The 56,060-nt window shown below is 65.5% G+C and carries 49 protein-coding genes and 1 tRNA gene (1 of these 50 running past the window's edge); 23 read left to right on the top strand and 27 right to left on the bottom strand.

The window, feature by feature from the left end:
- The 4 genes from OU994_RS27000 to OU994_RS27015 form a co-directional block, all read right to left on the bottom strand.
- On the bottom strand, positions 1 to 979 hold the 5' portion of the coding sequence (locus tag OU994_RS27000; protein ID WP_281608421.1) for a mechanosensitive ion channel family protein. The gene continues 338 nt to the left of window position 1, outside the view; the window shows 979 of its 1,317 coding nt (coding positions 1-979); its start codon is at positions 977 to 979; the stop codon falls past the left edge of the window.
- Positions 979 to 2,295, bottom strand: a complete 1,317-nt coding sequence (locus tag OU994_RS27005) for an RsmB/NOP family class I SAM-dependent RNA methyltransferase (protein ID WP_281608422.1) — start codon at positions 2,293 to 2,295, stop codon at positions 979 to 981. The genes OU994_RS27000 and OU994_RS27005 overlap by 1 nt, the downstream gene beginning before the upstream one ends.
- Before the next feature lie 18 nt (positions 2,296 to 2,313).
- Positions 2,314 to 3,009 carry a phosphoribosylglycinamide formyltransferase gene (gene purN / locus OU994_RS27010; RefSeq protein ID WP_281608423.1) on the bottom strand — a complete coding sequence of 232 codons (696 nt, stop codon included), beginning with the start codon at positions 3,007 to 3,009 and terminating at the stop codon, positions 2,314 to 2,316.
- Positions 3,010 to 3,110: 101 nt separating this feature from the next.
- Positions 3,111 to 3,509, bottom strand: a complete 399-nt coding sequence (locus tag OU994_RS27015; protein ID WP_131144244.1) for a barstar family protein — start codon at positions 3,507 to 3,509, stop codon at positions 3,111 to 3,113.
- A 525-nt stretch (positions 3,510 to 4,034) separates the two neighbouring features.
- On the opposite strand from OU994_RS27015, the gene OU994_RS27020 reads away from it, so the two are divergent.
- The 4 genes from OU994_RS27020 to OU994_RS27035 all read left to right on the top strand — a co-directional run bounded on the left by OU994_RS27020 (position 4,035) and on the right by OU994_RS27035 (position 7,651).
- Entirely contained in the window at positions 4,035 to 4,553 is a 519-nt protein-coding gene (locus OU994_RS27020) for a glycine zipper 2TM domain-containing protein (RefSeq protein ID WP_131144243.1), read from the top strand.
- A gap of 267 nt (positions 4,554 to 4,820) precedes the next feature.
- Positions 4,821 to 5,642 carry a spermidine synthase gene (locus OU994_RS27025; RefSeq protein ID WP_281608424.1) on the top strand — a complete coding sequence of 274 codons (822 nt, stop codon included), beginning with the start codon at positions 4,821 to 4,823 and terminating at the stop codon, positions 5,640 to 5,642.
- A 2-nt stretch (positions 5,643 to 5,644) separates the two neighbouring features.
- Positions 5,645 to 7,414, top strand: a complete 1,770-nt coding sequence (locus OU994_RS27030) for a GspE/PulE family protein (RefSeq protein ID WP_281608425.1) — start codon at positions 5,645 to 5,647, stop codon at positions 7,412 to 7,414.
- A gap of 161 nt (positions 7,415 to 7,575) precedes the next feature.
- Positions 7,576 to 7,651: transfer RNA gene (locus tag OU994_RS27035), tRNA-Lys, on the top strand.
- A gap of 473 nt (positions 7,652 to 8,124) precedes the next feature.
- Here the strand turns inward: OU994_RS27035 and OU994_RS27040 are convergent.
- Positions 8,125 to 9,312 carry an acyltransferase gene (locus OU994_RS27040; protein ID WP_307731753.1) on the bottom strand — a complete coding sequence of 396 codons (1,188 nt, stop codon included), beginning with the start codon at positions 9,310 to 9,312 and terminating at the stop codon, positions 8,125 to 8,127.
- 267 nt (positions 9,313 to 9,579) lie between these two features.
- Between OU994_RS27040 and OU994_RS27045 the strand changes: the two genes are divergently transcribed.
- Both OU994_RS27045 and OU994_RS27050 read left to right on the top strand, forming a co-directional pair.
- Positions 9,580 to 10,305, top strand: a complete 726-nt coding sequence (locus OU994_RS27045) for a PEP-CTERM sorting domain-containing protein (protein WP_281608426.1) — start codon at positions 9,580 to 9,582, stop codon at positions 10,303 to 10,305.
- A gap of 209 nt (positions 10,306 to 10,514) precedes the next feature.
- Positions 10,515 to 12,602 carry a TonB-dependent siderophore receptor gene (locus tag OU994_RS27050; protein ID WP_281608427.1) on the top strand — a complete coding sequence of 696 codons (2,088 nt, stop codon included), beginning with the start codon at positions 10,515 to 10,517 and terminating at the stop codon, positions 12,600 to 12,602.
- 10 nt (positions 12,603 to 12,612) lie between these two features.
- Here the strand turns inward: OU994_RS27050 and OU994_RS27055 are convergent, their stop codons facing one another.
- Positions 12,613 to 13,806 (bottom strand): L-dopachrome tautomerase-related protein, encoded by a 1,194-nt coding sequence (locus tag OU994_RS27055; RefSeq protein ID WP_281608428.1) that lies wholly within the window; start codon positions 13,804 to 13,806, stop codon positions 12,613 to 12,615.
- Positions 13,807 to 13,946: 140 nt separating this feature from the next.
- On the opposite strand from OU994_RS27055, the gene OU994_RS27060 reads away from it, so the two are divergent.
- Positions 13,947 to 14,276 (top strand): multidrug efflux SMR transporter, encoded by a 330-nt coding sequence (locus OU994_RS27060; RefSeq protein ID WP_131144236.1) that lies wholly within the window; start codon positions 13,947 to 13,949, stop codon positions 14,274 to 14,276.
- Here the strand turns inward: OU994_RS27060 and OU994_RS27065 are convergent.
- The 8 genes from OU994_RS27065 to OU994_RS27100 all read right to left on the bottom strand — a co-directional run bounded on the left by OU994_RS27065 (position 14,242) and on the right by OU994_RS27100 (position 22,588).
- Positions 14,242 to 15,183, bottom strand: coding sequence for a DMT family transporter (locus tag OU994_RS27065; RefSeq protein ID WP_281608429.1), 942 nt, complete (start codon positions 15,181 to 15,183; stop codon positions 14,242 to 14,244). The two genes, OU994_RS27060 and OU994_RS27065, sit on opposite strands and share 35 nt — an antisense overlap.
- Positions 15,180 to 16,154 (bottom strand): lysozyme inhibitor LprI family protein, encoded by a 975-nt coding sequence (locus OU994_RS27070; protein WP_281608430.1) that lies wholly within the window; start codon positions 16,152 to 16,154, stop codon positions 15,180 to 15,182. The genes OU994_RS27065 and OU994_RS27070 overlap by 4 nt, the downstream gene beginning before the upstream one ends.
- A complete protein-coding gene (locus tag OU994_RS27075) occupies positions 16,154 to 17,002 on the bottom strand; it encodes a PhzF family phenazine biosynthesis protein (protein WP_281608431.1) in 849 nt (282 codons plus the stop codon). The genes OU994_RS27070 and OU994_RS27075 overlap by 1 nt, the downstream gene beginning before the upstream one ends.
- An 88-nt stretch (positions 17,003 to 17,090) precedes the next feature.
- A complete protein-coding gene (locus OU994_RS27080; RefSeq protein ID WP_281608432.1) occupies positions 17,091 to 18,044 on the bottom strand; it encodes an alpha/beta hydrolase in 954 nt (317 codons plus the stop codon).
- Between the two features lie 174 nt (positions 18,045 to 18,218).
- Positions 18,219 to 19,091, bottom strand: a complete 873-nt coding sequence (locus tag OU994_RS27085; RefSeq protein ID WP_281608433.1) for a BON domain-containing protein — start codon at positions 19,089 to 19,091, stop codon at positions 18,219 to 18,221.
- Between the two features lie 99 nt (positions 19,092 to 19,190).
- Positions 19,191 to 19,895, bottom strand: a complete 705-nt coding sequence (locus tag OU994_RS27090) for a hypothetical protein (protein WP_281608434.1) — start codon at positions 19,893 to 19,895, stop codon at positions 19,191 to 19,193.
- Positions 19,896 to 20,242: 347 nt separating this feature from the next.
- A complete protein-coding gene (locus OU994_RS27095) occupies positions 20,243 to 21,946 on the bottom strand; it encodes a hypothetical protein (protein ID WP_281608435.1) in 1,704 nt (567 codons plus the stop codon).
- A gap of 42 nt (positions 21,947 to 21,988) precedes the next feature.
- Positions 21,989 to 22,588: a short chain dehydrogenase gene (locus OU994_RS27100; protein WP_281608436.1), complete on the bottom strand. Its 600-nt coding sequence runs from the start codon at positions 22,586 to 22,588 to the stop codon at positions 21,989 to 21,991.
- Positions 22,589 to 22,684: 96 nt separating this feature from the next.
- Here OU994_RS27100 and OU994_RS27105 point away from each other — a divergent pair, with 96 nt between their 5' ends.
- A complete protein-coding gene (locus tag OU994_RS27105; RefSeq protein WP_281608437.1) occupies positions 22,685 to 23,566 on the top strand; it encodes a LysR family transcriptional regulator in 882 nt (293 codons plus the stop codon).
- A gap of 40 nt (positions 23,567 to 23,606) precedes the next feature.
- Here the strand turns inward: OU994_RS27105 and OU994_RS27110 are convergent, their stop codons facing one another.
- Complete coding sequence (locus OU994_RS27110; RefSeq protein WP_131144227.1) at positions 23,607 to 24,242, bottom strand: nitroreductase family protein; 636 nt, start codon at positions 24,240 to 24,242, stop codon at positions 23,607 to 23,609.
- 117 nt (positions 24,243 to 24,359) lie between these two features.
- On the opposite strand from OU994_RS27110, the gene OU994_RS27115 reads away from it, so the two are divergent.
- The gene (locus OU994_RS27115) at positions 24,360 to 25,316 is read left to right on the top strand and encodes a LysR family transcriptional regulator (protein WP_281608438.1); all 957 of its coding nucleotides are present in this window, start codon (positions 24,360 to 24,362) and stop codon (positions 25,314 to 25,316) included.
- 2 nt (positions 25,317 to 25,318) lie between these two features.
- Here OU994_RS27115 and OU994_RS27120 read toward each other — a convergent pair whose 3' ends face one another.
- The 3 genes from OU994_RS27120 to OU994_RS27130 are packed head-to-tail and all read right to left on the bottom strand — an operon-like array spanning position 25,319 to position 29,626.
- Complete coding sequence (locus OU994_RS27120) at positions 25,319 to 26,803, bottom strand: efflux transporter outer membrane subunit (protein WP_281608439.1); 1,485 nt, start codon at positions 26,801 to 26,803, stop codon at positions 25,319 to 25,321.
- Between the two features lie 45 nt (positions 26,804 to 26,848).
- Complete coding sequence (locus OU994_RS27125) at positions 26,849 to 28,456, bottom strand: DHA2 family efflux MFS transporter permease subunit (RefSeq protein ID WP_281608440.1); 1,608 nt, start codon at positions 28,454 to 28,456, stop codon at positions 26,849 to 26,851.
- 12 nt (positions 28,457 to 28,468) lie between these two features.
- Complete coding sequence (locus tag OU994_RS27130; RefSeq protein WP_281608441.1) at positions 28,469 to 29,626, bottom strand: HlyD family secretion protein; 1,158 nt, start codon at positions 29,624 to 29,626, stop codon at positions 28,469 to 28,471.
- Between the two features lie 158 nt (positions 29,627 to 29,784).
- On the opposite strand from OU994_RS27130, the gene OU994_RS27135 reads away from it, so the two are divergent.
- From OU994_RS27135 to OU994_RS27150, 4 genes are all read left to right on the top strand, one after another.
- Entirely contained in the window at positions 29,785 to 30,450 is a 666-nt protein-coding gene (locus tag OU994_RS27135) for a TetR/AcrR family transcriptional regulator (RefSeq protein WP_281608442.1), read from the top strand.
- Between the two features lie 120 nt (positions 30,451 to 30,570).
- Entirely contained in the window at positions 30,571 to 30,750 is a 180-nt protein-coding gene (locus OU994_RS27140; RefSeq protein WP_131144221.1) for a hypothetical protein, read from the top strand.
- 249 nt (positions 30,751 to 30,999) lie between these two features.
- Positions 31,000 to 32,322: a GH1 family beta-glucosidase gene (locus tag OU994_RS27145; protein ID WP_281608443.1), complete on the top strand. Its 1,323-nt coding sequence runs from the start codon at positions 31,000 to 31,002 to the stop codon at positions 32,320 to 32,322.
- 195 nt (positions 32,323 to 32,517) lie between these two features.
- Positions 32,518 to 33,753 (top strand): MFS transporter, encoded by a 1,236-nt coding sequence (locus OU994_RS27150; protein WP_281611731.1) that lies wholly within the window; start codon positions 32,518 to 32,520, stop codon positions 33,751 to 33,753.
- Between the two features lie 71 nt (positions 33,754 to 33,824).
- On the opposite strand, the gene OU994_RS27155 is transcribed toward OU994_RS27150, so the two are convergent.
- From OU994_RS27155 to OU994_RS27165, 3 genes are all read right to left on the bottom strand, one after another.
- Positions 33,825 to 34,505, bottom strand: coding sequence for a hypothetical protein (locus OU994_RS27155; protein WP_281608444.1), 681 nt, complete (start codon positions 34,503 to 34,505; stop codon positions 33,825 to 33,827).
- Between the two features lie 168 nt (positions 34,506 to 34,673).
- On the bottom strand, positions 34,674 to 35,291 hold the full coding sequence (gene yfcF / locus OU994_RS27160; RefSeq protein ID WP_281608445.1) for a glutathione transferase: 618 nt from the start codon (positions 35,289 to 35,291) through the stop codon (positions 34,674 to 34,676).
- 142 nt (positions 35,292 to 35,433) lie between these two features.
- On the bottom strand, positions 35,434 to 35,742 hold the full coding sequence (locus tag OU994_RS27165; RefSeq protein WP_281608446.1) for a DUF1272 domain-containing protein: 309 nt from the start codon (positions 35,740 to 35,742) through the stop codon (positions 35,434 to 35,436).
- 80 nt (positions 35,743 to 35,822) lie between these two features.
- On the opposite strand from OU994_RS27165, the gene OU994_RS27170 reads away from it, so the two are divergent.
- Positions 35,823 to 36,896: a GlxA family transcriptional regulator gene (locus OU994_RS27170; RefSeq protein ID WP_281608447.1), complete on the top strand. Its 1,074-nt coding sequence runs from the start codon at positions 35,823 to 35,825 to the stop codon at positions 36,894 to 36,896.
- Positions 36,897 to 37,290: 394 nt separating this feature from the next.
- On the opposite strand, the gene lpdA is transcribed toward OU994_RS27170, so the two are convergent.
- The 3 genes from lpdA to aceE are packed head-to-tail and all read right to left on the bottom strand — an operon-like array spanning position 37,291 to position 43,539.
- Complete coding sequence (gene lpdA / locus OU994_RS27175; protein WP_281608448.1) at positions 37,291 to 39,147, bottom strand: dihydrolipoyl dehydrogenase; 1,857 nt, start codon at positions 39,145 to 39,147, stop codon at positions 37,291 to 37,293.
- A 12-nt stretch (positions 39,148 to 39,159) separates the two neighbouring features.
- Complete coding sequence (aceF, locus tag OU994_RS27180; RefSeq protein ID WP_281608449.1) at positions 39,160 to 40,821, bottom strand: dihydrolipoyllysine-residue acetyltransferase; 1,662 nt, start codon at positions 40,819 to 40,821, stop codon at positions 39,160 to 39,162.
- A gap of 21 nt (positions 40,822 to 40,842) precedes the next feature.
- Positions 40,843 to 43,539, bottom strand: coding sequence for a pyruvate dehydrogenase (acetyl-transferring), homodimeric type (aceE, locus tag OU994_RS27185; protein ID WP_131144213.1), 2,697 nt, complete (start codon positions 43,537 to 43,539; stop codon positions 40,843 to 40,845).
- A gap of 404 nt (positions 43,540 to 43,943) precedes the next feature.
- Here aceE and folD point away from each other — a divergent pair, with 404 nt between their 5' ends.
- The 6 genes from folD (at position 43,944) to OU994_RS27215 (ending at position 50,627) form a co-directional block, all read left to right on the top strand.
- Entirely contained in the window at positions 43,944 to 44,789 is an 846-nt protein-coding gene (gene folD / locus OU994_RS27190) for a bifunctional methylenetetrahydrofolate dehydrogenase/methenyltetrahydrofolate cyclohydrolase FolD (RefSeq protein ID WP_281608450.1), read from the top strand.
- A gap of 28 nt (positions 44,790 to 44,817) precedes the next feature.
- Complete coding sequence (locus OU994_RS27195) at positions 44,818 to 46,896, top strand: M3 family metallopeptidase (RefSeq protein WP_281608451.1); 2,079 nt, start codon at positions 44,818 to 44,820, stop codon at positions 46,894 to 46,896.
- Positions 46,897 to 46,979: 83 nt separating this feature from the next.
- A complete protein-coding gene (locus tag OU994_RS27200) occupies positions 46,980 to 47,423 on the top strand; it encodes a DNA polymerase III subunit chi (RefSeq protein ID WP_131144210.1) in 444 nt (147 codons plus the stop codon).
- On the top strand, positions 47,420 to 48,079 hold the full coding sequence (locus OU994_RS27205) for a hypothetical protein (protein ID WP_281608452.1): 660 nt from the start codon (positions 47,420 to 47,422) through the stop codon (positions 48,077 to 48,079). Before OU994_RS27200 ends, OU994_RS27205 begins: the two co-directional genes overlap by 4 nt.
- Positions 48,080 to 48,252: 173 nt before the next feature.
- Positions 48,253 to 49,389: a branched-chain amino acid ABC transporter substrate-binding protein gene (locus tag OU994_RS27210; protein ID WP_131144208.1), complete on the top strand. Its 1,137-nt coding sequence runs from the start codon at positions 48,253 to 48,255 to the stop codon at positions 49,387 to 49,389.
- A gap of 107 nt (positions 49,390 to 49,496) precedes the next feature.
- Positions 49,497 to 50,627, top strand: coding sequence for a branched-chain amino acid ABC transporter substrate-binding protein (locus tag OU994_RS27215; RefSeq protein ID WP_281608453.1), 1,131 nt, complete (start codon positions 49,497 to 49,499; stop codon positions 50,625 to 50,627).
- A gap of 88 nt (positions 50,628 to 50,715) precedes the next feature.
- Here the strand turns inward: OU994_RS27215 and OU994_RS27220 are convergent, their stop codons facing one another.
- Positions 50,716 to 51,027, bottom strand: a complete 312-nt coding sequence (locus tag OU994_RS27220) for a c-type cytochrome (RefSeq protein ID WP_131144206.1) — start codon at positions 51,025 to 51,027, stop codon at positions 50,716 to 50,718.
- A 174-nt stretch (positions 51,028 to 51,201) separates the two neighbouring features.
- On the opposite strand from OU994_RS27220, the gene OU994_RS27225 reads away from it, so the two are divergent.
- Positions 51,202 to 51,432, top strand: a complete 231-nt coding sequence (locus tag OU994_RS27225) for a TIGR04438 family Trp-rich protein (RefSeq protein WP_281608454.1) — start codon at positions 51,202 to 51,204, stop codon at positions 51,430 to 51,432.
- A 203-nt stretch (positions 51,433 to 51,635) separates the two neighbouring features.
- On the opposite strand, the gene ilvD is transcribed toward OU994_RS27225, so the two are convergent.
- Positions 51,636 to 53,498 carry a dihydroxy-acid dehydratase gene (gene ilvD, locus OU994_RS27230; protein ID WP_131144204.1) on the bottom strand — a complete coding sequence of 621 codons (1,863 nt, stop codon included), beginning with the start codon at positions 53,496 to 53,498 and terminating at the stop codon, positions 51,636 to 51,638.
- Positions 53,499 to 53,701: 203 nt separating this feature from the next.
- Between ilvD and OU994_RS27235 the strand changes: the two genes are divergently transcribed.
- Complete coding sequence (locus tag OU994_RS27235) at positions 53,702 to 54,598, top strand: LysR family transcriptional regulator (RefSeq protein WP_281608455.1); 897 nt, start codon at positions 53,702 to 53,704, stop codon at positions 54,596 to 54,598.
- Positions 54,598 to 55,416, top strand: a complete 819-nt coding sequence (lgt, locus tag OU994_RS27240) for a prolipoprotein diacylglyceryl transferase (protein WP_281608456.1) — start codon at positions 54,598 to 54,600, stop codon at positions 55,414 to 55,416. Before OU994_RS27235 ends, lgt begins: the two co-directional genes overlap by 1 nt.
- Before the next feature lie 60 nt (positions 55,417 to 55,476).
- Here lgt and OU994_RS27245 read toward each other — a convergent pair whose 3' ends face one another.
- Positions 55,477 to 55,941, bottom strand: a complete 465-nt coding sequence (locus OU994_RS27245) for an EVE domain-containing protein (RefSeq protein ID WP_281608457.1) — start codon at positions 55,939 to 55,941, stop codon at positions 55,477 to 55,479.
- Positions 55,942 to 56,060: the final 119 nt, after the last annotated feature.

A 56,060-nucleotide genomic window follows, 5' to 3' on the forward strand; every position in this document is an offset into this window, starting at 1 on the left:
TGTTCGTCAGCGTGGTGTTCTGCACGGGGCTCGACACGAACATCTCGTTCGGCACGATCGATTCCACGCCGTCCAGCCCCTGGAGCACCGTGTAGCGCGTATTGATCCGCGCCACCCGGCCACTGAACTTGTCCACGGTAATCATGTCGCCGATCTGCAGGCTGCGATCGAGCAGGATGATGAAGCCGGACACGTAATTGCTGGCGATCTTTTGCAGGCCAAGGCCGAGGCCGACGCCCAGCGCGCCGCCGAACACGGACAGCACGGTCAGGTCGATGCCCACCAGGTTCAGGCTGAACAGCACGGCAAACACGATCAGCAGCGCCCGGCCGACCCGCGCCAGCACCACCCGCACATTGCCGTTGAGCGTATCCACGCCCATCAGCCGCTCTTCCAGCGCCGCGCCGGCCCACATCGCCAGCACCAGCGTGACGACGACGGAGACGACGCCTTGCAGGATTTCCGCCACCGTGACCCGGCTCTTGCCGAGATGTAGCTCGCTGTGGTCCAGATAACGGTAGATGTCGTCCCAGTACCCGGTGATATACAGGGCGAACGCCACCCACACCAGCAGCTGGAAGATCTTCTCGAACGTCAGCATCGCCGCGCCGATTTCGCCACGGCGAGCGAACACCCGCCGCAGCAGGTAGAACGTCAGCCGGATCACCGCCAGCGAGCCCCAGATCGGCAGGGCCACCTTCAGCAGGTTCACCTGGTACCAGCGCCCCAGCACGATCTGCGACAGCCACAGTAACAGCACGATCGCCAGCGGCGCGATCACGCGGGCAAAGCTTTCCACGCCAAACCGCGCCATGGCGGTACGATCGTCGCGCCGCCCGAGGCGGGCCAGCACCAGCCGCGACAACATCCATCCCAGCGCGACCGACAGGACCAGCGCTCCCAGCTGCCACATCAGGCCCGCATCGCGCAGGTCGCCCAGCAGGTCGTTCCATAATGCCGACAGCGGGATCTGTTTCATCAGTCAGCGGTCTCCGATGCGGCCTCGTCACCGGCTTCGTCGGCCGGCACCGCCTTGGCCATCGGCTTGCGCTCGAACACGGCGGCAAAGAAACCGTCCGTCTGGTGCTTGTGCGGCAGCAGCTTCAGGTAATCGCCCATTTCCAGGTCGATCTTCTGTTCCGCCAGCACCTGGCTCATCGGCACCAGGTGGAAATCCGGGTGTGCCGCGATGAACTGTTCGGCCACCGCGTCGTTCTCTTCCTTCAGCAGGCTGCACGTCGCATACACGAGGCGGCCACCGGCCTTGACCAGGCGGGCGGCGCCATCCAGGATCGATACCTGTTTCGCGTGCATCTCGGCGATCGCCTCGACCGGCTGGCGCCATTTCACGTCCGGGTTGCGGCGCAGCGTGCCCATGCCGGAGCATGGCGCGTCGACCAGCACGCGGTCGATCTTGCCGGCCAGCCGCTTGATCTTCGCATCGCGTTCGTGCGCGATGGCCACCGGATGCACGTTCGACAGGCCCGAGCGCGCCAGCCGCGGCTTCAGCTTGGCCAGGCGCTTTTCCGACACGTCGAATGCATACAGGCGGCCGGTATTGCGCATCTGCGCGCCCAGCGCCAGCGTCTTGCCGCCGGCACCGGCGCAGAAGTCGACCACCATCTCGCCGCGGCGCGCGCCCAGGATCTGCGCCAGCACCTGGCTGCCCTCGTCCTGTACTTCGATCGCGCCTTCCTTGAACAGTGGCAGGTTCTGCAACTGCGGCTTCTTCAGCACGCGCAGGCCCAGCGGCGCGAACGGCGTGGCCGTCGCGGCGATCGGCGCCTGGGCCAGCTGCTCGATGACCTTATCGCGGTCCGCCTTCAGCGCGTTGACGCGCAAGTCCAGCGGCGCCGGCGTGTTCAGCGCATCGGCCAGCTGCAGCGCTTCGTCTTCGCCGTACTGCTCGGCCAGCTTTTCCCACAGCCACTTCGGCATATTGGTGCGCAGCGACTTGTGCAGCAGCGAGCGGTCGATGTCCCGCATCCGCTTCAGCCACTCCACTTCCTCGTCCGTCAGGCCGGGCAGCGCCTCGATGCCGACGGCGTCGGCCATGCCCAGCAACGTCAGCCGGCGCATCGTGGCACCGCCATTGGGCTCGGAAAACTCGGTGAAGAAGTTTTTGTTGCGCAGCACCGCATACACGCATTCGGCAATCGCGCCGCGTTCGCGGCCGCCGAGGCGGGGGTGGTCCTTGAAGTAGCGGGACAAGGTAGTGTCCGCCGGCGCGGTAAAGCGCAAGATCTCGCGCAGCACTTCTTCAGCGCTGGCGAGCACGACTGGAGGCAATCTCATGGGAATCCTGGTGATGAATTAATTCGCGGCCGGGGCCGGCGATGGGGGCGACGACATGGCCGACGGGGTGGCCGACGATGTGGCCGACGACAAGGCGCTGTCGTGCGGTCGATGCGGTCCGTAAACCTGGCCGTTCTCGACGGTCAGTTTATCTTCGATGAACCAGCGGATGGCGCGCGGATACAGGATGTGTTCTTGCACAAGCAGGCGCTGCGCCAGTGTTTCGGGGGTATCGCCGGGCAATACCGCTATGCGTGCCTGGTCCACCATCGGACCGTGATCCAGCTCGGCGGTAACGAAATGCACGGTGGCGCCATGCTCGGCATGGCCGGCGGCCAGTGCCGCCTCGTGCGTATGCAGGCCGGGGAACAGCGGCAGCAGCGACGGATGGATGTTCAGCATCCGGCCGGCGTAATGCTCGACGAAGCCGGGCGTGAGGATCCGCATGAAGCCCGCCAGCACGACGAGATCCGGCGCGAAACCGTCGATCACGGCCTGCAGCGCGGCATCGAATGCTTCGCGGGTCGGGTATTCCTTGTTCGGCACGACGGCGGTGGGAATGCCGCGAGCAGCGGCGAATTCCAGGCCTTTCGCATCGGCGCGGTTGCTGATGACGGCGGCGATCCGGGCCGGCCACTGCTCCGCTTCGGCGGCGCGGACCACGGCTTCCATATTGCTGCCGCGGCCCGAAATGAGGATGACGATGTTTTTCATGGCCGACATTGTACCCGCTGCGGAAGGTCGAACCAACGGCGGACCAGCGGCCGGCGCGGGTGGAACAACGGCGGGGGAAGCTTCAGCCGGCCGGCCGGGCGCTATTCGAAGGAGTAGAAAACGCGGAACGGCACCTTCTTTTCGGCCCACCAGTCGGCCGCGTCGCGGAACACGTCGAGCAGCGTTTCACGCGCTTCACGGTCGAATTTCTGGGTATTGGGCAGTTGTTCGAGCACGATCACGAAGCCGGGCTGGGCTCCGGCCTGGAACAGCGTTTCCGTCAGCGTGGTGCGCAGTGCATCGAAATTCTTGCCGCAGGGCTTGGGGAACCTGAAGGATTCGGCAATGATGCCCAGTACTTGCTGCTTTGTCAGGCCGGCATGGCAATACGCATATAAAAAATGCTGGCCCAGGCGGCCGGCCTCCTCTTGCAGTTCAGCGATCCTGAATGCCCTGATGGACTGAACGAGGTTGGGCGGCACGGTTAAGAACAAACTCATTTTTCCCTCAAAATCGACCTGTTGTACGGTATGTGTTTTATATTGAAGGCACCTATACAAGGCACGCTGCGGCACACTGCGAGGTGGGTGCATGTCAACGATGCGCAACGATGCGCGACAACGCGCAACAACGCGCGACAACGCACGACACTGCTACCTCGCGATGTGCGGCATGCCGCTGCACCGGCAGCGCTAGTCGCGTTTCTCTCCGTCAATTCGATCCCTAGAGTGTAAGGGTAACGTGTTGTACAGCATGAATCAACTTTAAAGTGGCAGCACGCGCAAGATTTGTTAAAACCGGTCATTTTCAGCGCCATTTAAGATGCCCTGCAGACAATCATCCTCCCGCTTCATTTGCCGAGGGCAAATCCGCTTCAAGACAGCGGAGCAAGGGTTACATTTTGTTGCCATGACCCCGGATTGGCCCGATACGCCGGCGTTACCATTGCACCGCGTAATACACACTTCCCTGTATTTCCACAATCGTCACTGACAATAAGACAATCACCAATAGAGGTACTTCAAATGAAACTGAAAACTCAGTTGCCATTGAAATGGATGTTGTCGGCCGTGCTGCTTGGCTCGCTGCCGGCCGTGCAGGCCGCCGATTTCGAGGATTACGGCCGCGTCGTGCGGGTCACGCCGCAGGTCGAGCGGGTCAACCGTCCGCAGCAGGAATGCCGCACGGAGTATGTGCAGGTACAGCAGCCGCAGCAGCGCAGCGTGGGTGGTTCCATCGTCGGCGGCATCGCCGGCGCGCTGCTGGGCAGCCAGGTGGGCAGCGGCAGCGGCCGCACGGCAGCGGCGGCGGCCGGTGCGATCGCCGGCGCGGTGGTCGGCGACCGCGTCGACAACCAGAACGCGGCGCCCGCGGGCGTGCAGGAACAGGCGGTGAAACAATGCCGTACCGTCGACAGCTGGGAATCGCGTACCACCGGCTACGAAGTCGTGTATGACTACCGCGGCCGCAATTACACCAGTTACATGTCGCAGGACCCGGGCGAACGCGTGCGCCTGCGCGTCTCGGTCGAACCGGTCCAGTAGCCGCCATGAAGTAGCTCCATGAAGTAGCTCCATGACGGCATGGCCAGGCGGGCATGCCACCACGACACTGCCGGCCCGCGCGCCGGCAGTTTGCATTGGCGCACGCATCGGCACCCTTATCGGCACCCTTATCGGCACCCTTGTCGGCGCAGTCATCGGCGTATCAATGACGCCATCGAGGCACCCTGGCATCGGCACGCCTGCCATTGAAAGCTTGATCCAGGGCAAAGCGACGCGGGATAATGAAGGCCCCACCGGAATCCCACCATGCTGATCAAACGTAAATCCATCGAAAAAGAAGAATCGTCCCGTCCCGCGAAGCCGGCGGCGAAAACCGCCGCACGCAAGCTGGCCCCGTACAAACCGAAATTCGCGCCGGTCACGCTGTCCGAACAGGATGGCGTGCGCTACCTGCACTTCGGCACCGAATGGGTACAGGGCGCCATGCGTATCCGCAAGCCCGACTGGCCCGAACTGGAATACGCGCAGCAGATGATGGCATGGATGCTGTGGATCGATACGCCGCGCAGCGTCGCCCAGCTGGGCCTGGGTACCGCCACGCTGACGAAGTTCTGCTACCGCACCTACCCCGAGGCGCAGGTGACGGCGGTGGAACTGAACCCGCACGTGATCGCCATCTGCCAGTCGATGTTCAAGCTGCCGCCGGACGATGCGCGGCTGCGCGTGCTGGAGATGGATGCGCTGGATTTCGTCAGCGATCCCGCCAACCACAACAGCCTCGATGCGCTGCAGGTGGACCTGTACGACGCCACCGCGCGCGGCCCGGTATTGGACTCGGCGGAATTCTATGCCGCCTGCGCCGCCTGCCTGCGCGAGGATGGCATCATGACCGTAAACCTGTTCGGCGACCATCCCAGCTATGCGAAGAACCTGAAGGCGATGAAGTACGCGTTCCCGCAAGTGGTCAGCCTGCCCGAAGTCCACGAGGGCAACGTGGTCGCGCTGGCATTCCGGCGCGCCCGCCCGCTCGACATCCCCGCCCTGGAAGGGCGTGCCAAGGCGATCCACGCGCAGACCAGGCTGCCGGCGAAAACCTGGGTGAAGGGCCTCGCTTCGGCCGGGGCATAGCCATGACCAGGACACTCGACCTGCAACAGATCTTCACGTGGCTGCTGGCCGACGGCATGGTCGAGAAAGCCGGCGTCAAGGCCCATTACGCGCAGGCGCAAGGCATCTTGCGCAACACCGCCGGCTCGATGCATCCGCTGTGCGCCGTGGCGCATTGCAAGATCCTGTCCGCCCAGCCGCCGCACCGGCAACTGACACTGGATGTGCTGACCGAATGGCTGGCCGGGCGCGCCAGGCTGCCGCTGTACCGCATCGATCCGCTGAAGGTCGACTTCACCCGCGTGGCGGACGTGATGTCGGCCAGCTATGCGGCGCGCTTCAACATCCTGCCGGTGGAAATCACGGCCGACACGCTGACCGTCGCCACCGCCGATCCGTTCGCGCTCGAATGGGAACCGGAGATCGCCAAGATCTCGCGCCGCTCGATCCGCCGCGTGATCGCCAATCCGCTCGACATCGCCCAGTACACCTCGCAATTCTTTTCCCTGGCGAAGTCGATCAGGGATGCCAACAAGTCCAACGGCCAGGACCTCGCCCTGCGCAACAACTTCGAGCAGCTGGTCGAGATGGGCAAGAGCAACCGGCAGGTCGACGCCAACGACCAGCATGTGATCAACATCGTCGACTGGCTGTGGCAATACGCGTTCGAGCAGCGCGCTTCCGACATCCACCTGGAACCGAAGCGCGACATCGGCAATATCCGCTTCCGCATCGACGGCATGCTGCACCAGGTGTACCAGGTGCCCGCGGTGGTGATGATCGCGATGACCGCGCGCATCAAGCTGCTGGGGCGGATGGACGTGATCGAGAAGCGCCGCCCGCAGGATGGCCGGATCAAGACGCGCACCGCCGGCGGCCAGGAAATCGAGCTGCGGCTGTCCACGCTGCCGACGGCGTTCGGCGAGAAGCTGGTGATGCGGATCTTCGACCCGGACGTGGTCGTCAAGACGCTGCCAGAGCTGGGCTTCCCGCCCGAGGATGCGGCGCGCTGGGATGCGCTGACGAAGCGGCCGCACGGCATCATCCTCGTGACCGGCCCCACCGGCTCGGGCAAGACCACCACCCTGTACACCACGCTGAAGGCGCTGGCCACTTCCGAAGTGAACGTGTGCACCGTGGAAGACCCGATCGAGATGGTGGAAGCATCGTTCAACCAGATGCAGGTGCAGCCGGGCATCGACCTGTCCTTCGCGGACGGCGTGCGCGCGCTGATGCGGCAAGACCCGGACATCATCATGGTCGGCGAGATCCGCGACCTGGCCACGGCCGAAATGGCGATCCAGGCCGCGCTGACCGGCCACCTGGTGCTGTCGACGCTGCACACCAACGACGCGCCATCGGCCGTGATGCGGCTGCTGGAACTCGGCGTGCCGTATTACCTGCTGGAGGCAACCATCATCGGCATCATGGCGCAGCGCCTGGTGCGCACCCTGTGCGCCGACTGCAAGGCGCCGGACGGCACGCTGCCGGACGACATCTGGCAAGGCATCGGCGGGTCCTGGAACCTGCCGAAACCGCAGCAGGTTTACCGCCCGGTGGGCTGCCCCGAGTGCCGGCAAACGGGCTTTCGCGGCCGCACCGGCATCTATGAGCTGCTGACCGTCAGCGCCGCATTCAATGCCCTCGTCAAGGAAGACACCGATATCGCCGCGCTGCGCCGGCAAGCGATGGCCGATGGCATGAAACCGCTGCGTATCGCCGGCGCCGGCAAGATCATCGAAGGCACGACCACCGCCGAGGAAGTGTTGAAGGCCACGGCATCGCTTGCCTGACCTCGTTGGGCCAGGGGCAGTGTCGCGCCGAAGCGCAGTATCGTCCCAAGCGCATTGCCGGGCCGAAGCGTGTTTCCTGATGATTCGCAGGGGCCGCATGCGTATCAACAGGAAATGCGCTTGGCAGAGCGCAACGACACGTATATAATACGGCCTCTTTCGGGTCGTTAGCTCAGCTGGTAGAGCAGCGGACTTTTAATCCGTTGGTCGCAGGTTCGAATCCCGCACGGCCTACCACGAATAGATCAGAGAAGCCAACCGTCCGCGGTTGGCTTTTTTGTTTGGTCTCCTTGTTGGCGATCCTGTCCTGCTTTCCGCCGGCCCGTTCAGGTACAGGCACTTCGCCGCCCGCTGTCATATTCCCGCCCTTGCGATGTCATACATTCATGACAATTTCGCTTAACAATCCATTAGAAATAAAACAACGAGCTCGGCTACGATAGCGGTCGTTCGATTTCGCGGGATGCACTCCATGTCGCGCGAGCTGGCCCGGCGCCCTGCGGCGCAAGCAGGAAGGAGCATCCGCGCAAGCGCGCTACCAAGCAGGCTTGACTAAGCAGGCTTAACTAAGCAGGCATAACTAAGCAGGCATAACTAAGCAGGCACAAGCAAGCAGGCGCAAGGCAGTAAGCACTGAGCAGCACAGCACTACCCTCCCCTATTTCGGCCAGCCTGCGCGGTTGGCCTTTTTTTTGGCGGGAGCAGGCCCCTCACGTGCGCAGCGTTGCCTGCTCCCCCTTCCACGCGGGCGCGGCAACCCGCGTGGTAGCGGAGCGCACCATGCGGCCGAGCGGCACCTCGACCCACCGGTAAAACGCGGCGCCGGCCGCCAGGCTCGCACCCCACGCGCCCAGCACGCCGAGCAGCTGCCATGCCGGCTCGGCCGGCACAAACCGCGCGAACGCCGCATTGATCACCAGGCAGACGGGAAAGTGCACGAGGAAGATGGCGTAGGAAATGCGCCCGAGCCAGTTGGCAGCGGACGCCGCGGGCCCATCCGGCCGCGCGCGCAGGCGGCCGAACAGGAACAGCAGGCCGGCCACCGCCAGCGCCAGCGCGATCCGGTCGCGGAAGTCGAGCACCAGCGCGGCAAGCACCGGCAGCACGGCAAGTGCCGCGAGCAACGCGACGGCGCCACCCTTGCGGCTGCGGTCGCCTGCCCACCACGCCATGACGCCCAAGCCATAGCTGCCGAAGAAATAGGGAGCCCAGTCGTCCCAGCCGGCATCGAGGTTGAAATAGAACAGCGACGCGGCGATGCCCAGCGCGACAGCGCACGGCATCAACCACGGCAGCGGCCGCGTGCCGGCCACGCGGCCGCCCAGCCACAGCATCAGGGCCAGCGCCGCATACAGCTGGAAATCGATGGCGACATACCAGGCGCCCGCCGACAGCGATTCATACCCAAGCACGCCGTGCAGCAATACCGCGTGGGCGCACAGCTGCGCGAACGTGGCGGGTGCGGAAATCGAATCATGCGTCATCCACGCGGCGGCCCAGGCGGATGCCAGCGCGGCCAGCAGCGTCGCGGCCAGGAATGGCGGCGCCAGCTTGACGTAGCGCCGCCATAGCTCCTCGCGCGGACGGACCAGCCCGGCGCGGCCCTCGGGACTCAGCGACTTCGCGGCCAGGAACCCGCCGATCACCAGGAACACCTGCACGGCGAAGCGCGCCGGGTCGGCGAACCAGTCCATCACTTCGGGCAACAGGGTGCGCGCATGGTCGGCCATCGGGCCATAGAACGCTAGGTGGTGCAGCACGATCAATTGCGCGGCCACCGCCTTCAGCCAGTTCACCAGCATGAATTCCGTCCCGGCCCGCCCGTTCGCGTCCGGAACCGCCAGCTTGTTCGACATCGTCGCCGCGGCCGTATCGCCGCTCTTGTTTGCTACCTTCATCCACTTCCTCTGTGCCACTCATCAGCCCGGCAAGGCGTGATGATTTTGTAAAGGACGGGAGGATAGCCGAGTTAGCCCATCCGTGGCGCCGAGAAGTGCCGGGCAGGGACCGCTGACACCCGGCAGCTGCCTCGGACAACGGCAGCGCCTGTCCAGACAGCGACGGATCGATGCATCTGACGGACAAATTCACTTATAAATAACTTAAAAAATCACCAACTCTGCGGTTAAAATCATGTTTTTCCTCTAACACATGCCGGAGCCTGAATGAAATTGTCCGCTATTGCCGCTGCACTCGCGCTGTCTCTGCCATTGACCGCGTTCGCCGATGTCACCTCCACGGCGCAGATCAGCAATTTCCGCTTTGAAGTCATCGATCTCGACCTGAATGATGGCGTTACCGCGCAACTGACGCTGGATGAAGTCGGCAAAGTGCTGACCGCCGGCTACTACGACGACTTCGGCATCCCCGATCCGTTCGAATACCTCACGGAAGACGGCACCGTGGCCGCCACGGTCGGCGCCGGCAGCTCCACGGGCACGCTGGACAACGGAGCAGCCAGTGTTTCGGCGACTTTCACGGGTTCCGAAGGTGAGCTGTTCAGCACGGTCGCCGTTGGCCATTCGTTTACGCTCACCGCCAATACCCAGGTCATCCTGTATGCGGACGCCGGCGTCTCGGGTGGCGTCGGCGCCGACGCCACGTATGGCGGATCGAGCTACAGCACCCTGTTCGGCGGCACCTACGATGTGGTCACGGGCGAGCCGGCGCAGATCGAAGACTACCTGGTCAGTTACCTGGGCAATTCGGAACAGCGCCTGCTGTCGGTCAACTTCTCGAGCGGCAACGCGGCGCTCGAAGGTGAACTCGGCTATGCGGTCAGTGCCTATGCCGGCGTCAGCCCGGTACCGGAACCATCGCAAGTGGCATTGCTGACGCTGGGTCTCGCCGGCCTCGGCTGGCGTCTGCGCCGCGCAAACAAGCGCAAATAAGCAAAATCAGCAAATCTGCATCGGCGCCAGCAAGCGCCCGTAGCACTGGAAAGCCAACCCGCGCGGTTGGCTTTTTTCATGATGCCGTGCATCGATCGGCAGGCACCACCGCTGCGCATGGAAACCGCACGCGGCGCCTCATGCACACGCTCACCGCTTGCAAACAGTAATGATTCTCATTTATAGTCGAGCCTTTTTTCGAAGGCCCCATGAACTCTTCTTCCCCGGCGACCAGTCTTGCTGCGCTGTGCATTCTTTCCACCACGCTTTCCGCCACCGCCGGCACGGAGGTATCGGAAGGCACGCCGATGCCGCAAGTGAACGTCGTTGCCGAGCGTGCCGGCGACGGGTGGAATGCGCAAGTGTCGCGCGGCGCCACGCGCACCGAGACGCCACTGGAAGAAGTACCGCAATCGGTGCGGGTGATCGGCAGCCAGCAGATCGACGACCTGGGCGCCACGCGCATGGCCGACACCGTGGACTTCGTCAGCGGCATTTCCCGCCTCAACGATTTCGGCGGCACCTGGGACAACTTCGCGATCCGCGGCTTCAGCAGCACGGACATGGGATATCTCGTCAATGGTTTCCCCGGTTCGCGTGGCTACAACCCGCCGCGCGATACCGCCACCGTGGAACGTTTTGAATTCCTGAAAGGCCCGGCCGGCGCAGTCTATGGCGGCAGCGAACCGGGCGGCACGATCAATATCGTGACCAAGAAGCCGAAGTTCGCCGCCGACCACGTGGCCGAGATCAGCATCGGCAGCGCCGGTTTGCGGCGCGCCACGCTGGACAGCACGGGCGCGCTGGGCGATTCGGTGGCCTATCGCCTGAACGTGATGGCCGAGGAAGGCAACACCCGCTCTTCGCTGCTGCACAACAAGCGCCACCTGGTGGCGCCCGCGCTGACCTGGGTGATCGACAGCCGTACCACGCTGAACCTGGAATCGGAATTCCTGCGCGCGAACACGCCGCTGGACCGCGGCGTGATCAATGTGCGCGGCGTGCTCGGCACGCTGCCGCGCGACCGTGTACTGAACGAGCCAGGCGACGAAAACCTGCGCCTCTCCAGCGACACGCACCAGGCCACGCTGGATCACCGGCTGTCGGACGACTGGCGCGTGCGCCTCGGTGCCAGCTACAAGGAAAGCAATTTCCAGGGCGAATACACGGAAGCGAACGGGCTGGCGGCCGACAACCGTACGCTGAACCGCCAGGCCACCTGGCGCACGCTGCCCTCGCGCGACAGCGCCTTGCAGGCCGAGCTCGAAGGCAAGTTCGCTACCGGTGCCGTGGGCCACACGCTGCTGGTCGGGGCCGAGGCCTCGCGCCTGTTCATGAATACGGAAATCCTCCGTTCGGCCAACTACCCGATCGACATTTACGCGCCCATGTACGGCCAGCCCGTGCCGCCGCTGGCGAACCGCACCAGCAGTTCCGACGAACGCCAGCGCGTGAAGGCCGTGTTCGCGCAAGACCAGCTGAGCCTTTCCGAGCAGTGGAAGCTGCTGTTCGGCGTGCGCTGGGACGAGTACAGCCAGTCGCTGGAAAACCGCGTGGCGAAGACCTTCGTGGCGCGCGAGCAGAGCGCCGTCACGCCGCGCGCCGGCGTGACCTTCCTGCCCAACGCCTGGAGTTCGCTGTATCTCTCCGCCGGCAAATCGTTCCGCGGCAATAACGGCACCGACATCGCCGGCCTGCCCTTCGATCCGCAGCGCTCCACCGCCTACGAGGCGGGCTGGAAGCTGCAGACGCCGGACCGGCGCCTGGGCGCCACGCTGGCCATCTACGACATCACCAAGACCAACGTGCTGACCGCCAGCGACATCCCCGGCTACTCGGTGGCCGCCGGCGAAATCAAGAGCACCGGCGTGGAGGCCGACGTCAACGGCCAGGCGGGCCGCCACTGGCGCGTGATGGGCAACTTCGCCTGGGACGATGCCCGCGTGACGAAGGACAAGACCCTGGCCGCCGGCACGCGCCTGGCCAATGTGCCCGAGTACAGCGCCGGCCTGCTGGCGATCCGCGAAGACCGCCTGCCCGGCGGCAGCCGCTACGGTGTCGGCGCCGGCGTGAACTACGTGGGCGAACGCTCCGGCGACAATGCCGACACCTATTCCCTGCCCGCCTACACCACGTTCAAGCTGGTCAGCTATTGGCAGGTCAACCGGCGCACCCGCCTGTCGGTCGACGTGCACAACCTGGCAAACCGCCTGTTCTACACCGCGTCGTGGGGCAACCTGTACGTCACGCCGGGCGCCGAACGCAGCGTGGTCGCGCGGCTGAAGGTGGACCTGTAAGCCGGCGGCCTCACTTGCCGTTCTTCAGCCGCCACAGCGAGGTGGGCAACGCGATCGGCGCGCCGGGCTTGAAGAAGGCCGAGTCCTGGATGCGCGACGTGGTCACGTACACCACGCCGTCCGGGCCCTGGCTGAACGTGTCCGGCCAGCGCAGCCGCTCGTCGCGGATCACCACGCGCGGCAGGCTCCCCGGCAATTGCAGGTTGCGCACCTTGACCGAATCATCCTCGGGCGAAGTGATGTACATGTGCTTGCCGCCGCGGTCGATCAGCAGGCCATCGGCCACGCCGTTGCGCCCCACCGTCTCCACCTTGCCGCCGATATCGTCGCCGCGCCAGCCTTCCTCGACCAGCACGCGGGTGGCGATGCGGTACAGCGTATCGCCCTTGATGGCCTGCCAGTACAGGTACTGGCCATCCGGCGACAGGGCGATGCCGTCGGCGGCGAACTCGATGCCCTTGCCATCGGGCCGGCGCAGCGGCTTGCCGTCCGCCGTCACGACCAGTCCCTTCTTCGGCTGCGTGGACGGATCGCCGTCCAGCAGCCGCTTCGCCTCGCCGGTGGCCAGGTCCACCAGCACGATCGCGCCGCGCACGCCGGAATCGGTGATGTAGGCCCATTTGCCGTCCGGCGAAAAGCGCACGTCGTTCAGGTACGAGCCCTGCGTGGCGACGCTTTCGTCGAAGCGGATGTTCTGCAGCACCGCGCTGGACGCCAGGCTGATACGGACCAGCTTCGGTCCGCCCGGCACGATCGGCCCCTGCGCCGGCGCGGCGGGGTCCAGCACCCACACATTGCCCTGCCTGTCCGCCACCACGCTCTGCACGCAGACCCAGTGCTCGCCGGGCGACAGCTCATCCTTGCGGGCGTTGCGCCAGGCATTCCACTGCTCGTTCGGGAACGGCGTCGCGACGCCATCCTTCACCTCGGCCACGGACACCGGCGAATCCTCGGTCCAGCGCGGGAAATTGACGAAGATGCGGCCATCCTCGGCCACGGTCACGCCGGTGACCTGGTGGCCGAAGTCGGCCACCTTTTCCAGCGTAAATCCTTTTTCAACCGGAGCCACCTGGGCGATGGCGGGAGCGGCCGCGAGGCCCAGCAGGCAGGCAGCGACCGCGGTGGTGAGCGAAGTAGCAAGCGAGGTACTGAATGAAGTACTGAGGGTAGTCTGGGAGGCGACAAACAGCGGGCGGGATGGCATCGGATTTCCTTTCTCGGTGTCGGGTCGGGGGCGGAAACAGCAGCGGCTTGGTGCGCGCGATGATGCCATATGACTTGCATGTTGCGGCAAGGTAGCGGAACAGGGTGCTACAGTGCGTCTTTCGCATCCAAGGAGCCCCAATGAACTGGCTGTACCTGGCGATCGCCATCGTGGCCGAAGTGATCGCCACCTCCGCGCTGAAGGCTTCGGAAGGCTTCACGCGCACCATTCCGTCGATCCTCGTGGTGATCGGCTACGGGGTGGCGTTCTACATGCTGTCGCTGACGCTGCGCACCATCCCGATGGGCGTGGTCTACGCGATCTGGTCGGGCGCCGGCATCGTGCTGATCACCCTGGTGGGCTATTTCCTGTTCCAGCAGCGGCTCGACCTGCCGGCACTCGTCGGCATCGGCCTGATCGTGGCCGGCGTGCTGGTCATGCAGCTGTTTTCGAAGTCGACGGCGCATTGACGGCACGCCGCCCCGCCAGGCCATAGGCCAGCACCGCGCCCAGCACGCAGCCGGTGCCGGCCAGCTGCGCCGGCGTAACCGGCTCGTGCAGCACCACGGCGGCAAGGAACAGCGCCGCGACCGGCGCCACGGCCGTCATCAGCGAAGCCTCCGCGGCACCGACGCGGGCGGCGCCCGCATACCACAGCAGGTAGCCGGCCACCGTGGGCACCAGCGCGTAATAGCCGATCGCCAGCAGCGCGGTCCGGTCATACGCCAGCGACCAGGGCGCCTCGGGCAGCGCCGCCGCCGCCGACAGCACCAGTCCGATCGCCGTCATCAAGACCGAAAGCGCCAGCGGCGGCACGCTGGTCTTCATCTTCCGGTTCAGCAGGATGAATACGCTCTCGCACACGACCGCGCCCAGCACCAGCAGGTTGCCGCGCCAGGAGCGCGCTGCCTCGCTTCCAGCGCCGGTGGCCAGCAGCACGCCGGCCAGCGCCACCGCGAGCGCCAGCCACAGCGCGCCATGGGGCCGCTCGCCCAGCGCCAGCACGGCAAACAACGCCGACACGAGCGGCAGCAGGCCGACGATGATGGCGGCATCGCCGGCCGAGGCTTCGCGCAGGCCGGCCATCAGCAAGGCCGTGTAGCCGATCGCGCCGGCCGCCGACTGCAGCACCAGCAGCACCCAGTCCGAGCGGGGCATCTCCGGCAACCGCACGCCCTGCCAGCGCATCAGCACGAGGAAGAACGGCAGCGCCATCGCATACCGCAACAGCGTGGCCGTGAACGGCGGCAGCGTGGCGGCGACGATCTTGCTGGCGACGACGGCACTGCCGACGGTCACCATTGCCAGCGCCAGGTACAGGTAGCCCAGCGGCCGGGAGGTGGTTACGGACGAGGCGGTCACGGACGAGGTGCTCACTCCAGCCACTCGCGCAGCTGCGCCGTGCGGCGTTCGGTGAGCCGGGTTTTCCAGGCGGCGGCCGGCACCGCCGGATAGCGCGCTTGCGCGAAGGCGCTCCACGCGTCGCGGTAGGCGATCCAGCTGCGCTGCGTGGTGCGGATGTCCGGCTTCGTCACCGTGCTATGGGCCACCCGGCCCGAGTCATCGGCGGGCAGCGCCATCACCTTCCGATAGACGTCGTTCAAGGCCTTGTCGGCTGCCGCGAAAGCCGCGTCCGTGCCGGCTGGCAGCTTGCCCTGTTCGGCCGCGCGCACATCGGCCAGCAACGCATCCTGCACGGCAGCCGTGGCACCGATCGACATGGCGGCGCGGGCCGTGCCGGACAGGTCGGTCTCCTTGTCGCCCACGTTGCGCGCAAATGCGTCGGTGGCCTTGCGCAAGGCCGCGAAGCGGCTGCGCTGCGCTGCCGTGAACGACCGGTCGAGCCGGGCCAGCGCGGCGTTGCGCGCGGCACCGTCGGCGTCCTCGGCCACGCTGGCGCAAAAGCCCATCATCAAGCCGCTGGTGATGTCGTCGCACAGGTCGAATGGCTTGCGGTCCTGGCCCGCCTTGATCCGTTGCAGGTGTTCGAGGCGCCCTGCCAGTTCGGCCTGCGCGCTGTCGACCCTGCAGGCATGGCCGATGGCGCGCTCGACATCGCGCGGCACGCCACGGCCGTTCGCATACAGCATCATCAGCACCGCGTCGTTGCGGTCCTGCACGGCGCAGCGGTGCACGGCCTGCCAGTCCGGGCTCGCGCTGCGCACCGCTTCGTAGTATTTGCCCAGAGGATTGCACCCCTTGTAGCCGTCGAAGATGATGGGCAATTGCGCGTCGGGCGCGCTCGCGGGGCAGGCAGCCGGCGCCGCTGCCGCGCATGCCGGGAGCAACGCAGCCAGCATGCCGCTGCCCAGCACCCGGCCGGCCACGGCAAGCCATGGCCGGCGCATCAGGCGCCCTCCCCGATCAGCCGCGCCAGGCCGGACACGCGCACCGCGCCGCCCTGCCCCGGCAATGCCTGCGCATGCAGGTGGCACGGCACGCCCATGTCCGCGCCCTGCACGATGTCGATCGCCGTTTCGGGCCAGCCGCTGTCGCGCAGGTAGCCCGCCAGCGCCGCGGCGGCGGCACCGGTCGCCGGGTCTTCGTAGACGCCGCCGGAAGCAAAGGGATTGCGGGCGTGGAAACGCCGCGGCGTCTCGGCGTGCACCAGCGCGATGGTGGCCCAGCCTTCGCGCCGCATCAGCGCGCGGCCGGCGTCCAGGTCGTAGCGCATCGCCGCAAGCGCCCCGCGCGAACGCAGTGCCAGGATCAGGTGGCCAGCACCGCCATTCGCCACGGCCGGCGCGATCCGGTCATCGAGATCGGCGCGCGTATAGCCGAACAGCGCCAGCGCTTCCTCGACGAGTTCGGGCGGCGCGGCCTGGCCGGTGGCGGGCGGGGAAACCAGGCTGGCGGCGATTGCGGCGCCCTCCGCCTTGCCATCGACGGTGACCCGCGCATGGCTGGTGCGCAGCGCGAAGGTGCCGGCGCCGTGTTCCAGCGCCAGCACGGCGCCCAGGGCGATCGTGGCGTGGCCGCAGAACGGCACTTCGGATTCGGGCGAGAAGTAGCGCACGCGCCAGCCTTCGCCTTCAGCATCGCGCGCGGCGAACACTGTTTCCGAATAGCCCACTTCGGCGGCGACCTGCCGCATGGTGTCTTCCGGCGGCAGTGCCGCGCCCGTCCACACACCGGCGGGGTTGCCGCCTTCGTTCCCGGCGCAGAACGCCGCCACCCGTTTCACTCCATCGATCATTGGCCATCCTCCTCGGCGGCCAGTATAGCCCGGCCTCGATCGAATGCCGTGGTCCACGCTCGCGGCGTTGCCGCCGTTCCCGGTCCCGTCAGGGAATGATTTTCCCGCCTTTCAGCCATTGCACGAAGTGTTCGTTCCAGTGGTCGGCACTGGTGCCCACGTTGCGCATGCTGAAGCCGTGTTCCCCCGCGGAGTAGACATGCAGTTCGGCGGACCGGCCGGCGGCGCGCCACGCCTCGAAGATCGGCACGCTCGCATACGCCATGATGCCATCGTCGGCGGCGACCGCGACGAACACGGGCGGCGCATCCTTCGGCACGGCCCGCTGCGGCGACGCACCGTAGATCACGCCGACGAAATCGGGCCGGCTGGCCGCATCGTAGGCGGTGGCCACGTTCATGGCCGTCATGCCACCGGCGGAAAAACCCATGATGCCGATCCTGGCGGGATCGATGCCATAGTCGGCGGCATGGGCGCGCACCCAGCGCACCGCGGCCAGCCCGTCCTCCTGCGCCAGCGGAATCGCGCGGCTCTCGTCGGCATCGCGGTGCGTCCGGCGCGGATCGGCGCCGCGCATGCGTTCACCCACCACCTTCAGGAACTGGCCGCTTTCGACCGGTGTCGTATCGAGCCGGTACTTCAGCACGAAGCTTGTCACGCCCTGTTCGGCGAGATATTTCGCCACCATCAGGCCTTCGTTGTCGAATGCGAGACTCAGGAAGGCGCCACCCGGAGCGATGATGACCGCCGCGCCATTCGCCTTGCCGGGTGCCGGGCGCAGCGGATACAGCGCCGGCTGCGTCACGTTGCGCACCACGCGGTGGCCGAACATCTCGACCCACACTTCGGTCCCGGCCGATCCGGCGGACGACAGCGGGATCGAACTTTCGCTGGCGGGGCTGATGGGCCTGGGCGGATTGGCCGCCAGGTACGCCGTCATTTCCTGCATGGTCTTGGGCTTCTTCGGGGCGCCGTCCTGCGCGATGGCAGGGGCGGCCAGCAGCAGGCTGCCAGCCAGGGTGGCGATCAATGCCAGGTTCATCGGGTGTCTCCGTCGTTGTTGGAATGACCAACGAGCTTACCGACGTTGCGGCTGGCGGCGAAGCCGTCAATTGCGATAGCTGGTATCGCGCGGCGCGGGCGCGCCGGCGCGCCTTCAAAAAAAAGGCCCGCATCGCGCGGGCCAGACCGGAGAGACCGAAGTCCTCGTTGAAGCTTATTTCTTGACCTGGATCGAGCTCTTCACGTCCGTCACGCCCTGCACGCCCTTGGCCAGTTCGACGGCACGTTCGGCTTCCGCCTTCGACGGCACGAAGCCGCTCAGCATCACCACGCCCTTCTGGGTTTCCACGTGCACGTCCATCGCTTTCACGGTCTTGTCGGCGGCCATGTCGGCTTTCACCTTGGCCGTGATCATCGTGTCCGACATCGCAGCCTTGGCGGTGCCGGTCGCGTCAGCGGTCTTTTCCTTGGCATTGGCGGCCATATCGGAGGTTTTTTCCTTGGCATTGGCGGCCATGTCGGAAGCCTTGTCGCGGGCATTCGCGGTGGCGGCTGCGGTGCGGTCGCCGGCACGGTCCATGGCGGCGGCGGTACGGTCGCCCGCGCGGTCGGCGGCGGCAGCGGTGCGGTCGCGGACGTCGGCGGCGCTGCCGGCCACGGCGGCGCCGGTGCCGTTATCGACCAGCACGGCGGTGCGGCCATCGCCGGCCGTCGCGCCGGCCATGTTGGCCTTCATCGAACGGGCCTGGGCCTGGCAGGAATCCTTGGCGTCGCCGGACAGGTCGTCGCATTTTTCCTGGGCCAGCTCGAACTTGGCTTCGGCCAGCTTGCGGTCGGCGCGCTGCAGTTCGTTGCCGGTGTTCTTGTGCTTCGCCACGGCGTCGCGTTCAGCCTGGGCCTGGGCGACCTTGGCTTCCTCTTCGCACACGTCCTGGGCGTTATCCTTCAGCTTTTCGCAGCGCTCCTTGGCGGCCTTGTAGTTGGCTTCGGCCTTGTCGTGTGCCGCCTTGTAGGCCGAGTTGTTCGCGGTCTGGGCGGTGGCGAATGCGCTGACCAGTGCCAGCGTGATGAATGCGGCTTTTTTCATGATAGTCCCCTTAGGATGGTTGGCAGGGACGATTAAACGCTACCGCAAGCCTTCCTTCTGTGCGCGGGCGAACACAGGTCGGGGATTGTTGTCGATTTGTTACTCAGGTACGAGCAAGCCCTTGCTCCACAGTGCACTGGCCTGCTCGAACGGCCCGGCCCCGGCGGCGAAGACACCGCCGTGCGGCGCCAGCTGCAGCCACGCGCGGGTATCGTGCGACCCGTGCGCGGTCGGCTGGTCATCGCGGACCTTGCGCATCCAGCCGTACACATGCGCGTACTGTTCCGGATGGCGCTGCTGTGTCCACGCCAGCGCCACGAGGTCCGAGAACCCTTCCTCGCGGCGCGTTTCTCGCATCTGTTTCGACATTTCCAGCAAGGCCGGGTTGTCGGCCACTTCCTGGCCCACTTCGGTGAAGCCGGCCGGCAGCGCATGCCATCTGCCTTGCGCATAACGCCAGCAATGGCCGACCTCGTGCGCCGCCATCGCTTCGATCAGCACGTCGCGCCGCTCGTCGGCCACGTCGTCCAGGATGGTTTCCGCGTGGGGATTGCCCCGCATCGACAGCACCAGCTTGCAGCGGCCATCGGCGAACCCCATCGCCAGCGGAACGTCGTTCGGGCCGGCCTTGGGCTGCACGATGATATCGATCGGCAGCCGCAGGGTTTTCGCATAGGTCAGGACCGGCGTGGCCGCGGCCAGCCAGCGCGTTTCCAGTGCGGTGAGTTGGGCGGCACCAGCGGTGGCGGTGGTGAGCAGCGCGGGGACTGCGGCAAGGACGAGAAAGCGGAAGAGCGTCGGCATGAAGTACTCCATCGGGAAGAATCACTATACATGCCGCCCGGCAATTTGTAACAGCCGAAGGGCCGCTGTTACAAAATATTTCCTTACTGAAACTTACAAGTTTGCCGGATATTTAATGGCCATTGCAGGCTTGCAGCACCACTGGTGACTGCCGCCTGGTTATTTACTGGGGGCAATGCGTCGACGGTAGCACCGGCCCCGGCAAGAAATTGCATCGGGATGAGTGAACTTGCGGATGCGCAAATGCCCTGTGGGGCCGCGCCAACACGGAGGAAGGGAAATCCGTGGCAGGCAGGCCTGCCCGCCACGGTGCTGCTGCTATTTACCGGTCTTGCCGGTTTTCCCGGTCATTGCGCCATCAGCGCGGCGGCGGTGGGAAACGACGGGCGGATATCGTTCGGGATCGACTTCATCCGGTCCAGCGCGCGCTGTATCTCGGGCCGGATCACCACGTATTTCGCCATCATCTCCTTCGCCCGGGCGTAGTCGCCGGTGGCTTCGATCGCCAGGAATTCCCGGTCGAGGCTCGTCACGGCCTGGCGGATCTTCCGGAAGTCGACCGAGAACGTGCCGTCGGCATGCGCCACGAAACCGCCCTGGTCGAGCAGGTAGTTGACCTGGATCGCCATGCCGCGCGCGTGCGAACTGGCCAGGCCGAAGTGCAGCGTGCGGAAGGCCGAGGCCAGGAACGTGGTGTACAGCTTGCGCTCGGCCGCCTCGCCCTGCCCCAGCGTATCCTTCAGCTGGCCCTTTTCCATCATCGTCGCCAGCGCATACAGGCCCGTCACGTCGGCCTTGGCTTCCTCGATGGTCGAATAGGCATCCTTCAGGTCCTGGCGCGGCGTCGACTTGCCGCCCTGCGTGCTGTGCGGGCCCAGGCCGTGCGTGATCTCGTGCGCCAGGATGTGCGTGAAGAACGAATTGAAGTCGAGGTCCTGCTGGTCTTGCGGGCGCAGCACCAGCTTCGCGATCGGGGTCAGGGTGGCCTTGAACTTGGCTTCCTGCACGTTCTTCAGCATCACGCGCTTGGAGCCGCGCTGGCTGATGATGCGCTCGTCGTTCGGCAGGTTGTAGGCGGCCGTCTGCACGCCCATGTTGCCGTCGCCGGCGCCGAACACCTGGTTGACGACCACCATCGGCGCCACCGCCCCCACCTTGGGATTGCGGTATTTCGCATCGAGCGGCAGGCTGTCCTCGATCTCCTGCATATGCCTGGCGAAGAAGTCCAGCTTGGCGGTTTCCACGTCGTCGCGGATGCTGACATACGCTTCGAACGCGGCCTTGTAGCCGAACAGTTCGTCGTTATACGTCTCGTACGGGCCGATCGTCACGTCCACCGCCGAATCGAGATCCATCCACGCGAAATCGGACGGCAGGTAATCGTTCGACAGGAACGCGTCGGCGCGCAGCGTGAGGAATTTCTTCAGCGACGCGTTGCCGGTGGCGGCCGCCGCTTCCCGCAGCAGCGCCGCCAGCCGGGTCAATTCAGGCTTGTATTCGTCGGAGTATTTCACCGTGGCGAACTTGCCGTCCTTGCCGGCGCGGATGGTGGTGAAGAACCACTGGGCCTGCTGCCTGTCGGCCGGCGGCAAGCCGTTCATCCAGCTCTCGAGCGCCGCCTTGCTGGCGCCGGCCGGGTAGAAATTGGCGCCTTCCGGCTTCTTCGGCGGAATGGCGATACCGGCCACCTGCGCCGGCAGGAACGAGGTGTTGCCATCCAGGGTCGACCATGGCCCCTTGTTCAGCCAGAAGTAATCGGCGCGCGCCTTGCCGAGGGGCGTGCGGTCCTGTTTCAGCGCCGCCCACAGCGCTTCGTTGTGGGCCCAGCGCTGGCGCAGCTGCAGCGTGTCGATGACCTGCGCCGCCTCGATCAGCCTGGCGATGGCCTTGCGGTCGCCCGGTGTCAGCTTCGAGGTATCGGCTTTCAGCTCGACCGGCGCGAACCGCGCCGTCGCCCTGGTCAATTCGGCGACATCGGCCGGCGCCGCCATTGCCGTCGCAGCCGAGACAGCCGACACGGCCAGCACCATCGGGAGCAGGAGATTTTTCATGGGACCTTGGCTTGGGTTGGAGAAGGTCCCATTGTAGGGCCGTCAATAGACGCGGTATACCTTGCCGGTCTCCGGGCCGTCCACGCTGCGCTGGTAGGCCAGCGCGACCCGCTTGCCGTCGGCCGATTCGAAGCCGGGGAACAGGTGGCCATACAGCGGCACGGATTCGGTCAGCACGGTCGGTGCCACGAGGTTGATGCGCACGCCCCGCTTCAGGTCCAGCGCGGCGCCGGCGACAAAGCCTTCCAGCCCAAGGTTGACGGCCATCGCGTTGGCGCCGTGCCGGATCGCGTGGTAGGCGTCGATGCCCGAGGTCAGCGTGATCGAACCGCCATCGTTCAGCGCATGCTGCGCGGCCAGCGCCACGTGCACCTGGCCCATCAGCTTGCTGTCCAGGCCGATGCGGAACTGCTCCGGCGTCATTTCCGCGAACGGCCCCAGGTGCAGCCCGCCGGCGGCCACCACCACGCCATCGACCGGCCCCGTGCGGGCGAACAAGGCCTGCACGCTGGCGTAATCGTCGATGGCGACCTGCTGCCCGCCGCTGCCGCGCCCGGCGGTGACGATGTCGTGCCGCTGCCCCAGCCGTTCAACGATGGCCTTGCCGATGGTACCCGCGGCACCGATGACGATGATCTTCATGTCCACTCCTTCAGTTGTTGGAGCGGCCAGTATGTTCTCCGTCACCGGAAGAATAAATGCGCTAGCATGACGGACATTACGAACTGAGGGTTTGCAATGGATAAATTGCGCAGCATGGAAGTGTTCGTGGCCGCGGTCGATGCGGGCAGCTTCGCCGGCGCGGCGCAGCGCTGCGCGATGTCGGCGGTCATGGTAGGGAAGCACATCCGGGCGCTCGAGCAGATGCTGGGCGCGGCACTGCTGACGCGCACCACGCGCCGCCAGGCGCTGACGGAAATCGGCCGCCGCTATGCCGAGCAATGCCGCGCCATCCTGGCCCAGATCGGCGCCGCCGAATCGGTGGCCGAAGCGATGCGCGCCGCGCCGCGCGGCCTGGTCAAGGCCACCGCGCCGGTATCGTTCGGCGCGCAGTGGCTGAGCCCCGCGATCGCGGAGTACCTGGCGCGCTATCCGGACGTGACGGTGGACCTGAGCCTGAACGACCGCACGGTGGACCTGGTGGAGGAAGGATTCGATATCGCCGTGCGCATCGGGCCGCTGCCCGATTCGACGCTGGTGGCGCGGCCCCTGAAGCCGTACGGGATGGCGATCTGCGCGTCGCCGGCATACCTGGAACGCCATGGCACGCCGCGCACGCCGGCGGACCTGCAAGGGCATGAATGCCTGGAATTCACCGGCTGGCTGCCGCAGGCAAGGTGGAAACTGAAGGGAGAACAGGATGGCCGCCTGGTGCGGCCGGGGCGCTTTCGCGCCAACAGCACGGCCGCCCTGCGGATGGCCGCGCTGAACGGCTTCGGCATCGTGATGCAGGCCGAACTGATCCTGGCCGACGATATCGCCGCCGGCCGGCTCGTTCCGCTGCTGCGGGACTGGCTGCCCGCGCCGCGCCCGATGCACCTGGTGTATTCGCGCGACCGGCGGGCCACGCCGAAGCTGACGACCTTCGTCGACTTCCTGCTGGAGCGCTTCGGCCCCTGAGCCGGCTTCGGCGACGGTGCGCCGGAAGGCGGCGTTCCGCTTACGCGACTTCGGTGACGAACTGCTCGCGGGGACGGCGTACCTTCGGCAGGTCCACCAGCCAGTCGCCCGCGTCGGCGCGGTAGCCCAGCGGCAGCATCGCCACGCTCTTCAGGCCGCGCGCATGCAGGCCGAGGATATCGTCCACGGCGGCCGGGTCGAAGCCTTCCATCGGCACGCTGTCGACTTCCTCGAACGCGGCCGCGATCAGCGCGGCGCCCAGGCCCAGGAAAGCCTGGCGCGCCGTGTGGCTGAAGTTCACGGCGGCGCCGCGCTGCGGGTAGCTGGCCAGCAGCTGCTGGCGGTAGGCTTCCCAGCCTTCGTTCCTGAAGCCGCGCACCTCATTGGTGTAGTCGAACATCTGGTTGATCCGCTCGGGCGTGTAGTCGTCCCAGGCGGCGAACACCAGCAGGTGCGAGCCGTCGACGACCTGCTGCTGGTTCCACGCCACTTCGGCGATGCGCTGGCGGATCGCCGGATTCGTCACCAGCAGGATTTCATAGGGCTGCAGGCCGCTGGAAGTGGGCGCCAGGCGTGCCGCTTCGATGATGCGTTCCACCTTGTCCGCCGGCACGGCGCGGCTCGGGTCCATTTTCTTGGTGGCGTAGCGCCACTGCAGTTTTTCCAGTAAAGGCATGGGTCGTTCCTTGAAGTGAGGTGTCAAATTGATTTGACGGAGTGAAGGCATTGTATTTTTCGCTGAAGCACAGATAAACTGGCTCTTCAACAAATCATTTGTTCTTGAAAGGCAAAGATGGCCCGCCGTTTCGATCATCTGGCCGACGTGGAAGCCCTGCTCTGCGTCGTCGAGCATGGTTCGCTGACCAATGCCGCAGTGGTGCTGGCCACCACGCCCTCGGTGCTGAGCCGCGCTATCGCCCGGCTGGAGGCAAGGCTGGGCACGCAACTGCTGCGCCGTACCACGCGCAGCCAGAGCCTCACGGATGCGGGCCGGCTGTACGTGGACGAGACGCGCCGCGCCTTCGGCCTGGTCGAACAGGCCGAGCGGACCATCGCCTGCTGCGCCGGGCAGGAAGAAAGCCTGGTGGGCCGGGTGCGCCTCAGCGTTCCCACCAGCTATGGCCACCACCGGCTGCCGCCGCTGCTGGCCGCTTTCGCGCGCCGGCACCCACACGTACAGGTCGAACTGAACATCACGAACCGCAACGTGGACCTGGCCGCCGAAGGCTACGACATGGCGATCCGTTCCGGCCCGCTGCCCGACAGCAGCATGGTCGCGCGCCCGCTGGAAGCGGGAGCGATGATCCTGGTGGCCGCGCCGGACTACGTGCGCACGGCCGGCCCCCTGGCCACCTTCGGCGACCTGCAGCGCCAGCGCTGCATCGGCTTCGTGCGGCCCAGCACCGGCCGCGTGATTCCCTGGCTGCTGCGCGTCGACGGCAGGGACGTGGACTGGGTGCCGCCACCCGGCATCACGGTGTCGGACGACGTGGTGGGCGTCGTCACGCTGGCCGCGCAGGGCCTCGGCATCGCGATCTGCGCCGACTTCATGGCCGCCGCCGATATCGCGGCGGGCCGGCTGGTGCAGGTGCTGCCGGCGCTGTGCGGCCGCATGCGCGCCTTCTCGCTGGTGTATGCGCCGCACCGCGGCCTGTCGCTGGCCGCGCGGGCCCTGATCGATGTGCTGGTGGAACACGCTTCGGAACGCCCCGGGCCGGCGGCCGGGCGGCCACCGGCCTCGCCAGCGTAAGCTTACTTGCCTGCCTGGGCCAGCCGGGCAAGCCCGCCTTCCGGCTGCCAGCCCGCGCCCAGCGCGCGCGCCACCGACACGGCGGCCAGCAGCCGCTGCGTATCGATCTGCGCCGCGGCACGGTCGGCGGCCAGCGCGCTGCGCTGCGCGTCCGTCACGTCCAGGTAGGTCGACAGGCCGCGCTCGTAGCGGGCGCGCGCCACCTCGTAGGCACGCGCCGCCGCTTCGCGCGACACCGCCTGCGCCTTGCCCTGGCGATCGCGCTGCTGCACGTCGGACAGCGCATCCTCCACTTCGCGCAGCGCGGTGAGCAGCGTGCCCTGGTGGTTGGCCACCGCTTCGTCGTAGCGCGCCTGCGCCGCGGCCAGGTTGGCCTTGTTGCGGCCGCCGTCCAGCACCGGCAGCGACAGGGCCAGCGGGCCGAAGCTGAACTGGCGCGAGCCGCCCTTGGCGATCTCGGACAGGCTCTCGGAAGCGAAGCCGAAATTGCCCGTCAGGCTCAGTGCCGGGTACAGCGCGCCCTCGGCGACGCCGATATTGGCATTGGCCGCCTTCAGCACGGCCACGCTTTGCGCCAGGTCGGGCCGCTGCGCCAGCAGGCTGGCCGGCAGGCCGACAGGGATCGCCGGCGGCTGCGGCAGGGTGGCTCCCGGCGTCGCGGCCAGCACGGTCGACGACGGCGAGGCGCCCAGCAGCACGGCCAGGCCGTGTTCCAGCGTGTTGCGCTGGCGCTGCGCTTCTTCCAGGTCGGCTTCGGCATTGGCGCGCTCGATCTTGGCGCGCGACGTATCGAGTTCGTTGGACAGCCCGGCATCGAAGCGCGCATTGACCAGTGCCTCGGTTTCGCGGCGCGTCTCGAGGGCTCCGCGCAGGATGCCGATTTCCGCGTCCAGGCCGCGCAGCTGCCAGTACGTCGTGGCGACCTGCGACGTCAGCAGCACCATCACGCCATCGCGGTCGGCCTGCGCGGCCAGGGCCTGCGCATCGGCCGCTTCCACGGCGCGGCGCACGCGGCCGAGCAAATCGAGTTCATACGAGAACGACGAGCCGATCGCATAGTTGTTGCCGGCCACGGCACGGCGGCCCTGCGCGATCCCCTGCGCGGTGTTGGCCGAGGTGCGCGTATTCGACACGCCGGCGCTCACGTTCAGCTGCGGGCGTTCGCTGGCCCGCGTGACGCCCAGTTGCGCCTCGGCCTGCAGCAGCCGCTGCGCGGCGGCCTTCACGGTCGGGCTGTCGGCCAGTGCCTGCCGCTCCAGCCGGTCCAGCGTCGCGTCGCCGAACACGCTCCACCACTGCCGTGGCAGGCTTGCCGCGGCATCCACGCCTTGCAAGTGTGCGGTGGCGCCGGTGGCCTGCGGCGCGTGGCGGAAGGCGGCATCGGCCACGCTGGCCGGCGCCTTGAAGTCGCTGCCGACGGTGGCGCAGCCGGACAGGAACAGGACGGCGGATGCGACCGCCACGGAGATGCTTTGCTTGATGAACATGGTGTTACCTCTTGTATTCAATGAACGCCATTCATTAACCGCCAATTAATGGCCGCCGCCACCGGCGCCGGAAGGCGATACCACCTTGTCCGACAGCCACAGGATGGCGATGCAGGACAGCAGGATGCCGCCGACGATGAAGAAGCCGTCGTTGTAGGCCATCACATAGGCCTCGCGCCGCACGATGCCGTCGATCGCCTTCAGCGCCTTGCCGGCCGCGTTGGCGGGATCGAAGCCCTGGCCGATGAAGGCCTGCGTCATCTGGTCGAGCCGCTGCTGCGTGGCCAGCGAATAGCTGGTGATCGCCTCGCCCAGGCGCGCCGAGTGGAAGTGCTCGCGCGTCGACAGCGCGGTGGCCAGCAGCGCGATGCCGATCGAGCCGCCCAGGTTGCGCGTCATGTTGAACAGGCTCGATGCCGACGGCATGTCCTTCGGCGCGATGCCGTTCATGGCGAAGTTCGACAGGGTCAGCATCACGAACGGCTGGCCCAGTGCACGCACGATCTGCGACAGCATCAGCTGGTCGTAGCCAGTGCTGGCATCCATGTAGGCGTTCATCAGGCAGGAGCCGCCGAACAGCAGCAGGCCGAACGAGCACAGGATCCGGTTGTCGATCTTCGAGGACAGCTTGGCCACGAAGGGCATGATGAACAGCTGCGGCAGGCCGACCCACATGATCACTTCGCCGATCTGCATCGGCGAATAGCCGGCGATCTGGCCCAGGAACAGCGGCAGCAGGAACGACGAGCCGTACAGGCCCATGCCCATCACCGCCGACAGCACGGTGGCGACCAGGAAGTTGCGCTGCCCATACAGGCCCAGGTTGACGAACGGCTGCTCGCGCATCGCGCTGGTGATGACCCAGCCCAGCAGCCCGACCAGCGCCATCGCGGCGAAGGCGATGATGAAAGCGGAATCGAACCAGTCCTTGCTGTTGCCTTCTTCCAGGAAGATGGTCAGGCAGCCCAGGCCCATGGCCATGAAGCCCATGCCCAGCCAGTCGGCGTTCCACAACTGGTCGAGGTGCCACTTTTCCTTGTCCAGGCCATAGGCGATGCCCGCCATTAGCAGCACGCCCGGCACCCAGTTGATGTAGAAGATCGACGGCCAGCCATACAGCTCGGACAGGTAGCCGCCCAGCGTCGGCCCCATGGCCGGCGCCAGGGTCGCCGTCAGGCCGAACAGGGCCATGCCGGCCGCGCGCTTCGACGGCGGCAGCTTGGTCATCACCAGCGTCATCGCCATCGGGATCAGCGCGCCGCCCGTGAAGCCCTGCGCCATGCGGAAGGCGATCATGCTTTCCAGGTTCCACGCAAAGCCGCACAGCGTGGAAAACACCAGGAACAGCCCGGTGGTACCCAGCATGTAGCCGCGCAGCGAGAAGACCCGCGTCAGCAGCGCCGTGAGGGGAATGACGATGATCTCGGCCACCAGATAGGCGGTGGAGATCCACGAGCCCTCTTCCTGCGTGGCCGACAGCGAGCCGAGGATATCCTTCAGCGACGAGTTGGTGATCTGGATATCCAGCACCGCCATGAAGGCGCCCAGCATGCCGGCGGCAACCGCGATCCAGGTACGGGCGGACACCGCTTCGCCGGCCTGGCCGTAGGCCGGGGCGCCGGGCAGGCCGCCGGCCATGGTCTGCGTACTCATTGGGCTTTCCGCTTAGTGGACTTGCGGCTGGCCATGCGACGCGGCCTGCGCGTGCGCCGGAGCGGTTTCGCCGATCGCCACTTCGGCGATCACGGACATGCCGGGCACCAGGCGGCCGGCCAGCGCTTTCCGGTCCTTCTCGTCGAGCGTGATCTTGACGGGCACGCGCTGCACGATCTTGGTGAAGTTGCCGGTGGCGTTATCGGCCGGCAGCAGCGCGAACTGGTTGCCTGAGGCCGGCGAGAAGCTGTCCACCCGGCCCGTCAGTTCCCTGCCCGGCAGCGCATCGACGCTGATGTGCACCGGCTGGCCCGCGTGCATCTGCGCCAGCTGCGTTTCCTTGAAGTTGGCGGTCACCCACACGTCATCCTGCACCAGCGCCGTCAGCTGCTGGCCCGGCGATACGCGCTGGCCCACTTCGACGCTGCGCTTGCCGACCCGGCCGCTGACGGGGGCCACGATGCGGTTGTAGGCCAGCTGCTGCTCGGCTTCCTTCAGCTGTACCTGCAGCACGCCGATCTGCGCCTTCAGCACGTCGCGCGCGGATGCCGCGGCGGCGATCTGCGCCTGGGCCGCGGCGGCGCTGTCCTTGCGGGCTGCCAGGTCGGCGACAGCGCTGGCACGGCCGGCGTTGGCGGCATCGAGCTCGGCCTTGGAGACGGCCTTCATCTGGCTCGTGTACAGCTGGCCATAGCGTTCCGCATCCTGGTTGGCGCGCACCAGCAGCGCCTGCGACTGCTTCACTTGCGCGGCGCTGGCGCTGGCCTGGGCCTTCACCTGGGCCACCTGGGCATCGGCCTGCAGCACCTGGGTCTCGGCGCTGGCGATCTGGGCGCGGATCTGTTCGACCTTCACGCGCTGGTCGAACGGATCGAGTTCGGCGATCACATCGCCCGCCTTGACGTACTGGTTATCGTCGATCAGCACCTTCGTCACCGTGCCGGCGATGCGCGACGACACCGGGTGCACGTGCCCGGCCACGTAGGCGTTTTCCGTTTCCACGAAATGCGCGCTGCGATACCACATGCGGGCGCCGCCCGCGATGGCTGCCACGGCGATCAGGCCGGCAACGACCAGCACGCGGCGGTTCGGCTTCTTCGCCGGCGCGGCTCCCTGTGGTTCGGCCGGCGAAGCGGTGGCCAGCACTTTTTGTTCTGCCTGGTTGGACATGGAAAACGCTCCGAGAAATGAAATGGACTAGGCGCATTATTGGCGATCGGATGCCTGAAGTCAAGAAATGAAACGGTTGCATTTCATTTCTAGCTGGAATAAAGTGACGGCCTCTGATAGCCTTTGGCGTCCCCGCCTCCTGGAAGATGTCCCGCCTTATGTCTGACGAGCAAATCACCGCCGATTCCCCCTGCCCGATCGGGGCCCGCAGCGCAGGGCGCCCGCGCGCCTGCGAAGCGGAAGCGCGCACGCAGGAACTGTTGAGTTCCGCCGCCGAGCTGTTCCTGGAAAAAGGCTATTCGAAGGTGAGCCTGGAGATGATCGCCCGCCGCGCCCGCGTGGCCGTGCGCACCATCTATGTGAAGTTCGGCGGCAAGAGCGGCCTGTTTCGAGAAATCCTGGCCTCGGGCCGCGACGTGTATTTCGACACGATGGAAGACCTGGAAACCAACCAGCGTCCCATGCGGGAAGTGCTGCTCGACTTCGGCATGCGTTTCCACAAGCTGGTCTCGTCCGGCGCGGTGATCAAGCTGTACCGCATGGTGATCGCCGAGGCGCACCATGACCCGGAACTGGCCGAGGCCTTTTTCGAATCCGGACCGCGGCAAACCCGGCTGGCGCTGGAACGCTATTTCAACCGGCCCGACGTGCGCACGCAGCTGCGCGACATCCCCGCCGACCAGCTGGTCGTGCACCTGATGAACTGCCTGATGGGCGATCACCTGAAGCGCTATCTGTTTGCCGTGCCGCCGAGCAACCCGCAAGACGATGCCCTGCTCGTCGAACAGCGCGTCGACCTGTTCCTGCACGGTGCCAAGGCTTGACACATCGGCGCGGCTAACTCATCCTTTGTGACCAGCGCAATTGTGCGCTGCCGCACTGAACATGTGCTGCCGCTGGGGGAAAATGGTTTCCTCAAGAATATATTTTTGCAGGGAGGCTCTATGAGCAAGTTCGACAGGCTGGAATGGACGCAGAAAGTTGCTGCGTTGAATGAACGCATCCGTGGTTTCCAAGCCAATCCCAGCCAGGAACAACTCGAATTGGCGATCAATGAATTGCGTGCGTATGCCGATGCGGCTTCCGCCGGCATGGAAATTCCGCCACGGTTCATTGCGAGCTGAAACACAGTGCCTGGCACTGGACAGTACGAATAAGCAAGCGCGAAGCAGCGCCAAGCAGGGCGAAACAAACATGACATGCGAAACCCGGGACTTCCCGGGTTTTTTTTCGCTGGTGAAAAACGCAGCGGGAGACTGGATTTTTTGTAATTGACAGGGGAATCGGCTTGCGGTCTAATGTTCCGCAGTGCATGAAATCGTTTTCAAGCATTTGCGTGCACGCCCTCTTTTCTCTTCCAGCCGACTAAGACAATGACCGACACACTGCAATTTCCGCCTTCGTTCACGTGGGGCGTGGCCACCAGCTCGTTCCAGATCGAAGGTGCCGCCACTGCCGATGGCAAGGGCCCATCCATCTGGGATACGTTCAGCCATACGCCCGGCAAGGTGATCGATGGCAGCAACGGCGACGTGGCCTGCGACCACTACCACCGTTACGCGGAAGACGTCGGCATCATGGCGGACCTGCACGTGGATGCCTACCGCTTCTCGATGGCCTGGGCACGCGTGCAGCCGGCCGGCAAGGGCGCCTGGAACGAAGCCGGCTTTGCTTTCTACGAACGCCTGCTGGACGAGCTGGACAAGAAAAACATCGGCGCCCACGTCACGCTGTACCACTGGGACTTGCCGCAAGCCTTGCAGGATGAAGGCGGCTGGCTGAACCGCGATACCGCCTACCACTTCGCCGAGTATGCGGCGGAAGTGGCGCGCCGCTTCGGCAATCGCGTGAAAACGATTGCAACGCACAATGAGCCATGGTGCACGGCCAACCTGGGCTACGGCAACGCGCAATTCGCGCCCGGCGTGGCGGACAACAAGCAGTCGGTGCAAGTGTCGCACCACCTGCTGCTGTCGCACGGGCTGGCGATGAAGGCAATGCGCGCCGTCGGCAGCTCGGCGCAGCTGGGCATCGTGCTGAACCAGTGGACCGCCGACGCGGCCACCGACAGCCAGGCCGACCGCGATCTCGCCACCTGGGAATACGCCCGCTCGGTACAGTGGTTCATGGACCCGATCTTCAAGGGCCATTACCCGGAATACGCGCTGCGCGGCCATGGCGCCGACGCGCCGGAAGTCAAGGCGGGCGACTTCGACATCATCCGCCAGCCGATCGATTTCCTCGGCGTGAACTATTACTTCCGTTCGTTCTGCAGCGCGGAAACGCCGCCGCGCCAGGCGCCGGCCGCCCTGGGCACCACCGACATGGGCTGGGAAATCTATCCGCAGGGCCTGACCGAACTGCTGGTGAAGCTGAAGGGCGAATACGACCTGCCGCCGATCTACATCACCGAAAACGGCATGGCCAATCCCGATCACGAACTGGTCGACGGCCGCATCGCCGACGCCAAGCGCATCGACTACGTGGAACGCCACCTGGCCGCCCTGAAAGCGGCGATGGACCAGGGCGTGGACGTGCGCGGCTACTTCCTGTGGAGCCTGCTGGACAACTTCGAATGGAATTCCGGCTACGCCAAGCGCTTCGGCATCATCCACGTCGATTACGCGACCCAGAAACGCACGCCGAAGGACAGCGCGCTGTGGTACCGCGAATTCATCGACATGCAGCGCCGCTGATCGACAAAAGCGCCATTGTTGGCGCTATCATGACAAGCACGGCGGCAGCATAGCCGCCTGCAATCGATGACGACCGAGACAGGAGACAACATGAACACGAAAGCCGCCGTGCCAGGCACGGTGCCCCCGGCGGGCACCGCCGTGCCGGCATCCACGGTGAGCCCGCTGCTGTGGGTACCCACCGGGTACTTCACGATGGCGCTGGCCTACGTCATGCTGACCAGCGTGACGGCGATCATGTTCAAGAACCTGGGCATGGACAACGGCCGGGCCGCCGAGTATGCCAGTTACCTGATCTTTGCCTACACGGTCAAGCCGCTGTTCGCGCCGTTCGTCGAAATGTACCGCACCAAGAAATTCTTCGTGCTGTGCGCCCAGCTGGCGATCGGCGTGGGCTTCGGCTGCGTGGCACTGGCCATGTCGCTGCCCGGCTACATGGCGATCATGGTCGGCCTGTTCATCGTGCTGTCGTTCATCGGCGCCACGCAGGACATCGCCTCGGACGGCGTGTATGTCACGGCGCTCGATTCGCGCAAGCAGTCGCTGTATTGCGGCATCCAGAGCCTGTCGTGGAATGTCGGCCCGATCGTCGCCTCCGGCGGCCTGGTCTACCTGTCCGGCTGGCTGCACACCAACGTGTTCGGCCACGATGCCAATACCTTCGGCCCGGAATGGATCGACAGCTGGCGCATCGTGTTCTTCATCGTCGCCGGCATCACGCTGGTGATGGCGGTGTGGCACATGCGCACCATGCCCGACGGCGCCAAGGCCGAGAACGCGCCGACCTCGCCGCGCGAGGCGCTGCATATCCTGTGGGATTCGTTCGTCACCTTCTTCCAGAAGCGCGACGTGTGGCTGATGGTGGGCTTTGCCTTCCTGTTCCGGCTCTCCATCGGCCTGCTGGAAAAGATCGGCCCGTTCTTCATGGTCGACCCGGTGGCCAAGGGCGGCCTGGGCCTGTCGAACGAACTGCTGGGCATCGTCTACGGCACCTATGGCCTGGTGGCCGTGCTGGTCGGCTCGCTGCTGGGCGGCCTGTTCGTCGCCAAGCGGGGCCTGAAGCCCACGCTGTTCCTGCTGTGCTGCGCCGTCAACATCCCGAACGCGACGTTCCTGCTGATGGCGATGTACCAGCCGACCGACCTGGTGGTGATCAGCGCCGGCGTGGCGATCGAAAAATTCTTCTACGGCTTCGGCTCGGTGGGCTTCATGATCTACCTGATGCAGCAGCTCGCGCCGGGCAAGTACAGCACCACCCACTATGCGTTCGGCACCGGCCTGATGGGCCTGTGCATGCTGGTGACGGGCACCGTGTCCGGCCACCTGCAGCAGTGGATGGGCTACGTGGATTATTTCTGGTTCGTGATGGCGGCCACCATTCCATCGTTCCTGGTGACCTGGTTCGCGCCGTTCCACCACAAGGAAGGCTGAAGGCGCGCCCGGTCGCGCCGGGCTTCAAGATTCAAGCTCGAGGTTGATGCTTGGGCCTTGGGCCTTGGGGCTCAGGCCTCGGGCTTCAGCTGGTAATCCTCGGGCGCCGCGAACAATGCAGGATCCGGCTCGCCGCGCTCGAGGTCACTGATGGCGATGACGGATTCGCCTTTCGGGTCGCTGTTCCTGACATGCAGCGTGAGGCCCAGTTCCTTCGACGTCCAGCTTTCGGTGACGATCTCGAAGCTGCCGGCAGCGGTCCTGATCCGGTGCCGGGTGCTCTCCCCGGTCGCCGTCACGCCTTCGATATCGCGTTCTCCCAATGACTCCACCGGCGGCCTGGCTTCAGCCTTGCGCAGCGCGGCTGCCGACATGTCGATGACCGGCGCGACCCGCCTTGCCGCCCGCCTCGTGACCAGCCGGTTGCGGTGATCCAGCACGATCACCGCGCCATCCGTGTCGATGATGAACGAGTGGGTCGGGTTGCCCTCGCCGTCCAGCAGGTCGCGGCGCGCCCTGCCGGCGCTGTCGCGGTACAGCTTCGTCACGGTCCGGTGCGTCGCTTCGGCGCCGTCGCGCTGCTGGCGGCGCATCGTCAACGTGTGCGTGGCGCTGTACGGCTGGTCGACGACGAGCGGGCGTCCCGCTGGCGCGGCCGGCCGGCCGGCGGACACGCCAGCGCCGGCATCCGCCGACCACGCGCTGGCCGACAGCAGGCCGGCCAGCAGGATTGCGATGAAACGCTTGTTCATGGGGGCTTTCCGGATAAAGAATGACAATACGGCGAAACTTGCCATCTTAACATCTTGCCAGGCCCTGAAAATGCGCGGATCGTCACACCCGCCGGATAATCCATCGGCACGTTCCCTGGTATGAAACCGGACTTCCGGCACCGCCCCCGGCGTTGCGGAGCGGCGATGCTACAGTGGCGGACGGGCCAGGTTCACCCAGGCCTGCACCGATTCGCGCGCCCACTGGCGCGCGGCATAGTCGCGCAGTGCCGGCGGCACGTCATCGCCGTTCAGCACCAGCCGGTTCAGCATCAGGGCCAGGTCCACGTCCGCGATGGTCCAGGCGCCGAACAGATGGTCGCCGCCGTGGTCCAGCAGTGCCTGCGCCGCCTTGAACAGCTTGTCCACGGCTGCCTCGGCGGCGGCGGACAGGGGCGCGTCGGCCGGGCCGTAGAACACCACGTTGGTCGAACGCTCCTGCCGGATCGGCAGCAGGTCGCTCCTGATCCAGGCCTGTACCTGGCGCGCGCGGGCACGGGTCTTCAGGTCCGCCGGATACAGGGCAGGTTCGGGCTGCAGCTGTTCCAGGTATTCCGTGATGGCGGACGACTCCGACAGCGCGAAGTCGCCATCGACCAGCGTGGGAACGCGCTGCGTCAGCGACCGGGCAGTGTAGTCTTGAGCGTGGTTGGCGCCGGTCTCCAGGTCGACAGTCTTCAATGCGAAGGGAATGCGCTTTTCCGTCAGCGCGACGAATACGGACATGGCATAGGGACTGGTGAACCGGGCATCGGCGAACAGCAGCATGGGTTTCCTTGGTGTCGGTGGTTGAACGGACATCGACGATAGCATCGCCCCCGGCGCCCGCGCAATGAACGTGACCGGCGGAGCCCGGCGTGGGACGGATTGCCGATACAGCGCATTCACTTCCCGCGCACGCCCGCACCGCTTACCGCTCCTGCGGGGGAATGGCGTGGATCGCGGCGGCGAATGCCGCATGCGCGGCGGGATCGACCGGCCGGTATTTCGGCTCCGTGCGCGCCGGATCCTTGCCGAGGTAATTGTCGCCCTTCCAGTTGCGCGCCGGCCGCACGGGCCGCGGCATGAAGCCGCCGCCGCAGTTCGGGCAGACGTTCCGCAGCAGGCCATCCACGCAATCGGCGCAGAACGTGCATTCGTAGCTGCAGATGCGTGCGTCCGTCGCGTGCGGGGGCAAGGCCTTGTCGCAGTGTTCGCAGCTGGGCCTGAGTTCGAGCATGGCATCTCCTTTCATCGAGGAGCCGATGATAGCCCGGCCGCAATTGACAGGAATGACAGCGATGATTGAATATCTGCCACATGCCGCGCTCTTCCGCCCTGCCCGCCGCACCGGCCGCATTCATCACAGCGACCGCACCCGTCGCTCCGGTGGCCCCCATCGCACCGACCGGACCGGTCGCACCTGTCAATGTCTGGCTGCTGGTGTTTCCCGGCTTCCTGCTGCTCGATGCCACCGGGCCGATCCAGGTCTTCGCCAGCGCCAACGACGAGGCGCGCGATGCCGGCCGGCCCGAGCCCTACCGCATCCACCTGGTCGCACGGGGCGGTGGCGCCGTTGCCTCGTCGGCCGGCGTCAGCGTGTTGGCGGCGCCGTTGCCGCGGCGGGGACTCGCGGGCGGTACGCTGGTGGTCTCCGGCGGCGGCGGCGCTTCCCTGCCCTCGTCCGCGACGACGCAAGGACGCGCGCTGTTGCGCTGGGTGGCCCGCGCGGGAGAGGACGCGGCGCGCTGCTGCTCCGTCTGCACCGGAGCCTTCGTGCTGGCGCGCGCCGGATTGCTGGATGGCCGCCGCGCCGTCACGCACTGGCAGGACGTCTCCGCACTGCGCGAACAGCATCCGCTGGTCGACGTGCAGGACAACGCCATCCACGTCCGCGACGGCAAGTTCCGCACTTCCGCCGGCATCAGTGCCGGCATGGACCTGGCGCTCAGCCTCGTCGAAGAAGACCTTGGCCGCGCCGCCGCGCTGGCGGTGGCCAGGCGCATGGTGCTGTTCCTGAAGCGCCCCGGCGGCCAGCGGCAGTTCAGCGCCGAGCTGCTGGCCCAGTCGGTGCCGGACGGCGTCACCGCGCAACTGACCGCATGGCTGCGCCCCCGCCTCGCTCGGCAGTTGGACATCGACCAGATGGCAGCCGCCTGCGCCCTCTCCGTCCGCACGCTGCACCGCCGCCTGCGGCAGGAGGCGGACGCCACGCCAGCGCAATTGCTCGCCCGCCTGCGCATGGAACTCGCGTGCAGCCTGCTGGAACGGCCGCGGATGACGGTCAAGGAAGCCGCCCGGCGCAGCGGCCACGGCAGCGAATACAACCTGCGCCGCGCCTTCATGCAGCACCTCGGCGTGCTGCCCAGCGAGTACCAGGCCCGCTTCGCCTGAATGCTGCAAGAAAACCGGTGGCTTCATGGGGAGTTCGTGGAGCATGCACCACGCCCATACAGCGGTGATGGCATGCATGCCATCGCTCCCTCCAGGCTCCAATTGTTTTGCACCATTTCCTAGACAATGGGACCTGTCACTGAATGCCGCTTGAATAAGCCAATCCCAAGTGCAGATGCCGGGGTCAGACCCGGCGGGTCTGACCCCAGCACTTCGCTGTTGGGGTGAATGCATGCGCTTTCAAAGCGTCGGGTAACGCTTGACCAAGCGGCACTTGAGCCTGTCGCCGGATTTACCACTTGCAACTTTTCCGGAAAATGGAGCCTGTCACCGGTTTCGGGCAATAAAAACGCCACCCGAAGGTGGCGTTTGGGGCACTGCGGGAAAGCCGGGATCAGCGCTTGCGCATCGGCGGCAAGTCCGTGCAAACGCCTTCGTACACTTCGGCGGCCATGCCGATCGACTCGCCCAGGGTCGGGTGCGGGTGGATCGTCTTGCCGATGTCGGTGCCGTCGGCGCCCATCTCGATGGCCAGCGCGATTTCGCCGATCATGTCGCCGGCATGCGTGCCGACGATGGTGCCGCCCACGATGCGGTGCGTTTCAGCGTCGAACAGCACTTTCGTGAAGCCTTCGTCGCGGCCGTTGGCCACGGCGCGGCCCGAAGCGGCCCACGGGAAGTGGCCCTTCTCGACCTTGATGCCCTTGGCCTTCGCTTCGTCTTCCGTCAGGCCGACCCATGCCACTTCCGGATCGGTGTAGGCGACCGACGGGATCACGGAAGCATCGAAGTGCGACTTCTGGCCGACGGCTGCTTCAGCGGCCACGTGGCCTTCATGCACGGCCTTGTGCGCCAGCATCGGCTGGCCCACCAGGTCGCCGATGGCGAAGATGTGCGGCACGTTGGTGCGCATCTGGCTGTCGACGTTGATGAAGCCGCGGTCGGTCACCTGCACGCCGGCCTTGTCGGCGGCGATCTTCTTGCCGTTCGGGCTGCGGCCCACGGCCACCAGGACCATGTCGTAGATCTGCGGCTCCGGTGCGGTGGCGCCGGCTTCGGCGGCTTCGAACGTGACCTTGATCCCTTCCGGCAGCGCTTCCACGCCGACGGTCTTGGTCTTGGTCATGATGTTGTCGAAGCGGTGCGCGTTGTACTTCTGCCAGACCTTGACGGCATCGCGGTCGGCGCCCTGCATCAGGCCATCCATCATCTCGACCACGTCGATGCGCGCGCCGAAAGTGGAATACACGGTGGCCATTTCCAGGCCGATGATGCCGCCGCCGATCACCAGCATGCGCTTCGGCATGAAGCGCAGTTCCAGCGCGCCGGTCGAATCGACGATGCGCGGATCTTCCGGCACGAATGGCAGCTTGACGACAGCAGAACCGGCCGCGATGATCGCCTGCTTGAACTGCACGACCTTCTTGACGCCATCGGCGCCGGTGACTTCGATGTGGTTCGGGCTGACGAACTGGCCGACGCCCTGCACCACCTGCACCTTGCGCGCCTTGGCCATGCCGGACAGGCCGCCGGTCATCTTCGAGATCACGCCTTCCTTGTACTTGCGTACTTCGTCGATGTCGACTTCCGGCCGGGCGAACTTCACGCCATGCTTGCCCAGGTGGGCCGTCTCGTCGATCACGGAAGCCAGGTGCAGCAGCGCCTTCGACGGGATGCAGCCCACGTTCAGGCACACGCCGCCCAGCGTCGCATAGCGCTCGACGATCACGGTGTTCTGGCCCAGGTCGGCGGCACGGAACGCGGCCGAGTAGCCGCCGGGGCCGCCGCCCAGCACCATCATGTCGCACTGGATGTCGACATTGCCGGAGTACGAACCGGCCGCCGGCGCCGGACCGGCAGCGGGTGCCGCCGGTGCCGGTACTGCCGGCGCGCCGTACACCGGCGCCGCCTGGCCCGGTGCCTCGCCTTTTTCGGCAGGCTTGGCGACGTCGGCCGCCGGTGCCGAAGCAGCCGGTGCCGGTGCAGCAGGAGCAGCAGGAGCAGCAGCGCCAGCGGCTTCCTCCAGCAACAGCAGCAGCGAACCTTCGCTCACCTTGTCGCCCACCTTGAACTTCAGCTCCTTGACGACGCCGGCGTGCGTGGCCGGGATCTCCATGGATGCCTTGTCCGATTCCACGGTGGCGATCGACTGGTCGACCTTGATGGTATCGCCCACCTTGACGATCACCTCGATGACTTCGACTTCCTTGAAGTCGCCGATATTCGGTACTTTTACCTCAACGATGCTCATGTAGCGGGCTCCTTACAGCAGCACTTTGCGCATGTCGCCCAGCACTTCTGCCAGGTAGACTGCGAAGCGGGCACCGGACGCGCCGTCGACCACGCGGTGGTCGTACGACAGCGACAGCGTCATCATCAGGCGCGGCACGAACTGCTTGCCGTCCCACACCGGCTTCATCGAAGCCTTCGACAGGCCGAGGATCGCCACTTCCGGCGCATTCACGATCGGCGTGAAGTGCGAGCCGCCGATACCGCCCAGCGACGAGATGGTGAACGTGGCACCCTGCATGTCGGCCGGCTTCAGCTTGCCTTCGCGCGCCGCCAGCGACAGTTCCGTCATTTCGCGGGCGATCTGCGACACGCTCTTCTGGTCGGCATTCTTCACCACCGGTACCACCAGGCCTTGCGGCGTGTCGGCGGCGAAGCCGATGTTGTAGTACTTCTTCAGGATCAGGTTCTCGCCCTTCGCGTCCAGCGAGGAATTGAACGCCGGGTATTTCTTCAGCGCCGCGGCCGATGCCTTGATGACGAAGGCCAGCATCGTCAGCTTGGCGGCATCCTTGTTCTTCGCGTTGGCGTTGTTGGTCTCGACACGGAACGCTTCCAGGTCGGTGATATCCGCATCCTCGAACTGCGTCACGTGCGGGATCATCACCCAGTTGCGGTGCAGGTTCGGGCCGGAGATCTTCTTGATGCGCGGCAGCGGCTGCAGTTCCGTTTCGCCGAACTTCGAGAAGTCCAGCGACGGCCATGGCAGCAGGTTCAGGCCCGCACCACCGCCACCAGCCGCGGCCGGAGCCGCGGTCGGCGCGGCGGCCGCGCCGGCGATCACGCCCTTCACGTAGTTCTGCACGTCCTGCTGGGTGATGCGGCCTTTCGGGCCGGTGCCCGGCACCTTCGCCACGTCCACGCCCAGTTCGCGGGCGAACTTGCGGACCGACGGCGACGCGTGGGCCAGCTTGCCCGATACTGCCGGGGCTGCCGGCGCGGCGGCAGGCGCCGGTGCAGCGGCAGGAGCAGGTGCGGGAGCAGCAGCGGCAGGTGCCGGAGCAGCAGCAGCGGCAGGCGCGGGAGCGGCGGCGGCAGGAGCAGCCGAGCCGCCGGTCGATTCCACCACCAGCACCAGCGAACCCTCGGCCACCTTGTCGCCGACCTTGACCTTGATTTCCTTGACCACGCCGTCGTGCGACGACGGGATTTCCATCGAGGCCTTGTCCGATTCCACGGTGATCAGCGACTGGTCCTTCTTGATCGTGTCGCCCACCTTGACCATCAGCTCGATGACTTCGACTTCCTTGAAGTCGCCGATGTCCGGTACCTTGACGTCGACCGGGCCGGCGGCGGCTGCCGGAGCGGCGGCCGGCGCTGGCGCTGGCGCTGGAGCCGGCGCGGCAGCAGCGGCAGGCGCCGGTGCCGGCGCGGCGGCGGGAGCAGCGGCGGCCGCGCCCTCGGCTTCGACCAGCAACAGCAGCGAACCCTCGGCGACCTTGTCGCCGACCTTGACCTTGATTTCCTTGATGACCCCGGCCGACGACGATGGAATTTCCATCGATGCCTTGTCCGATTCAACGGTGATCAGCGACTGGTCGACCTTGATCGTGTCGCCGACCTTCACCATCAGCTCGATGACTTCGACTTCCTTGAAATCACCGATATCCGGGACTTTGACTTCCACAATGCTCATAGCGTTTGCTCCGTATTCTCGTTATTGGGTCACCGGATTGGGCTTGTTCGGGTTCAGGCCATATTTCACGACGGCCTGTTCCACCACGGCGAGGTCGATCTTGCCCTCGTCGGCCAGCGAACGGAGCGCGGCAACCGTGATGTAGTAACGGTTCACCTCGAAGAACTCGCGCAGCTTGGCGCGGCTGTCCGAGCGGCCGAAGCCGTCGGTGCCCAGCACGCGGTAGGTGCGGTCCTTCGGCATGAAGGCGCGGATCTGCTCGGCGTACAGGCGCATGTAGTCGGTCGTGGCGATGATCGGGCCCTGCGTATCCTTCAGCAGGCCGGTCACGTACGGCACGCGCTGTTCCTTGGTCGGGTTGACGAGGTTCCAGCGCTCGGCATCCTGGCCATCGCGCGCCACCAGCGTCAGCGACGGCGCGGACCACACGTCGGCGGCGATGCCCCAGTCCTTCTCCAGCAGCTCGGCGGCGAAGATGGACTCGCGCAGGATCGTGCCCGAGCCGATCAGCTGCACGCGCTGGCCGGCGTTCGCGGCGCCTTCCTGCAGCAGGTACATGCCCTTCAGGATGCCCTCTTCCTGGCCGGCCTTCAGGCCCGGATGAGCGTAGTTCTCGTTCATGATGGTGATGTAGTAGAACACGTCTTCCTGTTCCGTCACCATGCGGCGCAGGCCGTCATGGATGATCACCGCCAGCTCGTGGCCGAAGGTCGGGTCGTACGGCAGGCAGTTCGGGATCGCCGCGGCGAACAGGTGGCTGTGGCCATCCTCGTGCTGCAGGCCCTCGCCGTTCAGCGTGGTACGGCCGGCAGTGCCGCCCATCATGAAGCCGCGGGCGCGCATGTCGCCTGCCGCCCAGGCCAGGTCGCCCACGCGCTGCATGCCGAACATCGAGTAGTACGTGAAGAACGGGATCATCACGCGGTTGTTGGTCGAGTACGACGTGGCCGCCGCGATCCACGAGCTCATGCCGCCCGCTTCGTTGATGCCTTCCTGCAGGATCTGGCCGGCCTTGTCTTCGCGGTAGTACATCACCTGGTCCTTGTCGACCGGCTCGTACAGCTGCCCCTGCTGGTTGAAGATGCCGATCTGGCGGAACAGGCCTTCCATGCCGAAGGTACGCGATTCGTCGACCAGGATCGGCACCACGCGCGGGCCCAGGCTCTGGTCGCGCAGCAGCGCGGTGATGATGCGCACGAACGACTGGGTGGTCGAGATCTCGCGGCCTTCCGCGGTCGGCTCCAGCACGTTCTTGAACGCTTCCAGCGGCGGCACGACCAGCGTTTCATCGGCCTTCATGCGGCGCGCCGGCAGGTAGCCGCCCAGGGCCTTGCGGCGCTCGTGCAGGTACTTCATTTCAGGCGCGTCGTCGGACGGCTTGAAGAACGGGATCTCGGCCAGCTTGTCGTCTGGAATCGGAATGTTGAAGCGGTCGCGCATTTCGCGGATCGCCTCGTCGTCCAGCTTCTTGGTCTGGTGGGCGGTGTTGCGCGCCTCGCCGGACTTGCCCATGCCGTAGCCCTTGACGGTCTTCACCAGCAGCACGGTCGGCTTGCCCTGGGCTTCCTGCGCCACCTTGAACGCTGCGTAGATCTTGTGCGGGTCGTGGCCGCCGCGGGTCAGGCGCCAGATGTCGTCGTCGCTCATGTTGGCGACCATTTCCAGCAGCTTCGGATGCTTGCCGAAGAAGTGCTTGCGCACGTAGGCGCCATCCTTGGCCTTGTAGTTCTGGTATTCGCCGTCCAGCGTTTCCATCATCACGCGCTGCAGGATGCCTTCCTTGTCCTTGGCCAGCAGCTCGTCCCAGCCCGGGCCCCAGATGACTTTCACGACGTTCCAGCCGGCGCCGCGGAATTCGCCTTCCAGTTCCTGGATGATCTTGCCGTTGCCGCGCACCGGGCCGTCCAGGCGCTGCAGGTTGCAGTTGACGACGATGACCAGGTTGTCCAGCATTTCACGGGCGGCCATGCCGATCGCACCCAGCGATTCCGGCTCGTCCATCTCGCCGTCGCCGCAGAAGGCCCAGACCTTGCGGCCGTCGGTGTTGGCGATGCCGCGCGCGTGCAGGTACTTCAGGAAGCGCGCCTGGTAGATCGCCATCAGCGGGCCCAGGCCCATCGACACGGTGGGGAACTGCCAGAAGTCCGGCATCAGTTTCGGGTGCGGATAGGACGACAGGCCACGGCCGTCCACTTCCTTGCGGAAGTTGATCAGCTGGTCTTCGGTCAGGCGGCCTTCCAGGTAGGCGCGCGCGTACACGCCGGGCGACGAGTGGCCCTGGATGTACAGCAGGTCGCCGCCGTGCTCTTCGCTCGCGGCTTTCCAGAAGTGGTTGAAGCCGATGCCCAGCATGTTCGCCAGCGAGGCGAACGAGGACAGGTGGCCACCCAGGTCGCCATCGGCACGGTTGGCGCGAACCACCATCGCCATCGCGTTCCAGCGCATCCACGAGCGCAGGCGCTCTTCGTATTCCAGGTTGCCCGGGCAGTGCGCGCCCACGTCGGCAGGAATGGTGTTCACATACGCGGTGTTGGCGGAGAACGGGATGTCGGCGCCGCGGCGGCGCGCCAGGTCGACCAGGCGCTCCATCAGGTACTGGGCGCGTTCCGGTCCTTCATTCTGCAATACGGCCTCGAGTGCCTCGAGCCATTCCTTGGTTTCCAGTGCGTCCGGATCGTTGGCGGTTTGGGCCGTGACCTGGTCAAGTTGAGCTGACATCTATCTAGTCTCCTGAGTGATTGGCCCGAACCGATCCGGTGATCGTGGCGGACGCGAGGGTGATTATTTACCAAGACTTTTACAAAGTGCGGAGATTCTAACAGTGAATTTGGCCTTTTTCAAAATACGAAAGCTGTTTTTATAATGTGAAATTTCCCTATGTGGAAATGCTGCAATGCCGCATAAATGCGCAGTTTACAATCAGTTTTTGTGATCAAAAAATCACTTTTATGAGCGCGTTCAAACTGCTTTTGGTTCCACCGCCAAAGGCCACTTCAACGCATGCATGGTTACCTGGCAGCGCCCAATCCGGCTGCGCCGCCGGCAATGGTCTGCATGAAGCCCCAGCGCGGCGCATCGCACCTTTATAATGACGGTCTTTCATCCCACCTTAGTCCATCACCATGTCTGCCCAACTCATCGACGGAATCGCCCTCTCCCAAAAACTGCGCGCCGAAATCGCTTCCCGCGCTGCCGCATTGACCGCCAGCGGCAAGCAGCCCGGCCTGGCCGTGATCCTGGTGGGCGAAGACCCCGCCAGCCAGGTGTACGTGCGCAACAAGGTGAAGGCATGCGGCGACGTGGGCATCCACTCCGTGCTGGAGAAGTACGATGCCGACCTGGCGGAGCAGGCGCTGCTCGACCGCATTGCAGCATTGAATGCCGATCCGGCGATCCACGGCATCCTGGTACAGATGCCGCTGCCGAAGCACATCAACCCGCACAAGGTCATCGAAGCGATCGCCACGTCGAAGGATGTGGACGGTTACTCGGTGCTGTCGGCCGGCGAGCTGATGACGGGCCTGGAAGGCTTCCGTCCCTGCACGCCGTACGGCTGCATGAAGCTGATCGAATCGACCGGCGTGGACCTGCGCGGCAAGCACGCGGTGGTGATCGGCCGCAGCAACACGGTCGGCAAGCCGATGGGCCTGCTGCTCTTGCAGGCCAACGCCACCGTCACCATCTGCCATAGCGCCACCCCGGATCTGTCCGTGTATACCAAGCAGGCGGACGTGGTCGTGGCGGCGGTCGGCCGCCGCAACACGCTGACGGCGGACATGGTGAAACCGGGGGCAATCGTGATCGATGTGGGCATGAATCGCGACGATAATGGCAAGTTGTGCGGGGACGTGGATTTTGCCGGCATCAAGGAAGTGGCCGCGCACATTACGCCGGTACCCGGCGGCGTCGGCCCGATGACGATCACGATGCTCCTGATGAATACGATTGAGTCGGCAGAGCGGGTGTAAGCCCGCGGCCCAACCATAGGAATAGACAATGACGACTGACAACCCCCTGCTGGACTTTGGCGGCCTGCCGCGTTTCGACGCGATCAAGCCGGAACACGTGACGCCGGCCATCGACGAGCTGCTGGCGAAGAACCGGGAAGTGGTGACGCAGCTGGAAGCGCCCGTGGAGCCGGTGACGTGGCAGAACTTCGTGACGCCGCTGGAAAACGCCACCGAACTGCTGGGCCGTGCATGGGGCATCGTCAGTCACCTGAACAACGTGGCCGACACGCCCGAGCTGCGCGCCGTGTACAACGAGAACCTGCCGAAGGTGACGGAGTTCTGGACCGAGCTGGCGCAGAACGAGGCGCTGTTCGCCAAGTACAAGGCGCTGCAGGCGTCGCCGGAATTCGCCACGCTGGCGCCGGCCCGCAAGCGCATCATTGAAAACGCGATCCGCGATTTCCGCATGGGTGGCGCCGAACTGCCGCCGGAACAGAAGGAACGCTTCGCGGATATCCAGGAAGAGCATGCCGCCACGTCGACGCGCTTTTCCGAGAACGTGCTGGACGCCACCAACGACTGGAAGCTGCTGGTCGAGGACGAAGCCGAGCTGGCCGGACTGCCGGACGACGTGAAGCACGCCGCGAAAACCCTGGCCGAGAAAGACGGCAAGCAGGGCTGGCAGTTCACGCTGCACTTCCCTTCGTACTACCCGATCCTGCAGTTCGCCGACAACCGCGCGCTGCGCGAGAAGGTGTACCGCGCGAACGCCACCAAGGCCTCCGACCTGGGCGACGTGTTCAGCGAGCGCGAGAAATGGGACAACAGCGCCAATATCGTGAAGCTGCTGCAGCTGCGCGCGGAAGAGGCACAGCTGCTGGGTTACAAGAACTTCGCCGAGGTGTCGCTGGTGCCGAAGATGGCACAGAGCCCCGAACAGGTGATCGGCTTCCTGGAAGACCTGGCGAAACGCGCCCGCCCGTATGCCGAGAAGGACCTGGAAGAACTGAAGACCTTCGCGGCCGAACACCTGGGCCTGACGGAACTGAACGCCTGGGACCTGCCGTATGCATCGGAAAAGCTGCAACAGCACCGCTACGCGTTCTCGGCGCAGGAAGTGAAGCAGTACTTCCCCGAGCACAAGGTGATCGACGGCCTGTTCAAGCTGGTGCAGAACCTGTTCGGCGTGCAGATCCTGCCGGACCAGGCACCCACCTGGCACAAGGACGTGCGCTTCTTCCGCATCGAGCGCGACGGCGAACTGGTGGGCCAGTTCTACCTGGACCTGTATGCGCGCCCCGGCAAGAACAGCGGCGCGTGGATGGACGACGCGCGCAGCCGGCGCCTGGAGGCCGGCCAGCTGCAAACGCCGATCGCCTACCTCACCTGCAACTTCACGGAGCCGGCCGTCATCGATGGCAAGGTGCAGCCTTCGCTGTTCACGCACGATGAAGTGATCACGCTGTTCCACGAGTTCGGCCATGGCCTGCACCACATGCTGACCGTCGTCGAGGAACTGGGCGTGTCCGGCATTGCCGGCGTGGAGTGGGATGCGGTGGAACTGCCGTCGCAATTCATGGAAAACTTCTGCTGGGAGTGGAACGTGCTGTCGCACATGACGGCGCACGTGAAGACCGGCGAGCCGCTGCCGCGCGCGCTGTACGACAAGATGCTGGCCGCGAAGAACTTCCAGTCCGGCCTGCAGACGCTGCGCCAGGTGGAATTCTCGCTGCTGGACATGCACCTGCACTACGACTATCAATCTGAATCAGGCAAGTCGGTGCAGGACGTGATCGACGAGGTGCGCAGCCGCTTCGCGGTCATCGTCCCGCCGGCGTTCAACCGCTTCCAGAACTCGTTCGGCCACATCTTCGCCGGTGGCTACGCGGCCGGCTACTACAGCTACAAGTGGGCCGAAGTGCTGTCCGCCGATGCCTACGCGGCCTTCGAGGAAGCGGCGGAGCTGGAAGGCGCCGACGAGCGCGTGGTCGACACGGGCCGCAAGTTCCTGCACGAGATCCTGTCGGTCGGCGGTTCGCGGCCGGCGCTGGAATCGTTCACCGCGTTCCGCGGCCGCGAACCGCAGATCGACGCGCTCCTCCGGCACAGCGGCATGGCTGCGTGAAGGGACCTTGAGTGCATGGTGTCGGACACCCGGCGGGTGTCCGACACCGGTTTCCCCCGCGCCGCCGCGCTACAATAGCGCCCATGACCCGCATCGATTTCCACACCAACGTTCCCGACAAGATCGCCTATGCGTGCCGCCTGGTGCGCAAGGCCTGCAACGCCGCGAGCGCGTCCGGCGCGAAAAGCCGCATCGTCATCATGACCGAGGACAGCGCGCAGCTGGCGCGGCTCGATGCGGCGCTGTGGAGCTTTTCCGATGTCGACTTCCTGCCGCACGTGCACGTCAATGACCCGCTGGCGCCGGATACGCCGATCGTGCTGGCCGACAGCGACAGCGTGGAATTGCCGCAGGCCGACTTGCTGGTGAACCTGGCGCGCCGCGCACCCGCGCAGTTCGAGAGCTTTCCCCGCCTGATCGAGGTGGTATCCGCCGACGAGGACGACGCGGCCGCCGGCCGCATCCGCTTCGTTGCCTACAAGCGGCAGGACTTCACGCCCGCCCACCTCAGCGTGGGCAAAGCGTGAGCGCGGGACCGTTCGATGCCGGCATTCCCGTGCTGACGGAAGTGCTGCAGGAAATCCCCGCTCCGCCCGTACCCGCGCCGGAGCCCGCAACGGCGCATCCTCCCGCTGCCGCTTTTAAGCCAGCGGTGTGGCGCACCGGCGTGGGGGCGGCTTCGGCGACGCCTGCTCCGGCGCCCGTCATCGACCTGGTGGTGCCAGCGGAGGCGGACATCGAAGCGGGCGTCGAAGAGTCCATTGAAGAGGCTACTGAAGCGGGCACTGAATCCGCCATCGATGCCCGGCTCGCAAACGACGTTGAAGCGGGCGTAGCGACCGGAACCGCTGCCGGAATAGCTGCCGGTACCGAAGCGGGAGCCGAAGCCGGAGCAGCCGCCGGCGTAACAGCGGACATGCAAGCCGGAGCGGAAGTGGAAGAAGCGGCCCCATCCGTGGAACGCGCCGGCGCCGTGGACCTCGCCGCCATCGAGCAGGCGCTCAGCGAACGCATCATGCAGCAGCTGATGCCGCGCGTGGATGCGCTGGTGGCCGAGCGTTTCGACCAGGTGCTGCATCAATTGGCCGGCGGGCTGCAAGCCGGGCTGGCCGAGTCGGTCGCGCAGGCGGTGGCCGCATCGGTGCGGCAGGAGCTTGCGGCTCTACAGGCACCAAAACCGTGAAAAACGCACTGACTGGCGGCTGAAACCGCGGTCCCGGCCGGTGCATGCCCGCCCTGTGCCGGTGCGCGCCGCAACAATCGCCATTTGTGCCTTTGCCATTTGAAAAATTTGTTGTACCTTCTGCCAGAATGACGCTCACGAGGCGTCACCCAACATTCATTGGAGAGACGAGTATGCAGACGAAGTCCATCGCAGTTGCCATCGCCCTCGCTTTCGCGGCCAGTGCCGCGACGTCGGCCGGCGCACAGGAAGTCATCAAGATCGGCCACGTGGGCCCGGTCTCCGGCCCCCAGTCCCACCTGGGCAAGGATAACGAGAATGGCGCCAACATGGCCGTCAACGACCTGAACGCGAAGGGCATCAAGATCGGCGGCAAGCCGGTGAAGTTCGTGCTCGTGCTGGAAGACGACGGCGCGGATCCGAAACAGGGCACCACCGTGGCGCAGAAGCTGGTCGATGCCAAGGTCAACGGCGTGGTCGGCCACCTGAATTCGGGCACCACGGTGCCGGCATCGCGCATCTATTACAATGCCGGTATCCCGCAGGTGTCGCCGGCTTCCACCAATCCCGTCTATACCAAGCAAAAGTTCAACACCACGTTCCGCGTGGTGGCCAATGACGCCAAGCTGGGCGGCACGCTGGGCAAATACGCCGTCGACAAGCTGGGCGCCAAGAAGATCGCCGTGATCGACGACCGCACCGCGTACGGCATGGGCGTGGCGACCGAGTTCATCAAGGGTGCCAAGGGCGCGCAGGTCGTCGACAAGCAATTCACCAACGACAAGGCAACGGACTTCAACGCGATCCTCACCAGCATCAAGGCCAAGAATCCCGACCTGGTGTTCTTCGGCGGCATGGACGCGGTAGGCGGCCCGCTGCTGCGCCAGATGAAGGCGCTGGGCATCAAGGCGAAGTTCATGGGTGGCGATGGCGTGTGTACCGACGCGCTGCCGCGCCTGGCCGGCACGGCCGCCGCCGACGGCGTGGTAACGTGCGCCGAAGCGGGTGGCGTGCCGCCGGAACTGCAGAAGAACATGGATGACTTCCGCGCCCGCTACAAGAAGGCGTACAACCAGGAAGTGCAGCTGTACGCACCGTACGTGTACGACTCGGTGATGACGCTGGCGCAGGCCATGCAGGATGCCGGATCGTCCGATCCGAAGAAGTACCTGCCGTTCCTGAAGAAGGTGAAATACCAGGGCGTGACGGGCCTGATCACGTTCGACCAGTTCGGCGACATCAACGATGGCGCGCTGACCCTGTTCACCTACACGGGCGGCAAGAAGACCAGGATGGAAGTGGTCAAGTAAGAAGGATAACGACGGGAGACAAACCGTGCGGCCGTCCCTGGTGGACGGCCTTTGTTTTTTCAGCGGCCCATATTTGGTGACCGCATAAGTATTGGAGTAAAACGCATATGCAACAGAAGCTGATTTCCCTCGCCATCGGCGCCACCCTGCTTTCCGCTGGCGGCGCGATGGCGCAGGAAGTGGTCAAGATCGGCTATGTGGGCCCGCTGTCGGGCCAGTCCGCCCACCTGGGCACGGATACGTCGAACGGTGCGCGGCTGGCCGTAGAGGACCTGAACGCCAAGGGCTTCAAGATCGACGGCAAGCCCGTCAAGTTCGTGCTGATGGCCGAGGATGATGCCGCCGAGCCGAAACAGGCCACCGCCGCCGCGCAAAAGCTGGCGGACCAGAAGGTGAACGGCGTGATCGGCCACCAGACCTCGGGCACGTCGATCCCCGCGTCGCGCATTTACTACAATGCCGGCATCCCGCAGATTTCGGCATCGGCCACCAGCCCCGTCTACACGCGCCAGAAGTTCAACACCACGTTCCGCGTGGTCGCCAACGACCTGAAGCTGGGCGGTACGCTGGGCAAGTATGCCGTGCAAAACCTGGGTGCCAAGCGGATCGCCGTGATCGACGACCGCACCGCTTACGGCATGGGCGTGGCGACCGAGTTCGTCAAGGCCGCGAAAGGCGCGCAGATCGTCGACAAGCAATTCACCAACGACAAGGCGACGGACTTCAACGCCATCCTTACCAGCATCAAGTCGAAGAACCCGGACCTGGTCTTCTTCGGCGGCATGGATTCGGTCGGCGGCCCGCTGCTGCGCCAGATGAAGGCGCTGGGCATCAAGACCAAGCTGATGGGCGGCGACGGCATCTGCACCGAGGCGATGCCGAAGCTGGCCGGCCCGACCGCGGGCGACGATTCGGTCGTGTGCGCGGAAGCGGGCGGCGTGACGCCGGCGCAGCAAAAGAAGATGGAAGAATTCGCCGGCCGCTACAAGAAGCGCTATGGGCAGGAATTGCAGATCTATGCCCCGTATTCGTATGACGCGGTGATGGCGATGGCCACGGCGATGGCGAACGCGAAGTCGGCCAATCCCAAGCAATACCTGCCGTTCCTGTCGAAAGTGAGCTATCCGGGCATTACCGGCACGATCGCGTTCGATCCGGCCGGCGACATCAAGGATGGCGCGCTGACGCTGTTCACGTTCCGTGGCGGAAAAAAGACACTGATCGAAGTGGTGAAGTGACCACGCCGACGTTGATCCCGTTGAAAATCATCGGGCTGACATGAAAAAACCGGGCGCTGCCCGGTTTTTTCGATACGGCGCAAAAAGATTACTTCTGCGCCAGGATCCATTTGACGAGCGTCTTCGCATCCGCCTCGCTCACCTGCGGGTTGGCCGGCATCGGGATCGCGCCCCACACGCCGGCGCCGCCCTTGATCACCTTGCCGACCAGCTTGGCTTCGGCATCCTTCTGGCCCGCGTACTTGGCCGCCACGTCCTTGTAGGCAGGCCCCACCAGCTTGTTCGCAACAGCGTGGCAAGCCATGCAATTCTTTGCCTTCGCCAGGTCCGCGTTCGCCATCGCGGCCTGCGACACGAAAGCCGAGCCCACTACCAATGCACCCATCACGAAACGTTTCATCGATTTCTCCAAATTAAACCTGCCGGTGATTCTAACGCGTTTCCCATCAGCGGGTACGTATAGCGCCTATTGCCAGAACGAAGCGGTCGGGTATTCCGTTGACGCTGCAAATGTTGCGAAATGTTGCGCTCGGTAAATTTTGTAAGTAGGATGGATTGCTTACCGGAGCCCGTCATGCCGATCATCCTTGCCATCCTTGCACTTTGCGCGCTGCGCTTCCTTGAAATCTGGCGCTTCGCCGACCTGTCGTGGTGGTGGATCGTCGGGCTGATGGTGGCCGCCTTCGCGTGGTTCGAGTTCGTCGAACCGATGCTGGGACTGGACAAGCGCAAGGCGCACGACATCGATGCGAAGCGGCGCAAGGACCGCGTCGCCGACCGGTTCGGTACGCCGAAGAAGAAATAAACTACTGCCGAGTTCGTGTCAGGGGGGTGAAGCAGGGAGCGAGACAGGGGTTTCGAGGAACACCGTTCCGCGCCTGACGAGCGACGCAGCCATACCGGGCTGCGTCTTCGCGGAGCATTGCTCCGCGCCTGCGGAACGACGCAGCCTTGCAAGGCTGCGTTCCCTCCAGGCACCAGGACACGAACTCGAGCATTGCCGGTCGTTTACCGCTTCAGCTGCGACAGGTCGCGCACGGCGCCGCGGTCGGCGGAGGTGGTCAGCGCGGCGTAGGCACGCAGCGCCTGCGAGACGGCGCGTTCACGGTTGACCGGGTGCCAGGCGGCGGCGCCCTTGTCTTCCATCCTGCCGCGGCGGTGGGCCAGTTCCTCGGCCGTCACGCGCAGGTTGATCGTGCGGTTCGGGATGTCGATGTCGATCATGTCGCCCTCTTCCACCAGGCCGATGGCGCCGCCTTCGGCCGCTTCCGGCGAAGCATGGCCGATCACCAGGCCCGAGGAGCCGCCGGAGAAGCGGCCGTCGGTGAACAGTGCGCAAGCCTTGCCGAGGCCCTTCGACTTGATGTACGACGTCGGGTACAGCATCTCCTGCATGCCCGGGCCGCCCTTCGGCCCTTCGTAGCGGATGATGACGACGTCGCCCGCATGCACGGTATCGCCCAGGATCCCTTCCACGGCCGCGTCCTGGCTTTCGAACACGCGCGCCTTGCCGGAGAATTTCAGGATGCTTTCATCCACGCCGGCCGTCTTCACGATGCAGCCCTTCTCGGCGATGTTCCCGTACAGGACGGCCAGGCCGCCATCCTGCGAATAGGCATGTTCGCGGTCGCGGATGCAGCCGGCCGTACGATCCAGGTCGTTGGCCTCGAAACGTTCCGATTGCGAAAACGCCGTCTGCGTAGGCACGCCGCCCGGCGCGGCGCGGAACAATTGATGTACAGCCTGATCGTCGCTGCGCTTGATGTCGTATTTCTCGATCGCTTCGCCCAGCGTCTTCGAGTGCACGGTCGGCAGCGACGTATCGAGCAGGCCGGCGCGCGCCAGCTCGCCCAGGATGGCGATGATGCCGCCGGCGCGGTGCACGTCTTCGATGTGGTACTTGTCCGTCATCGGCGCGACCTTGCACAGGCACGGCACGTTGCGCGAAATGCGGTCGATGTCGGCCATCGTGAACGACACTTCCGCTTCGTGCGCGGCAGCCAGCAGGTGCAGCACGGTGTTGGTGGAACCGCCCATCGACACATCCAGCGCCATGGCGTTTTCCCAGGCGGCCTTGCTGGCGATGTTGCGTGGCAGGACCGAGTAATCGTCCTGCTCGTAATGGCGCTTGGTGATCTCGACGATCATCCGGCCGGCGCGCAGGAACAGTTCCTTGCGGTCCGAGTGGGTTGCCAGGATCGTGCCGTTACCCGGCAGCGACAGGCCCAGTGCCTCGGTCAGGCAGTTCATCGAATTGGCGGTAAACATGCCGGAGCAGGAACCGCACGTCGGGCAGGCCGAGCGCTCGATTTCCGCCACGTCGGCGTCGGACACGGTCGCGTCGCCGGCCTTGATCATCGCATCCACCAAATCCAGCTTGATGATCTTCCTGTCGGAGTTGACGACCTTGACGACCTTTCCCGCTTCCATCGGCCCGCCGGAGACGAAGATGGTCGGGATGTTCAGCCGCATGGCGGCCATCAGCATGCCGGGGGTGATCTTGTCGCAGTTGGAGATGCACACCATCGCATCGGCGCAGTGCGCGTTGACCATGTACTCGACCGAATCGGCGATCAGGTCGCGCGACGGCAGCGAGTACAGCATGCCGCCGTGGCCCATGGCGATACCGTCGTCGACGGCGATCGTGTTGAATTCCTTGGCGACGCCGCCGGCGGCCTCGATCTCGCGCGCCACCATCTGGCCCAGGTCCTTCAGGTGCACGTGGCCCGGCACGAATTGCGTGAACGAGTTGACGACGGCGATGATCGGCTTGGAAAAATCGCCATCCTTCATGCCGGTGGCGCGCCACAGCGCGCGGGCGCCGGCCATGTTGCGGCCCTGGGTGGTGGTATAGGAACGGTAGGTTGGCATGACGATGTCTCCTCAGACTTGTAAAAAGGGCAGCAACTGACGACGCAACTGACAGCAAGGAAATGTTGGCAAAAAATGTTGGCAACTTCTGCACACGCGCACGCATGCGCGGAGGCGCGAAAGGGCATCAGCTTGCGCCCGCCGGCATCAGTTGTCAAATATATGATTTAATGCGCTGTGAGAGCCTGGAGATATCACTGAACATGAACATCGAATTGCGCCAGCTGCGTTATTTCGTCACCGTGGCCGAGGAGCTGCACTTCGGCCGCGCGGCCAAGCGCCTGCACATGACGCAGCCGCCCCTGTCGCAGACCATCCTCGCGCTGGAAGACATGCTGGGCGCCGCCCTGTTCGACCGCAACCGCCGCGGCGTGGCGATGACCGCGGCCGGCGACGCCCTGCTGCCGGAAGCGCGCCGCCTGCTGGCCCAGGCGGGCGAACTGCCGGGCCTCGTCAAGCGCGCGGCATCGGGCGCCACCGGCAAGCTGGTGCTGGCGTTCGTCTCGTCGGCCGACTACAGCGTGCTGCCCCCTTCGCTGCGCGCCTACCGTGCCGCCTTTCCGCAGGTGCAGATCACGCTGCAGGAAGCCACCTCCGACCTGCAGCTGGAAGAACTGCTGCACGGCCGTGTCGATGCGGGCCTGCTGATCCCGCCGCTGCCGGACAAGGCGAAAGCGGAACTGGATTACCTGCCGGTGCTGAACGAGCCCCTGATCCTGGCCTCGCCGGCCAGCCTGCCCGAATTGCGCGGCAAGCACGAAGCCGACCTGGCGGCGCTGCCGCCACTGCCGCTGATCATCTTCCCGCGCGCGATTTCGCCGGGCCTGTACGACGCCATCCTGGCCGTGTTCCGCGCCGCCGGCATCACCCCCGTCATCGGCCAGGAAGCGATCCAGATGCAGACCATCGTCAGCCTGGTATCGGCCGGCATGGGCATCGCCCTTGTGCCACAATCGGTCTCCAACCTGCGCCGGCCGGGAGTAGAATACCGCCCGCTGGCGCAGGCCACCCCGCTGGTCGAAACGGGCCTGGCCTGGCGCCGCGACAATACTTCCCCCGTCCTCAAGGGCTTCCTGGACTTGATGAGAAAGAGACTCTGATGCTGATTCACCCGATGCCCGATCCCGTCGCCCTGCAGCTCGGCCCGGTGGCGATCCACTGGTACGGCCTGATGTACGTGCTGGCCTTCGCGCTGTTCATCGCGCTGGGCCGCGTGCGCATCCGGCAGCCGCACATCGCCGCCCTGGGCTGGAAGAACCACGACCTGGACGACATGCTGTTCTACGGCATGCTGGGCGTGGTGCTCGGTGGCCGGCTGGGCGAAGTGATCTTCTACCAGCCGCACCTGTTCGCCACGCCGCTGGAAATCTTCAAGGTCTGGCATGGCGGCATGAGCTTCCATGGCGGCTTCATCGGCGTGCTGATCGCGATGTGGTTCTGGGCGCGCAAGGCGAAGCGCAACCTGCTGGACGTGTACGACTTCATCGCGCCGATGGTGCCGCTCGGGTATGCCGCCGGGCGCCTCGGCAACTTCATCAACGCGGAACTGCCGGGCCGCCCGGTGCTGGACCCGAACCTGCCCTGGGCGATGATCTGGCCGAACGTGGATGCGCTGCCGCGCCACCCGTCGCCGATCTACCAGATGCTGGTGGACGGCATCCTCGTGTTCATCATCCTGTGGCTGTTCGCGCGCCATGCCCGTCCGCGCCTCGCGGTGGGCGCCATGTACACGCTGCTGTATGGCTGCGCGCGCTTCTTCACCGAGTACTTCCGCACGCCGGACTGGGAAATCACCGTGCTGGGATTGCCGGTCACGTCGGGCCAGGTGCTGTCGCTGCCGATGATCGTGGCCGCCATCGCGATGCTGGTGTGGTCGTACCGGCGCAATACCTACGGCGCGGCGCCGGCGCACGCGTAGCGCATTGTCGCCGCATGCGCAGGCCGGCACGCCTGCGCCGCCAGTCTTCCGGCTGGCGCTTCAGCCGATCAGCTTCAGTATGAAGCGCCACTCATCCGCTTCCACCGGCATCACGGACAACCTGCTGCCCTTGGCCAGCAGGCGCATGTTCTCCAGTTCGGGATGGCTGCGCAACTCCTTCAGCTCCACGTAGCGCCCCTGCTTCACGGCCCTGACGTCGATGCCGGTCCAGCGCGGGCTTTCCTGCGTGGCCTTGGCGTCGTAGTACGGGCTGGCCGGATCGAACTGCGTGGCATCCGGATACGGCGTGCTGGCGATTTCGGCGATGCCAGCGATACCCGGTACCGCGCAACTGGAGTGATAGAACAGCACGCCGTCGCCGACCTGCATGGCGTCGCGGATGAAGTTGCGGGCCTGGTAATTGCGCACACCGTACCAGGACGTGGTCTGGTTCTTCGATGCGAGCACGTCGTCGAAACTGACGTCGTCGGGTTCGGACTTCATCAGCCAGTACTGTTTCGGCATCTGCCTTGCTCCTGACGTGAAAACGGCGGGCGTGAATGATCGAACGTAAAAAAGCGGGACGTAAAAAAGCGGGACGTAAAAAAGCGGCTGCGCACCTTCCGGTGCCACAACCGCTTTCA

Source organism: Pseudoduganella sp. SL102, assembly GCF_027856995.1.
GTDB classification, from domain to species: Bacteria; Pseudomonadota; Gammaproteobacteria; order Burkholderiales; family Burkholderiaceae_D; genus Rugamonas; species Rugamonas albidiflava.

Excerpts from the sequence above, each read along its gene's own strand:
- OU994_RS27005 (WP_281608422.1), bottom strand. The coding sequence starts at position 2,295 with ATGAGATTGCCTCCAGTCGTGCTCGCCAGCGCTGAAGAAGTGCTGCGC.
- purN (WP_281608423.1), bottom strand. The coding sequence starts at position 3,009 with ATGAAAAACATCGTCATCCTCATTTCGGGCCGCGGCAGCAATATGGAA.
- OU994_RS27015 (WP_131144244.1), bottom strand. The coding sequence starts at position 3,509 with ATGAGTTTGTTCTTAACCGTGCCGCCCAACCTCGTTCAGTCCATCAGG.
- OU994_RS27020 (WP_131144243.1), top strand. The coding sequence starts at position 4,035 with ATGAAACTGAAAACTCAGTTGCCATTGAAATGGATGTTGTCGGCCGTG.
- OU994_RS27025 (WP_281608424.1), top strand. The coding sequence starts at position 4,821 with ATGCTGATCAAACGTAAATCCATCGAAAAAGAAGAATCGTCCCGTCCC.
- OU994_RS27030 (WP_281608425.1), top strand. The coding sequence starts at position 5,645 with ATGACCAGGACACTCGACCTGCAACAGATCTTCACGTGGCTGCTGGCC.
- OU994_RS27040 (WP_307731753.1), bottom strand. The coding sequence starts at position 9,312 with ATGAAGGTAGCAAACAAGAGCGGCGATACGGCCGCGGCGACGATGTCG.
- OU994_RS27045 (WP_281608426.1), top strand. The coding sequence starts at position 9,580 with ATGAAATTGTCCGCTATTGCCGCTGCACTCGCGCTGTCTCTGCCATTG.
- OU994_RS27050 (WP_281608427.1), top strand. The coding sequence starts at position 10,515 with ATGAACTCTTCTTCCCCGGCGACCAGTCTTGCTGCGCTGTGCATTCTT.
- OU994_RS27055 (WP_281608428.1), bottom strand. The coding sequence starts at position 13,806 with ATGCCATCCCGCCCGCTGTTTGTCGCCTCCCAGACTACCCTCAGTACT.
- OU994_RS27060 (WP_131144236.1), top strand. The coding sequence starts at position 13,947 with ATGAACTGGCTGTACCTGGCGATCGCCATCGTGGCCGAAGTGATCGCC.
- OU994_RS27070 (WP_281608430.1), bottom strand. The coding sequence starts at position 16,154 with ATGCGCCGGCCATGGCTTGCCGTGGCCGGCCGGGTGCTGGGCAGCGGC.
- OU994_RS27075 (WP_281608431.1), bottom strand. The coding sequence starts at position 17,002 with ATGATCGATGGAGTGAAACGGGTGGCGGCGTTCTGCGCCGGGAACGAA.
- OU994_RS27080 (WP_281608432.1), bottom strand. The coding sequence starts at position 18,044 with ATGAACCTGGCATTGATCGCCACCCTGGCTGGCAGCCTGCTGCTGGCC.
- OU994_RS27085 (WP_281608433.1), bottom strand. The coding sequence starts at position 19,091 with ATGAAAAAAGCCGCATTCATCACGCTGGCACTGGTCAGCGCATTCGCC.
- OU994_RS27090 (WP_281608434.1), bottom strand. The coding sequence starts at position 19,895 with ATGCCGACGCTCTTCCGCTTTCTCGTCCTTGCCGCAGTCCCCGCGCTG.
- OU994_RS27095 (WP_281608435.1), bottom strand. The coding sequence starts at position 21,946 with ATGAAAAATCTCCTGCTCCCGATGGTGCTGGCCGTGTCGGCTGTCTCG.
- OU994_RS27100 (WP_281608436.1), bottom strand. The coding sequence starts at position 22,588 with ATGAAGATCATCGTCATCGGTGCCGCGGGTACCATCGGCAAGGCCATC.
- OU994_RS27105 (WP_281608437.1), top strand. The coding sequence starts at position 22,685 with ATGGATAAATTGCGCAGCATGGAAGTGTTCGTGGCCGCGGTCGATGCG.
- OU994_RS27110 (WP_131144227.1), bottom strand. The coding sequence starts at position 24,242 with ATGCCTTTACTGGAAAAACTGCAGTGGCGCTACGCCACCAAGAAAATG.
- OU994_RS27115 (WP_281608438.1), top strand. The coding sequence starts at position 24,360 with ATGGCCCGCCGTTTCGATCATCTGGCCGACGTGGAAGCCCTGCTCTGC.
- OU994_RS27120 (WP_281608439.1), bottom strand. The coding sequence starts at position 26,803 with ATGTTCATCAAGCAAAGCATCTCCGTGGCGGTCGCATCCGCCGTCCTG.
- OU994_RS27125 (WP_281608440.1), bottom strand. The coding sequence starts at position 28,456 with ATGAGTACGCAGACCATGGCCGGCGGCCTGCCCGGCGCCCCGGCCTAC.
- OU994_RS27130 (WP_281608441.1), bottom strand. The coding sequence starts at position 29,626 with ATGTCCAACCAGGCAGAACAAAAAGTGCTGGCCACCGCTTCGCCGGCC.
- OU994_RS27135 (WP_281608442.1), top strand. The coding sequence starts at position 29,785 with ATGTCTGACGAGCAAATCACCGCCGATTCCCCCTGCCCGATCGGGGCC.
- OU994_RS27140 (WP_131144221.1), top strand. The coding sequence starts at position 30,571 with ATGAGCAAGTTCGACAGGCTGGAATGGACGCAGAAAGTTGCTGCGTTG.
- OU994_RS27145 (WP_281608443.1), top strand. The coding sequence starts at position 31,000 with ATGACCGACACACTGCAATTTCCGCCTTCGTTCACGTGGGGCGTGGCC.
- OU994_RS27150 (WP_281611731.1), top strand. The coding sequence starts at position 32,518 with ATGGCGCTGGCCTACGTCATGCTGACCAGCGTGACGGCGATCATGTTC.
- OU994_RS27155 (WP_281608444.1), bottom strand. The coding sequence starts at position 34,505 with ATGAACAAGCGTTTCATCGCAATCCTGCTGGCCGGCCTGCTGTCGGCC.
- yfcF (WP_281608445.1), bottom strand. The coding sequence starts at position 35,291 with ATGCTGCTGTTCGCCGATGCCCGGTTCACCAGTCCCTATGCCATGTCC.
- OU994_RS27165 (WP_281608446.1), bottom strand. The coding sequence starts at position 35,742 with ATGCTCGAACTCAGGCCCAGCTGCGAACACTGCGACAAGGCCTTGCCC.
- OU994_RS27170 (WP_281608447.1), top strand. The coding sequence starts at position 35,823 with ATGCCGCGCTCTTCCGCCCTGCCCGCCGCACCGGCCGCATTCATCACA.
- lpdA (WP_281608448.1), bottom strand. The coding sequence starts at position 39,147 with ATGAGCATCGTTGAGGTAAAAGTACCGAATATCGGCGACTTCAAGGAA.
- aceF (WP_281608449.1), bottom strand. The coding sequence starts at position 40,821 with ATGAGCATTGTGGAAGTCAAAGTCCCGGATATCGGTGATTTCAAGGAA.
- aceE (WP_131144213.1), bottom strand. The coding sequence starts at position 43,539 with ATGTCAGCTCAACTTGACCAGGTCACGGCCCAAACCGCCAACGATCCG.
- folD (WP_281608450.1), top strand. The coding sequence starts at position 43,944 with ATGTCTGCCCAACTCATCGACGGAATCGCCCTCTCCCAAAAACTGCGC.
- OU994_RS27195 (WP_281608451.1), top strand. The coding sequence starts at position 44,818 with ATGACGACTGACAACCCCCTGCTGGACTTTGGCGGCCTGCCGCGTTTC.
- OU994_RS27200 (WP_131144210.1), top strand. The coding sequence starts at position 46,980 with ATGACCCGCATCGATTTCCACACCAACGTTCCCGACAAGATCGCCTAT.
- OU994_RS27210 (WP_131144208.1), top strand. The coding sequence starts at position 48,253 with ATGCAGACGAAGTCCATCGCAGTTGCCATCGCCCTCGCTTTCGCGGCC.
- OU994_RS27215 (WP_281608453.1), top strand. The coding sequence starts at position 49,497 with ATGCAACAGAAGCTGATTTCCCTCGCCATCGGCGCCACCCTGCTTTCC.
- OU994_RS27220 (WP_131144206.1), bottom strand. The coding sequence starts at position 51,027 with ATGAAACGTTTCGTGATGGGTGCATTGGTAGTGGGCTCGGCTTTCGTG.
- OU994_RS27225 (WP_281608454.1), top strand. The coding sequence starts at position 51,202 with ATGCCGATCATCCTTGCCATCCTTGCACTTTGCGCGCTGCGCTTCCTT.
- ilvD (WP_131144204.1), bottom strand. The coding sequence starts at position 53,498 with ATGCCAACCTACCGTTCCTATACCACCACCCAGGGCCGCAACATGGCC.
- OU994_RS27235 (WP_281608455.1), top strand. The coding sequence starts at position 53,702 with ATGAACATCGAATTGCGCCAGCTGCGTTATTTCGTCACCGTGGCCGAG.
- lgt (WP_281608456.1), top strand. The coding sequence starts at position 54,598 with ATGCTGATTCACCCGATGCCCGATCCCGTCGCCCTGCAGCTCGGCCCG.
- OU994_RS27245 (WP_281608457.1), bottom strand. The coding sequence starts at position 55,941 with ATGCCGAAACAGTACTGGCTGATGAAGTCCGAACCCGACGACGTCAGT.